Annotated in this window: 58 protein-coding genes and 2 pseudogenes (1 of these 60 cut by a window edge); 38 read left to right on the top strand and 22 right to left on the bottom strand. The window is 59.0% G+C overall.

What is annotated here, in order from left to right:
• The first annotated feature begins 22 nt into the window (after positions 1-22).
• The 5 genes from AC0IXS_RS17110 to AC0IXS_RS17090 all read left to right on the top strand — a co-directional run bounded on the left by AC0IXS_RS17110 (position 23) and on the right by AC0IXS_RS17090 (position 3,930).
• On the top strand, positions 23-595 hold the full coding sequence (locus AC0IXS_RS17110; protein WP_004884372.1) for a YqgE/AlgH family protein: 573 nt from the start codon (positions 23-25) through the stop codon (positions 593-595).
• Positions 595-1,035, top strand: a complete 441-nt coding sequence (gene ruvX, locus AC0IXS_RS17105) for a Holliday junction resolvase RuvX (protein ID WP_004884373.1) — start codon at positions 595-597, stop codon at positions 1,033-1,035. The genes AC0IXS_RS17110 and ruvX overlap by 1 nt, the downstream gene beginning before the upstream one ends.
• Positions 1,036-1,132: 97 nt before the next feature.
• Positions 1,133-1,645 carry a bifunctional pyr operon transcriptional regulator/uracil phosphoribosyltransferase PyrR gene (gene pyrR / locus AC0IXS_RS17100; protein ID WP_025993543.1) on the top strand — a complete coding sequence of 171 codons (513 nt, stop codon included), beginning with the start codon at positions 1,133-1,135 and terminating at the stop codon, positions 1,643-1,645.
• Between the two features lie 12 nt (positions 1,646-1,657).
• Positions 1,658-2,662 carry an aspartate carbamoyltransferase catalytic subunit gene (locus tag AC0IXS_RS17095; RefSeq protein WP_004884375.1) on the top strand — a complete coding sequence of 335 codons (1,005 nt, stop codon included), beginning with the start codon at positions 1,658-1,660 and terminating at the stop codon, positions 2,660-2,662.
• A complete protein-coding gene (locus tag AC0IXS_RS17090; RefSeq protein WP_137202518.1) occupies positions 2,659-3,930 on the top strand; it encodes a dihydroorotase in 1,272 nt (423 codons plus the stop codon). Before AC0IXS_RS17095 ends, AC0IXS_RS17090 begins: the two co-directional genes overlap by 4 nt.
• A gap of 321 nt (positions 3,931-4,251) precedes the next feature.
• Here AC0IXS_RS17090 and AC0IXS_RS17085 read toward each other — a convergent pair whose 3' ends face one another.
• Positions 4,252-4,656, bottom strand: coding sequence for an NINE protein (locus AC0IXS_RS17085; protein WP_025995495.1), 405 nt, complete (start codon positions 4,654-4,656; stop codon positions 4,252-4,254).
• Between the two features lie 250 nt (positions 4,657-4,906).
• Here AC0IXS_RS17085 and AC0IXS_RS17080 point away from each other — a divergent pair, with 250 nt between their 5' ends.
• On the top strand, positions 4,907-5,590 hold the full coding sequence (locus tag AC0IXS_RS17080) for a C40 family peptidase (RefSeq protein WP_050575657.1): 684 nt from the start codon (positions 4,907-4,909) through the stop codon (positions 5,588-5,590).
• A 54-nt stretch (positions 5,591-5,644) separates the two neighbouring features.
• Here the strand turns inward: AC0IXS_RS17080 and AC0IXS_RS17075 are convergent, their stop codons facing one another.
• The gene (locus tag AC0IXS_RS17075) at positions 5,645-6,679 is read right to left on the bottom strand and encodes a type IV pilus twitching motility protein PilT (protein ID WP_004884379.1); all 1,035 of its coding nucleotides are present in this window, start codon (positions 6,677-6,679) and stop codon (positions 5,645-5,647) included.
• 55 nt (positions 6,680-6,734) lie between these two features.
• Here AC0IXS_RS17075 and AC0IXS_RS17070 point away from each other — a divergent pair, with 55 nt between their 5' ends.
• The 9 genes from AC0IXS_RS17070 (at position 6,735) to AC0IXS_RS17030 (ending at position 13,470) form a co-directional block, all read left to right on the top strand.
• On the top strand, positions 6,735-7,421 hold the full coding sequence (locus tag AC0IXS_RS17070) for a YggS family pyridoxal phosphate-dependent enzyme (protein WP_025995497.1): 687 nt from the start codon (positions 6,735-6,737) through the stop codon (positions 7,419-7,421).
• A gap of 22 nt (positions 7,422-7,443) precedes the next feature.
• Positions 7,444-8,262, top strand: coding sequence for a pyrroline-5-carboxylate reductase (gene proC, locus AC0IXS_RS17065; RefSeq protein WP_471825240.1), 819 nt, complete (start codon positions 7,444-7,446; stop codon positions 8,260-8,262).
• Between the two features lie 26 nt (positions 8,263-8,288).
• On the top strand, positions 8,289-8,879 hold the full coding sequence (locus AC0IXS_RS17060) for a YggT family protein (protein WP_471825238.1): 591 nt from the start codon (positions 8,289-8,291) through the stop codon (positions 8,877-8,879).
• Between the two features lie 229 nt (positions 8,880-9,108).
• Positions 9,109-10,248, top strand: a complete 1,140-nt coding sequence (gene metX, locus AC0IXS_RS17055) for a homoserine O-succinyltransferase MetX (protein ID WP_057409910.1) — start codon at positions 9,109-9,111, stop codon at positions 10,246-10,248.
• A 7-nt stretch (positions 10,249-10,255) separates the two neighbouring features.
• Entirely contained in the window at positions 10,256-10,876 is a 621-nt protein-coding gene (gene metW, locus AC0IXS_RS17050; RefSeq protein WP_004884384.1) for a methionine biosynthesis protein MetW, read from the top strand.
• A 22-nt stretch (positions 10,877-10,898) separates the two neighbouring features.
• Positions 10,899-11,333, top strand: a complete 435-nt coding sequence (locus tag AC0IXS_RS17045) for a DUF4426 domain-containing protein (RefSeq protein WP_122411290.1) — start codon at positions 10,899-10,901, stop codon at positions 11,331-11,333.
• On the top strand, positions 11,330-11,926 hold the full coding sequence (rdgB, locus tag AC0IXS_RS17040; RefSeq protein ID WP_032664029.1) for an RdgB/HAM1 family non-canonical purine NTP pyrophosphatase: 597 nt from the start codon (positions 11,330-11,332) through the stop codon (positions 11,924-11,926). The genes AC0IXS_RS17045 and rdgB overlap by 4 nt, the downstream gene beginning before the upstream one ends.
• Complete coding sequence (gene hemW / locus AC0IXS_RS17035; RefSeq protein ID WP_471825235.1) at positions 11,923-13,137, top strand: radical SAM family heme chaperone HemW; 1,215 nt, start codon at positions 11,923-11,925, stop codon at positions 13,135-13,137. Before rdgB ends, hemW begins: the two co-directional genes overlap by 4 nt.
• A gap of 9 nt (positions 13,138-13,146) precedes the next feature.
• On the top strand, positions 13,147-13,470 hold the full coding sequence (locus AC0IXS_RS17030; protein ID WP_004884392.1) for a DUF3392 domain-containing protein: 324 nt from the start codon (positions 13,147-13,149) through the stop codon (positions 13,468-13,470).
• 435 nt (positions 13,471-13,905) lie between these two features.
• On the opposite strand, the gene trmB is transcribed toward AC0IXS_RS17030, so the two are convergent.
• From trmB to AC0IXS_RS17010, 4 genes are all read right to left on the bottom strand, one after another.
• Positions 13,906-14,553, bottom strand: a complete 648-nt coding sequence (gene trmB / locus AC0IXS_RS17025; RefSeq protein WP_213014107.1) for a tRNA (guanosine(46)-N7)-methyltransferase TrmB — start codon at positions 14,551-14,553, stop codon at positions 13,906-13,908.
• 98 nt (positions 14,554-14,651) lie between these two features.
• Positions 14,652-15,446 carry a thiazole synthase gene (locus AC0IXS_RS17020; RefSeq protein WP_449121660.1) on the bottom strand — a complete coding sequence of 265 codons (795 nt, stop codon included), beginning with the start codon at positions 15,444-15,446 and terminating at the stop codon, positions 14,652-14,654.
• 55 nt (positions 15,447-15,501) lie between these two features.
• The gene (gene thiS, locus AC0IXS_RS17015; protein ID WP_024686366.1) at positions 15,502-15,702 is read right to left on the bottom strand and encodes a sulfur carrier protein ThiS; all 201 of its coding nucleotides are present in this window, start codon (positions 15,700-15,702) and stop codon (positions 15,502-15,504) included.
• Positions 15,703-15,812: 110 nt separating this feature from the next.
• Positions 15,813-16,193, bottom strand: coding sequence for a DUF423 domain-containing protein (locus AC0IXS_RS17010; RefSeq protein WP_471825232.1), 381 nt, complete (start codon positions 16,191-16,193; stop codon positions 15,813-15,815).
• An 80-nt stretch (positions 16,194-16,273) separates the two neighbouring features.
• On the opposite strand from AC0IXS_RS17010, the gene mtgA reads away from it, so the two are divergent.
• Together mtgA and AC0IXS_RS17000 are read left to right on the top strand one after the other, a co-directional pair.
• Positions 16,274-16,984: a monofunctional biosynthetic peptidoglycan transglycosylase gene (gene mtgA / locus AC0IXS_RS17005; RefSeq protein WP_122554603.1), complete on the top strand. Its 711-nt coding sequence runs from the start codon at positions 16,274-16,276 to the stop codon at positions 16,982-16,984.
• Between the two features lie 114 nt (positions 16,985-17,098).
• Positions 17,099-18,007 carry a GTP-binding protein gene (locus AC0IXS_RS17000; RefSeq protein WP_122668650.1) on the top strand — a complete coding sequence of 303 codons (909 nt, stop codon included), beginning with the start codon at positions 17,099-17,101 and terminating at the stop codon, positions 18,005-18,007.
• A 78-nt stretch (positions 18,008-18,085) separates the two neighbouring features.
• On the opposite strand, the pseudogene AC0IXS_RS16995 reads toward AC0IXS_RS17000, so the two are convergent.
• A pseudogene (locus tag AC0IXS_RS16995) lies at positions 18,086-18,190 on the bottom strand (sigma factor-like helix-turn-helix DNA-binding protein); the annotation flags it as partial.
• A gap of 191 nt (positions 18,191-18,381) precedes the next feature.
• Here AC0IXS_RS16995 and AC0IXS_RS16990 point away from each other — a divergent pair.
• Entirely contained in the window at positions 18,382-18,621 is a 240-nt protein-coding gene (locus AC0IXS_RS16990; protein WP_057409903.1) for a DUF7683 domain-containing protein, read from the top strand.
• Positions 18,622-18,817: 196 nt separating this feature from the next.
• Positions 18,818-19,057 carry a DUF7683 domain-containing protein gene (locus AC0IXS_RS16985; protein ID WP_471825229.1) on the top strand — a complete coding sequence of 80 codons (240 nt, stop codon included), beginning with the start codon at positions 18,818-18,820 and terminating at the stop codon, positions 19,055-19,057.
• Between the two features lie 47 nt (positions 19,058-19,104).
• Here the strand turns inward: AC0IXS_RS16985 and rpoH are convergent, their stop codons facing one another.
• The 4 genes from rpoH to ftsY form a co-directional block, all read right to left on the bottom strand.
• The gene (gene rpoH / locus AC0IXS_RS16980) at positions 19,105-19,959 is read right to left on the bottom strand and encodes an RNA polymerase sigma factor RpoH (protein ID WP_004884403.1); all 855 of its coding nucleotides are present in this window, start codon (positions 19,957-19,959) and stop codon (positions 19,105-19,107) included.
• Positions 19,960-20,073: 114 nt separating this feature from the next.
• Positions 20,074-21,108: a permease-like cell division protein FtsX gene (gene ftsX, locus AC0IXS_RS16975; protein ID WP_057409901.1), complete on the bottom strand. Its 1,035-nt coding sequence runs from the start codon at positions 21,106-21,108 to the stop codon at positions 20,074-20,076.
• On the bottom strand, positions 21,105-21,776 hold the full coding sequence (gene ftsE / locus AC0IXS_RS16970) for a cell division ATP-binding protein FtsE (protein ID WP_004884405.1): 672 nt from the start codon (positions 21,774-21,776) through the stop codon (positions 21,105-21,107). The genes ftsX and ftsE overlap by 4 nt, the downstream gene beginning before the upstream one ends.
• Positions 21,773-23,299, bottom strand: coding sequence for a signal recognition particle-docking protein FtsY (ftsY, locus tag AC0IXS_RS16965; RefSeq protein ID WP_122668651.1), 1,527 nt, complete (start codon positions 23,297-23,299; stop codon positions 21,773-21,775). The genes ftsE and ftsY overlap by 4 nt, the downstream gene beginning before the upstream one ends.
• A 303-nt stretch (positions 23,300-23,602) precedes the next feature.
• Here ftsY and AC0IXS_RS16960 point away from each other — a divergent pair.
• From AC0IXS_RS16960 to AC0IXS_RS16925, 8 genes and pseudogenes are all read left to right on the top strand, one after another.
• Positions 23,603-24,883, top strand: a pseudogene (locus AC0IXS_RS16960) (M16 family metallopeptidase); the annotation flags it as partial.
• Positions 24,880-26,319 carry a M16 family metallopeptidase gene (locus AC0IXS_RS16955; protein WP_057409898.1) on the top strand — a complete coding sequence of 480 codons (1,440 nt, stop codon included), beginning with the start codon at positions 24,880-24,882 and terminating at the stop codon, positions 26,317-26,319. The pseudogene AC0IXS_RS16960 and the gene AC0IXS_RS16955, both read left to right, overlap by 4 nt.
• Before the next feature lie 394 nt (positions 26,320-26,713).
• On the top strand, positions 26,714-28,066 hold the full coding sequence (locus tag AC0IXS_RS16950; protein ID WP_004884410.1) for a M16 family metallopeptidase: 1,353 nt from the start codon (positions 26,714-26,716) through the stop codon (positions 28,064-28,066).
• Complete coding sequence (locus tag AC0IXS_RS16945; protein ID WP_471825225.1) at positions 28,063-29,526, top strand: M16 family metallopeptidase; 1,464 nt, start codon at positions 28,063-28,065, stop codon at positions 29,524-29,526. Before AC0IXS_RS16950 ends, AC0IXS_RS16945 begins: the two co-directional genes overlap by 4 nt.
• Positions 29,526-30,110, top strand: coding sequence for a 16S rRNA (guanine(966)-N(2))-methyltransferase RsmD (gene rsmD, locus AC0IXS_RS16940; RefSeq protein WP_057409738.1), 585 nt, complete (start codon positions 29,526-29,528; stop codon positions 30,108-30,110). The genes AC0IXS_RS16945 and rsmD overlap by 1 nt, the downstream gene beginning before the upstream one ends.
• 313 nt (positions 30,111-30,423) lie before the next feature.
• Entirely contained in the window at positions 30,424-30,702 is a 279-nt protein-coding gene (locus AC0IXS_RS16935) for a type II toxin-antitoxin system RelE/ParE family toxin (protein WP_057409737.1), read from the top strand.
• 12 nt (positions 30,703-30,714) lie between these two features.
• On the top strand, positions 30,715-31,002 hold the full coding sequence (locus AC0IXS_RS16930; protein ID WP_004884417.1) for a HigA family addiction module antitoxin: 288 nt from the start codon (positions 30,715-30,717) through the stop codon (positions 31,000-31,002).
• A 125-nt stretch (positions 31,003-31,127) separates the two neighbouring features.
• The gene (locus tag AC0IXS_RS16925; protein ID WP_122668654.1) at positions 31,128-32,174 is read left to right on the top strand and encodes a hydrolase; all 1,047 of its coding nucleotides are present in this window, start codon (positions 31,128-31,130) and stop codon (positions 32,172-32,174) included.
• 10 nt (positions 32,175-32,184) lie between these two features.
• On the opposite strand, the gene AC0IXS_RS16920 is transcribed toward AC0IXS_RS16925, so the two are convergent.
• Positions 32,185-33,042, bottom strand: coding sequence for a sulfurtransferase (locus AC0IXS_RS16920; protein ID WP_057409736.1), 858 nt, complete (start codon positions 33,040-33,042; stop codon positions 32,185-32,187).
• Between the two features lie 50 nt (positions 33,043-33,092).
• On the bottom strand, positions 33,093-33,755 hold the full coding sequence (locus AC0IXS_RS16915) for a TetR/AcrR family transcriptional regulator (RefSeq protein WP_004884420.1): 663 nt from the start codon (positions 33,753-33,755) through the stop codon (positions 33,093-33,095).
• Between the two features lie 165 nt (positions 33,756-33,920).
• Between AC0IXS_RS16915 and AC0IXS_RS16910 the strand changes: the two genes are divergently transcribed.
• The 3 genes from AC0IXS_RS16910 (at position 33,921) to AC0IXS_RS16900 (ending at position 36,343) form a co-directional block, all read left to right on the top strand.
• On the top strand, positions 33,921-35,348 hold the full coding sequence (locus AC0IXS_RS16910) for a coniferyl aldehyde dehydrogenase (protein ID WP_471825222.1): 1,428 nt from the start codon (positions 33,921-33,923) through the stop codon (positions 35,346-35,348).
• A 159-nt stretch (positions 35,349-35,507) separates the two neighbouring features.
• Positions 35,508-35,987 (top strand): pantetheine-phosphate adenylyltransferase, encoded by a 480-nt coding sequence (gene coaD, locus AC0IXS_RS16905; protein ID WP_004884422.1) that lies wholly within the window; start codon positions 35,508-35,510, stop codon positions 35,985-35,987.
• Between the two features lie 101 nt (positions 35,988-36,088).
• The gene (locus AC0IXS_RS16900; RefSeq protein WP_004884423.1) at positions 36,089-36,343 is read left to right on the top strand and encodes a YfhL family 4Fe-4S dicluster ferredoxin; all 255 of its coding nucleotides are present in this window, start codon (positions 36,089-36,091) and stop codon (positions 36,341-36,343) included.
• Between the two features lie 7 nt (positions 36,344-36,350).
• Here the strand turns inward: AC0IXS_RS16900 and AC0IXS_RS16895 are convergent, their stop codons facing one another.
• The 3 genes from AC0IXS_RS16895 to AC0IXS_RS16885 all read right to left on the bottom strand — a co-directional run bounded on the left by AC0IXS_RS16895 (position 36,351) and on the right by AC0IXS_RS16885 (position 38,459).
• Complete coding sequence (locus AC0IXS_RS16895; RefSeq protein ID WP_057409734.1) at positions 36,351-36,689, bottom strand: hypothetical protein; 339 nt, start codon at positions 36,687-36,689, stop codon at positions 36,351-36,353.
• Positions 36,690-36,788: 99 nt separating this feature from the next.
• Positions 36,789-37,601, bottom strand: a complete 813-nt coding sequence (gene mutM / locus AC0IXS_RS16890; RefSeq protein ID WP_004884425.1) for a bifunctional DNA-formamidopyrimidine glycosylase/DNA-(apurinic or apyrimidinic site) lyase — start codon at positions 37,599-37,601, stop codon at positions 36,789-36,791.
• Positions 37,602-37,646: 45 nt separating this feature from the next.
• Positions 37,647-38,459 carry an HDOD domain-containing protein gene (locus AC0IXS_RS16885; RefSeq protein ID WP_161987318.1) on the bottom strand — a complete coding sequence of 271 codons (813 nt, stop codon included), beginning with the start codon at positions 38,457-38,459 and terminating at the stop codon, positions 37,647-37,649.
• Positions 38,460-38,695: 236 nt separating this feature from the next.
• Here AC0IXS_RS16885 and AC0IXS_RS16880 point away from each other — a divergent pair, with 236 nt between their 5' ends.
• The 3 genes from AC0IXS_RS16880 to AC0IXS_RS16870 all read left to right on the top strand — a co-directional run bounded on the left by AC0IXS_RS16880 (position 38,696) and on the right by AC0IXS_RS16870 (position 41,271).
• Positions 38,696-39,235, top strand: coding sequence for a type 1 glutamine amidotransferase domain-containing protein (locus AC0IXS_RS16880; RefSeq protein ID WP_043305755.1), 540 nt, complete (start codon positions 38,696-38,698; stop codon positions 39,233-39,235).
• Positions 39,236-39,316: 81 nt separating this feature from the next.
• Positions 39,317-40,513: a class I SAM-dependent rRNA methyltransferase gene (locus tag AC0IXS_RS16875; RefSeq protein WP_004884429.1), complete on the top strand. Its 1,197-nt coding sequence runs from the start codon at positions 39,317-39,319 to the stop codon at positions 40,511-40,513.
• Positions 40,514-40,755: 242 nt separating this feature from the next.
• A complete protein-coding gene (locus tag AC0IXS_RS16870) occupies positions 40,756-41,271 on the top strand; it encodes a dermonecrotic toxin domain-containing protein (RefSeq protein WP_043305753.1) in 516 nt (171 codons plus the stop codon).
• A gap of 228 nt (positions 41,272-41,499) precedes the next feature.
• On the opposite strand, the gene AC0IXS_RS16865 is transcribed toward AC0IXS_RS16870, so the two are convergent.
• Positions 41,500-41,958 (bottom strand): REP-associated tyrosine transposase, encoded by a 459-nt coding sequence (locus AC0IXS_RS16865; protein WP_471825217.1) that lies wholly within the window; start codon positions 41,956-41,958, stop codon positions 41,500-41,502.
• A gap of 277 nt (positions 41,959-42,235) precedes the next feature.
• On the opposite strand from AC0IXS_RS16865, the gene ilvD reads away from it, so the two are divergent.
• Positions 42,236-44,083, top strand: a complete 1,848-nt coding sequence (gene ilvD / locus AC0IXS_RS16860) for a dihydroxy-acid dehydratase (RefSeq protein ID WP_057409731.1) — start codon at positions 42,236-42,238, stop codon at positions 44,081-44,083.
• A gap of 402 nt (positions 44,084-44,485) precedes the next feature.
• Here the strand turns inward: ilvD and AC0IXS_RS16855 are convergent, their stop codons facing one another.
• The gene (locus AC0IXS_RS16855) at positions 44,486-45,544 is read right to left on the bottom strand and encodes an HAD family hydrolase (protein WP_471825215.1); all 1,059 of its coding nucleotides are present in this window, start codon (positions 45,542-45,544) and stop codon (positions 44,486-44,488) included.
• Positions 45,545-45,725: 181 nt separating this feature from the next.
• Positions 45,726-46,238 (bottom strand): dihydrofolate reductase, encoded by a 513-nt coding sequence (locus AC0IXS_RS16850; protein ID WP_057409712.1) that lies wholly within the window; start codon positions 46,236-46,238, stop codon positions 45,726-45,728.
• A gap of 109 nt (positions 46,239-46,347) precedes the next feature.
• Here AC0IXS_RS16850 and AC0IXS_RS16845 point away from each other — a divergent pair, with 109 nt between their 5' ends.
• From AC0IXS_RS16845 to AC0IXS_RS16835, 3 genes are all read left to right on the top strand, one after another.
• On the top strand, positions 46,348-47,727 hold the full coding sequence (locus AC0IXS_RS16845; protein WP_057409713.1) for a DUF2868 domain-containing protein: 1,380 nt from the start codon (positions 46,348-46,350) through the stop codon (positions 47,725-47,727).
• On the top strand, positions 47,720-49,108 hold the full coding sequence (locus tag AC0IXS_RS16840; protein WP_471825212.1) for a DUF3482 domain-containing protein: 1,389 nt from the start codon (positions 47,720-47,722) through the stop codon (positions 49,106-49,108). Before AC0IXS_RS16845 ends, AC0IXS_RS16840 begins: the two co-directional genes overlap by 8 nt.
• Positions 49,109-49,352: 244 nt before the next feature.
• Positions 49,353-50,168, top strand: coding sequence for a zeta toxin family protein (locus AC0IXS_RS16835; protein WP_191957263.1), 816 nt, complete (start codon positions 49,353-49,355; stop codon positions 50,166-50,168).
• 140 nt (positions 50,169-50,308) lie between these two features.
• Here the strand turns inward: AC0IXS_RS16835 and AC0IXS_RS16830 are convergent, their stop codons facing one another.
• The 3 genes from AC0IXS_RS16830 to rpmE form a co-directional block, all read right to left on the bottom strand.
• A complete protein-coding gene (locus AC0IXS_RS16830) occupies positions 50,309-51,577 on the bottom strand; it encodes a malic enzyme-like NAD(P)-binding protein (protein ID WP_004888224.1) in 1,269 nt (422 codons plus the stop codon).
• Between the two features lie 183 nt (positions 51,578-51,760).
• Complete coding sequence (locus AC0IXS_RS16825; RefSeq protein ID WP_191957209.1) at positions 51,761-52,555, bottom strand: thermonuclease family protein; 795 nt, start codon at positions 52,553-52,555, stop codon at positions 51,761-51,763.
• Between the two features lie 13 nt (positions 52,556-52,568).
• Complete coding sequence (gene rpmE, locus AC0IXS_RS16820; RefSeq protein WP_004888228.1) at positions 52,569-52,790, bottom strand: 50S ribosomal protein L31; 222 nt, start codon at positions 52,788-52,790, stop codon at positions 52,569-52,571.
• A gap of 165 nt (positions 52,791-52,955) precedes the next feature.
• Here rpmE and AC0IXS_RS16815 point away from each other — a divergent pair, with 165 nt between their 5' ends.
• Positions 52,956-54,904, top strand: partial view of a primosomal protein N' gene (locus tag AC0IXS_RS16815; RefSeq protein WP_057409716.1) — the 5' portion only. Its footprint extends 271 nt past the window's final position; the window shows 1,949 of its 2,220 coding nt (coding positions 1-1,949); the start codon lies at positions 52,956-52,958; its stop codon lies beyond the right edge, outside the window.

Raw genomic sequence — 54,904 nt, 5'->3', positions numbered from 1 at the left:
GCTCAGCGCCACACTAGGGCTCATGAAAAAAGTCTCTCCGAGTTACCTCAAGCATCAGTTCTTGATCGCCATGCCGCACATGCACGACGAGAACTTCTCGCAGACCTTGACTTACGTTGTCGAGCACAACGCCAATGGCGCAATGGGACTGGTGATCAACCGCCCGCAAAGCCTGACCCTGGCCGATGTGCTCGAACAATTGCGACCGGAGCTGCCTGCACCGGTGCGCTGCCAGCAGATCCCCATTCATTCCGGCGGCCCGGTGCAGACCGATCGCGGCTTCGTGCTGCATCCCAGTGGCCAGGTGTTTCAGGCAACGGTCGATCTGCCGGGTGGCATCTCGCTGTCCACGTCCCAGGATGTGCTGTTCTCGATTGCCGACGGCTATGGCCCTGATCAAAATGTGATCACACTCGGCTACGCCGGGTGGGACGCGGGTCAGCTCGACGCCGAAATGGCCGCCAACGCCTGGCTGACCTGCTCGTTTGACCCGGGCATCCTGTTCGATGTGGACAGCGATCAGCGCCTCAACGCCGCTGCCGCACGACTGGGCGTCAATCTCAATCTTCTTTCGACCCAAGCGGGACACGCCTGATGGCTGCATTGCGCCTGCTGCTGGGGTTTGATTTCGGCACCAAACAGATCGGCGTTGCGGTCGGCCAGGCCATTACCGGTCAGGCCCGTGAGCTGTGTACCTTGAAGGCGCAGAACGGCATCCCGGACTGGGACAAGGTTCAGGCGCTGATCAAGGAATGGCAACCCGACGCCATCGTGGTAGGCCTGCCGCTCAATATGGACGGTACACGCAGTAACATGAGCGACCTGGCCGAAAAGTTTTCACGCAAGCTCAATGGCCGTTTCGGCGTGGCGGTGTATACCCACGACGAACGCCTGACCACTTTCGAAGCCAAGGGCGAACGCATGGCCCGAGGCGGCCAGAAAGGCAGCTACCGCGACAACCCGGTTGACGCCATTGCCGCCGCCCTGCTGCTGCAAGGCTGGCTCGACGAGCACCCCGAACTGTTGAATGCGTGACTTTTTGCGTCCGCACCGCTTCGAGATACCCGGATTCCACGTTTACGCCTGAGCCGCGCCGCCTGGACGGACGCTGCCCGAGCCCCAAGGAGCAACCATGAGCCTGCCCAATCCCGCCGAACTGATTCGTCAGATGGCCACTGACCTGAACGCTCACCTGAGCAAGCGCGGCATCAGCGACCCTCGTTTCATCGGTATTCGCACCGGCGGCGTATGGGTTGCTCAGGCGCTGCTCAAGGCACTCGACAACACGGCCCCGCTCGGCACGCTGGACGTTTCCTTCTACCGTGATGACTTCAGCCAGAACGGCCTGCATCCGCAAGTACGCCCGTCGGAGCTGCCGTTCGAAATCGAAGGGCAGCATCTGGTGCTTATCGACGACGTGCTGATGAGCGGCCGCACCATTCGCGCGGCCCTCAATGAGTTGTTCGACTATGGCCGCCCGGCCAGTGTCACGCTGGTCTGCCTGCTGGACCTGGAAGCCGGTGAACTGCCCATCCGCCCTAACGTGGTAGGCGCGACGCTGTCTCTGGCACCGCAGGAGCGCATCAAGCTGTCCGGCCCCGAGCCTCTGGCACTCGAACTTCAAGACCTCTCTACCGCCCTCTAAGAGTCCATTGCGATGACGCCTCTCGACGCCAAGCGCCCGCTGCAGTTGAACCATCAGGGTCAGCTGCGCCATTTTCTGTCTCTGGACGGCTTGCCTCGCGAGCTGCTCACCGAAATCCTCGACACCGCCGACTCGTTTCTCGAAGTCGGTGCCCGGGCGGTGAAGAAAGTCCCGCTGTTACGTGGCAAGACGGTGTGCAACGTGTTCTTCGAGAACTCGACCCGTACGCGGACCACTTTCGAACTGGCGGCCCAGCGCCTGTCGGCCGATGTGATCACGCTGAACGTCTCGACCTCGTCCACCAGCAAGGGCGAAACGCTGTTCGACACCCTGCGCAACCTTGAGGCCATGGCCGCCGACATGTTTGTCGTGCGCCACGCCGACTCGGGTGCAGCGCACTTCATTGCCGAGCACGTCTGCCCGGACGTGGCGATCATCAACGGCGGCGACGGCCGTCACGCTCACCCGACCCAAGGCATGCTCGACATGCTGACGATTCGTCGTCACAAGGGTGGTTTCGAGAACCTGTCGGTGGCCATCGTCGGCGACATCCTGCACTCGCGTGTGGCGCGCTCCAACATGCTGGCGCTCAAGGCGCTGGGCTGCCCGGACATCCGCGTGATCGGACCGAAAACCCTGCTGCCGGTCGGCATCGAACAGTATGGCGTGAAGGTCTACACCGACCTGAACGAAGGTTTGAAAGACGTGGACGTGGTCATCATGCTGCGTCTGCAGCGTGAGCGCATGACCGGCGGCCTGCTGCCCAGCGAAGGCGAGTTCTACCGCCTGTTCGGCCTGACCACCGCGCGTCTGGCCGTAGCGAAACCGGATGCCATCGTCATGCATCCCGGTCCGATCAATCGCGGCGTGGAAATCGAGTCGGCAGTGGCCGACGGGGCTCATTCGGTGATTCTCAATCAAGTGACTTACGGCATCGCGGTGCGCATGGCGGTGCTGTCCATGGCCATGAGCGGACAAACCGCACAACGACAGTTCGAGCAGGAGAACGCCCTGTGAAGCTCAGTATTCTAGGCGCTCGCGTCATCGACCCGGTCAGCGGTATGGATCAAGTCACCGACCTGCACATTGAAGCGTGCAAGCTTCTGGCAATCGGCGCCGCACCAGCCGGCTTCGAAGCGAGCCAGACCATCGACGCCACCGGCCTTGTCGCCGCGCCCGGTCTGGTCGATCTCAACGTATCCCTGCGTGAGCCGGGTTACAGCCGTAAAGGCAGCATCGCCAGCGAAACCCGTGCGGCGACGGCTGGCGGCGTGACCAGCCTGTGCTGCCCGCCGCGCACCAAACCGGTACTGGATACGTCAGCAGTTGCCGAGCTGATCCTGGACCGCGCTCGTGAAGCCGGTTTCAGCAAGGTCTTTCCGATTGGAGCGCTGAGCAAGGGCCTGGAAGGCGAGCAGCTGGCCGAACTGATCGCCCTGCGCGATGCGGGCTGCGTTGCGTTCGGCAACGGGCTGAGCAGCTTCAACAACACGCGCACGCTGTGCCGGGCGCTGGAATACGCGGCCACGTTTGACCTGACCGTGATTTTCAATTCGCAGGATCGTGATCTGGCCGAAGGCGGTCTGGCTCACGAAGGTCCGACGGCCAGCTTTTTGGGACTGGCCGGCATTCCGGAAACGGCCGAAACCGTCGCCCTGGCGCGAGACCTGCTGCTGGTCGAGCAGAGTGGCGTGCGTGCGCACTTCAGCCAGTTGACCAGCGCTCGGGGCGCGGCCCTGATTGCACAGGCGCAGGCGCGCGGACTGCCCGTAACGGCGGATGTGGCGCTGTATCAGCTGATCCTGACGGATGAGGCGTTGATCGACTTCTCCAGCCTGTACCACGTCCAGCCACCCCTGCGCACCCGTGCCGACCGTGACGGCCTGCGCGAAGCGGTGAGGTCTGGGGTGATCCAGGCCATCTCCAGTCATCATCAGCCCCATGAGCGAGACGCCAAACTCGCGCCATTCGGTGCAACCGAGCCAGGCATCAGCAGCGTCGAGTTGCTGCTGCCACTGGCCATGACCCTGGTCGAAGACGGCCTGCTGGACCTGCCAACCCTGATCGCCCGCCTGAGCAGCGGCCCGGCAGCGGCGCTGCGTCTGCCCGCTGGCAAGCTGAGCGCAGGTGCGCCAGCAGACATCGTCCTGTTCGATCCAGCGGCTTCAACCCTGGCGGGCGAAACCTGGCTGTCCAAAGGCGAAAACTGCCCCTTCATTGGCCACTGCCTGCCGGGGTCGGTGCGTTACACCTTGGTGGATGGGCGGATCAGTTATAACCGTTGAACTACCTGCTGATCGTAACCACGCTCCGCGTCCGGCAGTAAGGTGTGACGTAGAGCGTCACAAATGGCACAGACTGAGGATTTAATGAGCCGAGCGCATGACGTGGATAACGCTTGAGCTTGGGCGCGCATCTGCGCCACATTCAAGAGCGGATGCGGAGCGTCCTGAGCGGCATTCCCACGCGGAGCGTAGGAACGATCAGCGTGATCTCAAGCACGCCGACTGATCGTTCCCACGCTCCAGCGTGGTAACGCCTCTCAGGACGCTCCGCGTCCGGCGGTGATGTGACGCAGAGCGTCACGGGCTGCATGCCACCAGACATCAACCGCGTCGTGCATTCTCCACTGAGACCTGATTATTCAGTGTCCAGAAGTCATACAGGATGCCGATCAGGAACAGTCCGCCTGTGAACAGGTAGATAACCCCGGTGATCCACTTGCCCATGTACATGCGATGCACACCGAAGAGGCCGAGGAAGGTCAGCAGGATCCAGGCCAGGCTGTAGTCGGTCGAGCCCGACGTGAAGCGCATATCCGCTTCGCGATCCATCGACGGAATCAGAAACAGGTCGATCAGCCAGCCGATGCCAAGCAGCCCGAACGTGAAGAACCAGATAGTCCCGGTCACAGGCTTGCCGTAGTAGAAACGGTGCGCGCCGAGGAACCCGAAAATCCACAACAGATAACCCATGACCTTGCTGTGCGTATCGGAGCGATAGCCGTTCATTTGTATCCTCTCTGAGCCAATAGAAAAAAATAAATAACATTTTTGTGACTTCACTGTCGTCTTCCGACGTATGGCATCCGACCACCTTTTACACCGTCAAACCCTTGTCGCCAAAGGAATTACGGAGAAAACAGAAAGAGTCTTTCGCGCATTTTGCAATGATGCCACTGTGACTCGCTCGACAAATGGGGTCAGAATTTTCGAAAAAGCTGTTATAAAGTTGCGCGCTGACCACTATGAGCCTTGCCGAATGCGTCCTTTTTTCAAGACATGGCTAACCATTTGCCTGTTTATGCCACTGGCCGCCCACGCCACCAATCGTGAGCAACAGCTTCCTGCGAGCTTCTCGGGTTACACCGCCAAAAGTCGCCTTACCCCCGTGATCGCAACGCAAAATACGCCTCAGGAAGCCACCGTCATTCCACATGCAACGCGAACCACCCGCGCCGTTCAGACGCCGGTTTCGCGAAAGAATTCCTCCAAGGCTGCCCACGTTCAGGCTCTGAACGCGGGTAACGCAAAACAGGGCAACGCCGTTGTGAAACGTGCGCTGCAGACTGTCGGTACGCCTTATCGTTGGGGCGGTACAACGCCGGGCAAAGGTCTGGATTGCAGTGGGCTGGTGAAGTACGCCTACAGCGACGTTCGTGAAGTCGACTTGCCACGTACATCCAATGCCATGGCCCAAGGTCACGGGCAGACAGTGGATCGCAAGGATTTGAAACCGGGTGACCTGCTGTTCTTCAACATCAAGAGCCGCAACGTGAACCATGTGGCGATCTATCTGGGCGACAACAAGTTCGTTCATGCGCCGCGTCGTGGCAAGGCTGTCACTGTAGACACGCTGAACAAGCCGTACTGGAACAGTCACTACAAGATCGCCAAGCGCGTATTGCCCAAGCAGACCACGCAAATGCGGGTTGTGCAGCGCTGATCCCCTCCAAGGCCTGCCTCTGCGCAGGCCTGTTTCATCTCCCCTTTCCATTCCCTAGAAGTTGTCAGGCACCTTGGCCCGCTCGCGTGCGCTCTCACGAGTGATCAGGCCTTTCTTGACCAGATCGGCCAGGCACATGTCCAGCGTCTGCATCCCCATCGAGCCTCCGGTCTGAATGGCGGAATACATCTGAGCCACCTTGTCTTCGCGAATCAGGTTACGGATCGCGGGCGTGCCCATCATGATTTCATGAGCCGCGATTCGGCCGCCGCCGACCTTCTTGAGCAGTGACTGCGACACCACCGCGTGCAGCGACTCGGACAGCATCGAGCGGATCATCGATTTTTCCTGAGCCGGAAACACGTCCACCACCCGGTCGATGGTCTTGGCCGCTGATGTCGTGTGCAGCGTGCCGAACACAAGGTGGCCGGTCTCGGCCGCCGTCAGCGCCAGACGAATCGTTTCAAGGTCGCGCAGTTCACCCACCAGAATCACGTCCGGGTCTTCACGCAGCGCCGAGCGCAGGGCTTCGGAGAAGCCGAGCGTGTCCCGATGCACTTCGCGCTGGTTGACCAGGCACTTCTTGGATTCGTGAACGAATTCGATAGGGTCTTCGATAGTCAGGATGTGGTGATGTTTGTTGCAGTTGAGGTAGTCGATCATCGCCGCCAGCGTGGTCGATTTACCCGACCCGGTGGGACCTGTGACCAGAATCAGGCCGCGAGGCACGTCTGTAATCTTGCGAAACACACTGCCCATGCCCAGATCTTCCATGCTCAGGATCCGGGAGGGAATGGTCCGAAACACGGCGCCAGCGCCACGATTCTGGTTGAACGCGTTGACACGGAACCGCGCGACACCCGGCACTTCGAACGAGAAGTCGGTTTCCAGAGACTCCTCGAAGACCTGACGCTGCTTGTCGTTCATGATGTCGTAGATCAGCGCCTTGACTTCTTTTGCATCGAGCGGAGGCAGATTGATCCGCCGCACATCGCCGTCGACACGGATCATCGGCGGCAGGCCTGCAGAGAGGTGCAAGTCCGACGCGCCCTGTTTGGCACTGAAGGCCAGCAGCTCGGTAATATCCATACAGCTCCTCAATCACATAGAATGCCGCAGACTTTAGCTCTGCTGGCGCAAATCAATGTCCACGATAGCAGCGAACATTTCAACGCTCGAACAGCGAATTCGTACAGCGTCTCTCGCAGCGCAGCGAGATCCGGCCTCGGTCGGCCTGCTGGCGGTGAGTAAAACCAAGCCCTCCAGCGCATTGCGCGAAGCATACGCTGCCGGATTGCGTGACTTTGGCGAAAATTATTTGCAGGAAGCCCTCGGTAAACAGGCTGAATTGGCCGACCTGCCCTTGTGCTGGCACTTCATTGGCCCCATTCAATCGAACAAGACGCGCGCAATCGCCGAAAACTTCGCCTGGGTACATTCCGTGGATCGCCTGAAAATTGCTCAACGCCTTTCCGAGCAGCGCCCTGAAGGCCTGGAGCCGCTCAACATCTGTATTCAGGTGAATGTCAGTGGCGAGGCCAGCAAATCAGGCTGCACGCCAGAGGATCTGCCAGCACTGGCCGCGGCCATCAGCGCCCTGCCGCGCCTGAAGCTGCGTGGCTTGATGGCGATTCCCGAGCCCACCGAAGATCAGGCCGAGCAGGCCGCTGCCTTTGCGGCTGTACGAACGCTGCAGGATCAACTGGACCTGCCGCTCGACACCCTTTCCATGGGCATGAGCCACGACCTGGAAGCCGCCATCGCTCAAGGCGCAACCTGGGTACGGATCGGCACCGCCCTCTTTGGCGCCCGCGATTACGGCCAGCCATAACCTCCACACAAGGACCCCACTCATGAGCAAGACCCGTATCGCCTTCATCGGCGCCGGAAACATGGCCTCCAGCCTGATCGGCGGACTGCGTGCCCAAGGTGTGGAAGCGAGCCTGATCTGTGCCAGCGCGCCGGGTGCCGAAACCCGCGAGCGCATTTCGAACGAGCACGGCATCAAGGTCTTCGCCGACAACGCCGAAGCAGTCAAGGGTGCGGACGTTGTGGTACTCGCGGTCAAGCCACAGTTGATGAAAGCCGTGTGCGAAGCCCTCAAGCCCAGTCTGGAAGCGCATCAGTTGATTGTTTCGGTGGCTGCCGGCATCACCTGCGCCAGCCTGACCAAATGGCTGGGCGAACAGCCGGTGGTCCGCTGCATGCCCAATACGCCTTCGCTATTGCGTCAGGGTGCCAGCGGCCTGTATGCCACAGCGAATGTCACCGCCACACAGCGCGAACAGGCCGAACAAATGCTGTCCGCCGTCGGGATCGCGGTCTGGGTCGAGCAGGAAAAACACATGGACGCCGTCACTGCGGTGTCCGGCAGCGGCCCTGCGTACTTTTTTCTAATGATGGAAGCAATGACCGCCGCAGGTGTGAAACTGGGCCTGCCGGAAGACATCGCCAAAAAGCTCACTCTGCAAACCGCACTCGGCTCGGCGCTGATCGCGACGGGCAGCGATGTGGATGCAGGCGAATTGCGTCGTCGTGTCGCCTCACCGGGCGGCACCACAGAAGCCGCGATCAAGGCATTTCAGGCAGGCGGTTTCGAAGCGTTGGTGCAGACCGCGCTAACCGCCGCCGACCACCGCGCAGCCGAACTGGCTGAGCAACTGGGCAAATAATTTCAGGTCTTTTTCGGAGCAGATTGATGATCGGATTGAACACCGCTGCAATTTATGTCCTGCAAACCCTCGGCAGTCTGTATTTGATGCTCATCCTGTTGCGCTTCGTGCTGCAACTGGTGCGAGCGAACTTCTACAACCCGCTGAGCCAGTTCATCGTCAAGGCCACTCAGCCGCTGCTCAAGCCGCTGCGACGCATCATTCCGAGCATTTTCGGACTGGACATGTCGTCGCTGGTGCTGGCGATCATCGTGCAGATGATTCTGATGGCCCTTACCCTGCTGCTGATGTTCGGCACCACGGGCGACCCGCTGCATCTGCTGCTGTGGTCGATCATCAGCGTGACTGCGCTGTTCCTGAAGATCTTCTTCTTCGCCCTGATCGCCAGCGTAATCCTGTCCTGGGTCGCGCCGGGCAGCAACAATCCTGGTGCGGAACTGGTCAATCAGATCTGCGAACCGGCGCTGGCACCCTTCCGCAGAATCGTGCCGAACCTGGGCGGTCTCGATATCTCGCCGATCCTCGCGTTTCTAGTGCTCAAGCTGCTGGACATGCTGGTCATCAACAACCTGGCGGCCATGAGCCACATGCCAGAAGTGCTGCGCCTGTTGATGTAATCCCTTGATGATGATCTGGCGTCGTTCCCACGCTCCTGCGTGGTAACGACGCCCGGGACGCTCCGCGTCCGCTCTTGAATGTGACGCGGAGCGTCACGGGCTGCATGCCCACGCGGAGCGACGGCCACGATCAGTGTTGAGGCAGTCCGTACCGCGCCTGATATTCCCTTATTGCCGCTGCACCCCACGGTCTTTAGACTTACGCCTCATTCAAGCGAGAGCAGGGTCGATGCCCACGGTCTTTCCCCACGATTCTGTCGGTCTGGTCACGCCGCAACTGGCCCATTTCAGCGAGCCTCTGGCGCTGGCGTGCGGCCGTTCGCTGCCGGCCTACGACCTGATTTACGAAACCTACGGTCAACTCAATGCCACGGCCAGCAATGCCGTGCTGATCTGTCACGCGCTGTCCGGGCACCATCATGCGGCGGGCTTCCACAGCGTCGATGATCGCAAGCCCGGCTGGTGGGACAGTTGCATCGGTCCCGGCAAGCCTATCGATACCAACAAATTCTTTGTCGTCAGCCTGAACAATCTGGGCGGCTGCAACGGTTCGACCGGCCCTAGCAGCATCGATCCGGAAACCGGCAAGCCTTTCGGCGCCAACTTCCCGGTCGTCACCGTGGAAGACTGGGTCAACAGCCAGGCCCGCTTGGCCGACGTTCTGGGGATCGGCCAGTGGGCTGCGGTCATCGGCGGCAGCCTGGGAGGCATGCAAGCATTGCAATGGACCATCAGCTACCCCGACCGCGTGCGTCACTGCCTGGCCATCGCTTCAGCTCCCAAGCTGTCGGCACAGAACATCGCCTTCAACGAAGTGGCGCGTCAGGCCATCCTCACGGATCCCGAATTCCACGGTGGCTCGTTTCAGGAGCGTGGCGTGATCCCCAAACGCGGCCTGATGCTGGCGCGCATGGTTGGCCACATCACCTATCTGTCCGATGACTCGATGGGCGAGAAATTTGGCCGCGGCCTGAAGAGCGAGAAGCTCAATTACGATTTCCACAGTGTCGAGTTTCAGGTCGAGAGCTACCTGCGTTATCAGGGTGAAGAGTTCTCCGGGCGTTTCGACGCCAATACCTACCTGTTGATGACCAAGGCGCTGGATTACTTCGACCCGGCCGCCAACTTCAACGACGACCTGGCCAAGACCTTCGCCAATGCGACAGCCAGGTTCTGCGTGATGTCCTTCACCACCGACTGGCGCTTCTCGCCAGCCCGCTCCCGCGAACTGGTGGATGCGTTGATGGCGGCCCGCAAGGACGTCTGCTACCTGGAAATCGATGCGCCTCAGGGGCACGACGCCTTCCTGATCCCCATCCCGCGCTATCTGCAGGCTTTCAGTAATTACATGAATCGAATTTCGCTGTGAGGATGTCATGAGAGCCGATCTGGAAATCATCCAGGAATGGATCCCTGCTGGCAGCCGTGTGCTGGACCTGGGTTGCGGTGACGGCGAGCTGCTGACCTGGCTGCGTGACCACAAGCAGGTCACCGGCTACGGCCTGGAAAACGACGCTGACAACATCGCCCAGTGCGTCGCCAAGGGCATCAACGTCATCGAGCAGGACCTGGACAAAGGGCTGGGCAACTTCGCCAGCAACAGCTTCGACATCGTGGTGATGACTCAGGCACTGCAAGCCGTGCATTACCCGGACCGGATCCTCGACGAAATGCTGCGGGTCGGGCGTCAGTGCATTATCACGTTCCCGAACTTCGGTCACTGGCGCTGCCGCTGGTATCTGGCGAGTAAGGGCCGCATGCCGGTGTCCGAGTTTCTGCCGTACACCTGGTACAACACGCCGAACATCCACTTCTGCACCTTCGGCGACTTCGAAGAACTGTGCCGCGAGCGCGATGCACAGGTACTCGACCGACTGGCTGTCGATCAGCAGCACCGCCATGGGTGGGCCAGCAAGCTATGGCCTAATCTGTTGGGTGAAATCGGCATCTACCGGGTCACCAGTCCTGGGCTGACGGACCACCGGATCGCCGTGTAACGCTGCTTTTCGAGGAAACGACATGCGCCGCCTGATGCTGTCTTTGCTGATCGCCAGTCTGAGCCTGCCCGCAATGGCAGCCGACGCCATCAAGGGCAATCGTCAGGAGCAGTTTGGCGACATCACGGTTTACTACAACACCTTCAATTCGACGGTGCTGCAACCGGACATCGCCAGGAATGCGGAGCTGATCCGCAGCAAGGAACAGGGCGTCATCAACATCTCTGTGGTCCGTAATGGAAAGCCGCAGATGGCGCAAGTCAGCGGTACGATCAGGGATCTGGCCAATGACTCGCTGCCGCTGGGTTTCAAGCCGGTCACCGAATACGGCGCGGTCAGCTATGTGGCGCAGTACCCTGTGCCGCAGCAGGAAGTCCGAATTTTCGACATTACCGTCCAGACAGGCGGCAATACTCACCGTTTCAGTTTTAACCAGGAACTCTTTCCGGGCCAATGATGAACCTTACCCAACTCGTACTGGCCAGCCACAACGCTGGCAAGCTCAAAGAACTCCAGGCCATGCTCGGCGACAGCGTCACCCTGCGCTCGGTAGGCGAATTCAGCCAGATCGAGCCGGAAGAGACCGGCCTGTCGTTCGTCGAGAACGCGATCCTCAAGGCCCGCAACGCATCGCGCCTGTCGGGCCTGCCTGCCCTGGCGGACGACTCGGGGCTGGCGGTGGACTTTCTGGGCGGCGCGCCGGGGATCTATTCGGCACGCTACGCCGACGGCAAGGGCGACGCGGCCAACAACGCCAAGCTGCTGGACGCACTGAAAGACGTGCCGGACGAGCAACGCGGTGCGCAGTTCGTGTGCGTACTGGCGCTGGTACGTCACGCCGATGACCCACTGCCGATTCTGTGTGAAGGTCTATGGCACGGCCGCATTCTGCATGCAGCCAGCGGCGAACACGGCTTTGGCTACGACCCGCTGTTCTGGGTGCCCGAGCGCGACTGCTCCAGCGCAGAGCTCGGGCCTGTCGAGAAAAACCAGCTCAGCCATCGCGCCCGCGCCATGGTCCTGCTGCGTCAGCGCCTGGGTCTGCAATGATCCACGATCCGCCTGCGCAGCCGCTGTTTCTGGGCGAGACCGGTTTCTCGTCCGAAAGCCCTCGCCCTGTGCTGCCGCACCTGCCGCCGTTGTCGCTGTACATCCACATTCCGTGGTGCGTGCGCAAATGCCCGTATTGCGACTTCAACTCCCACACGGCGAGCCCGGTGCTGCCGGAACAGGAGTACGTCGACGCACTGCTGGCCGATCTGGATCAGGACCTGCCACACGTCTATGGTCGCGAGCTGCAATCGATCTTCTTCGGTGGCGGCACGCCCAGCCTGTTCAATGCCGAGGCGCTGGGCCTTCTGTTGAAAGGCGTGGAACAACGTATTCGATTCGCCAGCGATATCGAAATCACCCTTGAAGCCAACCCCGGTACGTTCGAGCAGGCCAAGTTCAGCGCCTATCGCGCATTGGGCATCAACCGGCTGTCCATCGGCATCCAGAGCTTTCAGGAATCCAAGCTCAAGGCGCTGGGCCGAATCCACAATGGTGACGAAGCGATCCGCGCAGCGGACATGGCGCGTCAGGCCGGTTTCGACAATTTCAACCTGGACCTTATGCATGGCCTGCCGGATCAATCGCAGGACGAAGCGCTGGATGACCTGAGACAAGCCATCGCGCTGAAACCGACGCATCTGTCCTGGTATCAGCTGACGCTGGAGCCCAATACGGTGTTCTGGAACCAGCCGCCGGTGCTGCCGGAAGACGACATCCTTTGGGACATTCAGGAAACCGGCCAGCAACTGTTGGCGGACCATGGCTACGCGCAGTACGAAGTGTCGGCCTATGCACAACCCGGCAAACCGGCTCGGCATAACCTGAATTACTGGGCGTTCGGCGATTTCATCGGGATCGGCGCGGGCGCTCATGGCAAGCTGAGTCATCTGGACGGGCGTATTTTCCGTACCTGGAAGACCCGTCTGCCCAAGGACTACCTGAACCCGGACAAACCTTTTCAGGCGGGCATGAAACTGTTGCCGCTGGATGAATTACCGTTCGAATTCCTGATGAACGCCTTGCGACTCACAAAGGGCGTGGACGCTGCATTATTTCGGGAAAGAACGGGTCTAAGCGTCGACTCACTGGCCAGCGCTCGTAAACAGGCGGAGCAACGCGGTCTGTTGCAGACCGATCCGACACGTCTGGCAGCGACGCCGCAAGGCCAGCTTTTCCTCAATGACTTGTTGCAATACTTTCTGATCTAAGGACCCTGCATGGATCTCGTACTCGATCTGCTCGCCACCGTGTCACGCTGGAGTCGCAGCAACCTTTCAGAAATCGCCCTGGCGCTGGTGGGCTGCCTGCTGGTGCTGTTCGGCTCGGATGTCAAAGGCTGGCTGGAACAGCGCGTGGGTAGCATGGCAGGCGCCTTGCGCATCCCGATCATGGCCCTGCTGTGCACCGTCGGCAGCGGCCTGGCCCTGATCTACGCCACCCCCTGGGTCGTGCGCGGCCTGAGCCAGTTCAACAACTACAGCCTGGCGCCGGTGCTGTTGGTGGTGCTGGTGCTGATCGGAGTGGTTGCGGACAGGAAGTGATTTGATCATTCCAGCGCTCCGCGTTCGCTTGAAGATGTGACGCAGAGCGTCCCGGGCTGCATGCCCACGCGGAGCACTCATCGTTATACACAAGTCCGCTTGGAGGAATGCAACGTTGATCGTTCCTACGCTCTGCGTGGGAATGCCTCCCAAGACGCTCCGCGTCCGCTCTCGAATGTGGCGCAGATGCTAGTCCAAGCTCCAGCGTTATCCGCGTCATGCGCTCGGCTCACTGAATCCGCAGTCTGTGCCATTTGTGACGCGAAGCGTCACTGGATGCATGCCCACGCGGAGCGATGGGCACGATCAGTGTTGAGGCAGCCTTGTGTATAACGATGAGCGCGGAGCATGGGCACGATCGTCAACTTCACGCTGATCGTTCCCACGCTCCAGCGTGGTAACGCCTCTCAGGACGCTCCGCGTCCGCTTCGACGGTCAGTCAACCTTCTCGAACTTCAAATCCCAGACACCATGACCAAGACGTTCACCACGGCGTTCGAACTTGGTGATCGGGCGTTCAGCCGGGCGCGGCACGTACTGATTGTCTTCGGCCTGATTGCGGAAACCCGGCGCGACGCTCATCACTTCCAGCATGTACTCGGCGTAAGGACCCCAGTCGGTCGCCATGTGGAACACGCCACCGGTCTTCAGCTTGCTACGCACCAGCGCGGCAAACTCAGGCTGTACGATGCGGCGCTTGTGGTGACGGCTCTTGTGCCACGGATCCGGGAAGAACAGCATCAGGCGATCCAGGCTATTGTCCGCAATACAGCGATTCAGCACTTCGATGGCGTCGCAGTCATAAACCCGCACGTTGGTCAGGCCCTGAGTCAGCACTCCATTGAGCAACGCACCAACACCGGGGTAATGCACTTCAACGCCGATGAAGTCCTGCTCGGGCGCAGCCGCGGCCATTTCCAGCAGCGAGTGCCCCATGCCGAAGCCGATTTCCAGCGTGCGCGGCGCAGAGCGGCCGAACACCTGATCAAAATCGACCGGCGCATCCGTCAAGGACAGGCCGAACTTCGGACGCCCCTGATCCAGACCGCGCTGCTGGCCTTCGGTCATGCGGCCAGCACGCATCACGAAACTCTTGATGCGGCGGTGTTGGCGCTCTTCGCCCTCTTCGGTAGCAGGCGACTCTGGGTGCGGAACGTGCGAATCAGTCATCAAACGGGCTCTTACTTGATCAGGCCATCCAGCGGCGAAGATGCGCTGGCATAGAGTTTTCGTGGCATGCGTCCGGCGAGGTACGCCAGACGACCGGCAATTACAGCGTGCTTCATGGCGTCGGCCATCATGATCGGCTGCTGGGCGTGGGCGATGGCGGAGTTCATCAACACGGCCTCGCAACCCAGCTCCATTGCGATGGTGGCATCGGAAGCGGTACCGACACCGGCATCGACCAGCACCGGCACTTTGGTTTCTTCCAGGATGATCTGCAGGTTGTACGGGTTGCAGATCCCCAGACCACTGCCGATCAGGCCGGCCAGCGGCATGATGGCGATGCAGCCGATTTCGGCCAGTTGGCGAGCGATGATCGGATCATCACTGGTGTAAACCATCACGTCGAAACCGTCCTTGACCAGCACTTCGGCGGCCTTGAGGGTCTCGATCACGTTAGGGAACAGGGTCTTCTGGTCGGCCAGCACTTCCAGCTTGACCAGATTGCGGCCGTCCAGCAGTTCGCGGGACAGACGGCAGGTGCGCACCGCTTCGACGGCATCGAAGCAGCCAGCGGTGTTCGGCAGAATGGTGTAACGATCCGGGGGCAGCACATCCAGCAGGTTCGGCTCGCCCGGGTTCTGACCCAGGTTGGTCCGGCGCACGGCAACGGTGACGATCTCGGCACCCGAGGCTTCGATGGCCAGACGGGTCTGCTCCATGTCCACGTATTTGCCAGTACCTACCAGCAGGCGCGACTCAAAGATCCGACCGGCCAGAACGAAGGGCTTGTCGCTGCGAACATTGCTCATCGGAAATCCTCTTCAACTTGCAGATTAGGGGGGCGTCGCCGTCCAGCGCTGCGAACTAGCCGCCGCCGATGGCGTGGACCACTTCGACCTGATCCCCTTCGGACAGGGCGGTGGTTTCGTGCTGGCTGCGCGGCACGATATCCAGATTCAATTCCACTGCGACGCGGCGTCCGGCAAGTTCCAGACGGGTCAGCAGCGCCGCGACGGTTGCGCCGTCGGGCAATTCAAAGGACTCACCGTTCAACTGAATGTGCATGCGAGAGCAGCCATCATTTTAGGGGGCCAGCATTCTAGCCCGATCGGCCGGTATGACCAAATCAAAGCCACGCCATTCGTCTCAAGCGACCTAGGTAATCTGCGCCACGATCAGGGTGCAGAACCCAGACGCCACGCCGCTAGCCCCAGGGTCGCCCAGCCAAACAGGAACGCCAGACCGCCGAAGGGGGTGATGATGCCAAGCTTGCTGACGCCGCTCAGCGTCAGCGCATAAAGGCTGCCGGAAAACAGCAGAATGCCGATGGCAAAGGAAATGCCGGCCCAGGTGACCAGCCGACCCGGAAGCTGTGCCGCCAGTACGGCCACGCCCAGCAGCGCCAGCGCATGGACCAGTTGGTACAGGACGCCCGTCTGAAAGATGGTCAGGTATTCGGCGGTCAGACGCCCTTTCAGGCCATGAGCAGCAAAGGCACCAAGCGCCACGCCCGTAAAACCGAAGAAGGCTGCCAGCATTAAAAAGCTACGAAGCATCAGGAACTCCAGTGAAAAATCGTCCGAAGGCGCACGGTCTGTATAATGGCCCGCTCAACGGGTTCGGCCAAGCCATCTCTATGCTGCAGTCTCTCTTTCGTCGCCTCATCAAAGCCCTGCTGTGGTTCGCTGCCGGCAGTGTCATTCTGGTTATCATCTTCCGCTGGATACCGCCGCCCGGCACGGCGTTGATGGTGGAGCGCAAGGTGGAATCCTGGTTTGACGGTCAGCCTATCGACCTGCAACGCGACTGGCAGCCGTGGGACAAGATTTCCGACAACCTGAAAATCGCCGTTATTGCAGGCGAAGACCAGAAGTTTGCCGAGCACTGGGGTTTCGACGTCGACGCGATCCAGGCCGCGATTCTGCACAACGAACGTGGCGGCTCGATCCGCGGTGCCAGCACCTTGAGCCAGCAAGTCTCGAAAAACCTGTTTCTATGGTCAGGCCGCAGTTACCTGCGCAAAGGCCTCGAAGCCTGGTTCACGATGCTCATTGAGGTGTTGTGGTCCAAGGAGCGCATCCTTGAGGTCTACCTCAACAGCGTCGAATGGGACGAAGGCGTGTTCGGCGCACAAGCGGCCGCGCAGCACCATTTCCGCGTCAACGCGAGCGCCCTGACGGTTCAGCAGGCCAGCTACCTCGCCGCCGTCCTGCCCAACCCCAGAGAATGGAGCGCCAGCCACCCCAGCAGCTACGTCTCCCGCCGCGCCGGCTGGATCCGTCAGCAGATGCGGCAATTGGGTGGGGATGATTATCTGGCGAATTTGAATAGCAGCCGTCGGTGGTGATGGCGTTCGCAATGGTCCGGATGGCAGCCTCCCCTGATAATACTGATAGTAGACCCTGAAATGATCCCGCCTTAGCCTCTGCTCATGGATATCCACTGAGAGGAGTTCGCGATTATGTCAGGTGCCACAAAACGTACGCTTAATGTCTGCACGCTTGGCGATAAAGGCGATGGAAAAACCACGCTGACTGCTGCACTGTCACGCGTTTGCTCAGCGGATTTCGGCTCTGCCAAAGTCGAATTCAATACTGTCAACAATGCGCCGGATGAGAAATGCGGTGGAGTGACGTTCAAAGCAGCTCGCGTGAAATATGATTCGAAGCAATGTCACATCACCCATATTGACTGCCCGCGTTCAAGTGACTACGTAAAAGGCTTCATCTCCGGCGGGATAAAGGTCGATGCCGCTATTCTTGTATACTCGGCCATAGGCGGTATGCAAGCTCAAACTAAGGACCACATCCTGCTGTGCGGTCAGATGGGTGTACCGTACATTATCGTCTTCCTGAACAAGGCTGAAATGATTGGCGAAGCCGACGATCAGGAGCTCTATGAGCTGGAAATCCGCGAAAAACTCAGCGCAGCAGGCTTCCCCGGCGATGACGTCTTGATTATCAAGGGTTCCGCTTTTATGGCTTTGGAAGGCAAAGACGACAATCAAATGGGAACCACTGCCGTCAAGAAATTGCTTGAAGCCTTGGACAGCTATACACCGACAGTCGCTGCTGCTGACATCCCCCCCCAGCCGCACACACAGTTCGAAGCCATAATTTATTTATTGAGCAAGGAAGAAGGCGGCGTTGTCACAGCAATCCAAAATTATTGCAGACCTAAATTCAACTTTCTTACGAGCGAAGTGACCGGCGTATTGCAGTTGCCTGCCGAGAAGACAATGGCGGGCGACGACACAGTCGTTGATGTCACATTAAGTCAAGCCATCGCAATGGAAAAAGGTCAGCACTTCACTATTACAGAAAGCGGTCTCGCGATAGGGAGAGGCATCGTACTCAACATCATCAAATGACCGTAGCCATCATAATGTGCCAGGACCGCAAACAAAAACGCCCCAATCAAATCGGGGCGTTTTGCGTCACCGACTTCGTTACGCCGCTATCGACGTCTTGAGCTTGTTCATCGCACTCTTCTCAAGCTGACGAATGCGCTCGGCGGAGACGTTGTACTTCTGCGCCAGGTCGTGAAGTGCCGAACATTAAAGAATGAAATCACCCCATCACTACGCATGATTATTTACTTACTCTCGTAGTATCCATCTCGTTTTATCCCGACACCTTGTTTGGACATTCAGAATAACTTTATATCTTGCCAGCCTTATCGAAAGCTGGAAATTACTTCTGAGACAAAAGATTTGAATGCGGACCCTAGACAGAGCATCGAACCGTGAAATACCTACTTGAAGCATTCGACAAAAAAACCGAGATACTAGCCTTTGAGAAAGAAATCCCTGCAGGCCACGATGAACAACTCAAGCTCATCATGGGCTGGACATCCGAGCAGTTAGGCCATGAAGGCTACAATCTGGACGCCGCTCAGCTGGAAGCCATCGTCAGGATAATAGGTGATGAAAGCCATGACCCGAACTACGACTACCAACTGACATGCAATGCTGATGGCTACTAACCAAAACGTACTGTCCAACGTTGGGACTTTGTGATGCGGCAGCGCATCATGCCGCTATCGATATACTGAGCGTGCTCATCGCACTCTTCCAATGTTGATGAATACGCTCAGCGAAGACGTTATACATCTACGCCAGATCATACTGAAAACAGAAGCACAGACCAAAGAGGTCTACTGCTGAAACGAGCATCGAACCATGAAATACCTACTCGAAGCATTCGACAGAAAAACAGAATTTCTCGCTTTTGCAAAAGAAATCCCGGCTGGCAATGACGAACGGCTCAAAAACATCATGGGCTGGACATCCGAGCAGTGGGGCGATGAAGGCTACAACCTGGACGCTTCTCAGTTGGAAGCAATCGTCAGGCTCATCGGAGATGAACCCCATGATCCGAACTACTTCTACCAGCTGACGTGCAACGCTGACGACCTTTAAACAAAAACGCCCCGATCAGATCGGGGCGTTTTGCGTTACCGGCTACGTTACGCCGCTATCGACGTCTTGAGCTTGTTCATCGCGCTCTTTTCTAGCTGACGAATGCGCTCGGCGGAGACGTTGTACTTCTGCGCCAGGTCGTGCAGCGTGGCTTTTTCTTCTGCCAGCCAGCGCTGGTAGAGGATGTCGCGACTGCGTTCGTCCAGCACGTCCAGCGCCTGATGCAGATTGGCGGTGGAGTTGTCGGTCCAGTCGGAATCTTCCAACTGACGCGCCGGGTCGTAGCGATGGTCTTCCAGGTAGTTGGCTGGCGACTGGAATGCACTGTCGTCGTCAGCTTCGGCTGCCGGGTCGAAGGCCATGTCGTGGCCGGTCAGGCGGCTTTCCATCTCGCGCACTTCACGTGGCTCGACGCCCAGGCTTTCAGCGACGCGATGCACTTCGTCGTTGTTCAGCCAGGCCAGACGCTTCTTCTGGCTGCGCAGGTTGAAGAACAGCTTGCGCTGCGCCTTGGTCGTGGCGACTTTCACGATGCGCCAGTTGCGCAGGATAAACTCGTGGATTTCCGCCTTGATCCAGTGCACGGCGAACGACACCAGACGTACACCCATTTCAGGGTTGAAACGCTTCACGGCCTTCATCAGACCGACGTTACCTTCCTGGATCAGGTCAGCCTGAGCCAGACCGTAACCGGAATAGCTGCGTGCGATGTGCACGACAAAACGCAGGTGGGCGAGAACCATCTGCCGAGCCGCCCCCAGATCCTGCTCATAGTAGAGACTCTCAGCCAGTTCACGCTCCTGCTCGGGCGTCAGCAGCGGAATGCTGTTGACCGTATGCACGTAGGCCTCAAGGTTCGCACCCGGGACTAAGGCATAAGCAGGTTGCAAAGAATTGGTCATACGAAAAAACCTCCAGCGCACATAAATGTGCAGTTCAGCACTGCCAGATTGACTTGGAACCGCGAGACAAGTTCCTTGATTTTCAGAAGCCAATCTGGTGAAACAATTTTAGCTCTACCGTGGCGCCAGTTCACGCAAGTGACGGGCGACCGCAATCCAAGCACCGATATACCCTAACAACACCGCTCCAAGCAAGAGCGAAAAACCGTCACCCATCGGCACACCCGTGAGCGCAAAGTCACTTCCGTAAAGCCCCGCCAATCCGGTCACAGCACCGTTCAGCCAGTTAAGGCCATACGCCAGTACGCCCCAGGACAGGATGCCTGCCCCGAAACCGTACAGCGCGCCCATATAGAGGAAGGGTCTGCGCACATAGCTGTCCGTCCCGCCCACCAGCTTGATCACTTCGATCTCGGTGCGACGGTTCTCGATGTGCAGACGTATTGTGTTACCAATTACCAACAGCAAAGCCGAGACCAGCAGAACCGTCAAGCCGAACACAAACCGGTCACCCAGCTTGAGGATGGCTGCCAAGCGCTCGACCCAGACCAGATCGAGCTGGGCCTGCTGCACCTTGGGCAGTTCGGCAAGGCGGGTGCGCAAGGCTTCCAGCGCGGGCTTGTCGACTTCGTCAGGCGTCACCAGCACGACACCAGGCAACGGGTTTTCCGGCAATTCCTTGAGCGCTTCACCCAGCCCTGACTGTTGTTGAAACTCGGCCAACGCCTGTTCGCTGCTGATGTACTCGGCATCCGCCACGCCGGGCATCGCCTTGATCTCATCGCGCATGCGAGTGCCATCGGTTGTGCTGGCGTCCAGATTCAGGTAGATCGAGATCTGTGCTGCTCGCTGCCAGGAACCGCCCAGACGCTCGACGTTACTCAACAGCAACGACAAGCCCATGGGCAGACTCAGGGCAATGGCCATGACCAGACAGGTGAAAAAGCTGCCAATGGGCTGCTTGCCCAGACGACGCAGGCTGTCGACCATGCTTGAGCGGTGGCTTTCAAGCCAGGCTGAAAGCAGCGTGCTGAAGTCCGGCCCGTCATCGTCGTGATCGTGACGCTGTTTTTTCTGTTTTCCTGGTGCAGGATCAGCCGCCTTTGGCGCGACACGCTCTGCAACCTTTGGACTGCGTGTGGCACTCATACCCCGGCCTCCCCGTCACCGATCAGACGACCGCGTTGCAGGGTGAGCATGCGATGACGCATGCGGGCGATAAGTGCCAGATCGTGACTGGCGATGAGCACACTGGTGCCCAGTCGGTTGATGTCTTCGAACACACCCATGATTTCCGCTGCCAATCGTGGATCAAGGTTACCGGTCGGCTCATCCGCCAGCAGCAAGGCCGGACGGTGCACGATAGCGCGCGCGATACCGACGCGCTGCTGCTGGCCGGTGGAAAGATCACCGGGGTACAGGTCGGCCTTGTCGGACAGCGCCACGCGATCCAGCGCCGAATCGACGCGCTTGGCGATTTCAGGCTTGGACAGCCCGAGTATCTGCAAGGGCAGTGCGATGTTGTTGAACACCGTGCGATCAAACAGCAACTGGTGATTCTGAAACACCACACCGATCTGCCGACGCAGGAACGGGATCTGCGCATTGCTGATCTGGCCGAGGTCCTGGCCAGCCAGCATCAGTTTGCCGGTTGTCGGGCGCTCCATGGCCAGCAACAGGCGCAGCAGCGTGCTCTTGCCCGCACCGGAATGCCCGGTGACAAACAGAAACTCGCCGCGACGTACTCGAAAGCTCAGTTCGTGCAATCCGACATGTCCATTCGGATAGCGCTTACCGACCTGCTCGAAACGAATCATGGACGCTCCCGCTCCGCAAACAGAGCCTGAACAAAGGGTTCGGCTTCGAAGGTGCGCAGGTCATCAATACCCTCGCCGACGCCGATGTAACGAATAGGCAGACCGAACTGCTTGGCCAGCGCAAAGATCACGCCGCCCTTGGCGGTGCCATCCAGCTTGGTCAGCGCAAGGCCGGTCAGCGTGACAGTCTGGTTGAACTGCTTGGCTTGGTTGATTGCGTTCTGACCGGTGCCCGCGTCAAGCACCAGCAACACTTCGTGCGGCGCATCTGCGTCGAGCTTGCCGATTACGCGGCGCACCTTTTTCAGCTCTTCCATCAGATTGTCTTTGGTGTGCAAACGACCGGCGGTGTCGGCGATCAACACGTCGATGCCCCGCGCCTTGGCGGCCTGTACGGCGTCGAAGATGACCGAAGCGGAGTCAGCGCCCGTATGCTGGGCGATGACCGGAATCCTGTTGCGCTCGCCCCAGACCTGCAGCTGTTCAACGGCAGCGGCACGGAACGTATCACCTGCGGCCAGCATGACTTTCTTGCCTTCCAGCTGCAGCTTCTTGGCCAGCTTGCCGATGGTGGTGGTCTTGCCTGCGCCGTTGACGCCTACAACCAGGATCACGAACGGCTTGTGCTCGGCCTTGATGACCAGAGGCTGCTCGACCGGCTTGAGCATCGCGGCCAGTTCGCCTTGCAGCGAGGTGTAGAGCGCCTGAGCATCGGTCAGCTGTTTGCGGGCGACCTTCTGCGTCAGGCTCTGGATGATGACCGATGTCGCTTCGACGCCGACATCAGCCGTCAGCAGACGGGTTTCAATCTCTTCGAGCAGGTCATCATCGATGGCTTTCTTGCCCAGAAACAGGCTGGCCATGCCCTCGCCGATGCTGGCGCTGGTTTTCGACAGGCCTTGCTTGAGGCGGGCGAAGAAGCCGACCTTGCTGGCTTCAGGCTCTTGAACAGGCGCAGGGACAGGCGCGAGTTCCTGAACAGGCTCGACGGCCTGCGGAACCGGCTGCGCAACTGGCACCGAGACCACGGGGTCAATCATCGGCTCTGCGACAGGCGCAGGATCGACAAGTACCGGCTCAGGAACGCTGACCGGCACGATATCGGCGACAGGCGCGGCCTCAGGCCGAGGCTCTGGAGCAGGTACCGCTGCATATTGAGGTGCCGACGATACGTGATGCTGTTCAGGAATCGTTGGCGTGACGTGGGGCTCAAGCTCATCGATCAGCGCCACCGACTCTTCGGCTACCGGCAACGTCAACCAGGGCTGCGGCGAAGGCTCACCCGGTTCCACATGCGATTGCGGCCTGACAGCAGGCTCAGGCTCGGCAGCTTGGGGAGCGGATTGAGGGGCAATGAACGGCTCAGTCCGAGGCGTCGTTTCAACGACGGGCTCAGGCTGTGCAGCGGTTGACTCCTGCGGCGCGGGCTCGGCTTCCTGTGGCTTTTTACGCAGCCATCCGAACAGGCCTTTCTTCTCTCCAGCGGCAGCTGGGGTCTTCTTGTCGTCGTTAGAACCAAACATGGAGGACGGCTATCTCAAGGTTGCGGGACGCCAGAGCGCGATCCGGAAAATTCTGACAGTAAAAACAGACTGCATTTAGGACCGCGTGTTCACTTCGCAGCCCCTTGTTGGGATATGGTTCAGCTTCGTTTCAAGCAGGTTTCACTCGCATTTAACAGGTGAAGGCTGTTTCTCACGAAACACACCATTATCCTAACATCCTCGCGCCTGCCGACGCTAAGTTCAGGCAGGGCGTACAACACAGGTTCATATTCACGGATGAATATTTCAACCCGCAGCACTTTACCGGCGGCGCCCTCGATCGGCGATCCGCAACCCACTCACGAATTCACCCTCGACAACGGCCTCAAGGTCATTGTCCGCGAAGACCACCGCGCGCCCGTTGTCATTTCCCAGATCTGGTACAAAGTGGGTTCCAGCTACGAAATGCCGGGGCAGACCGGTCTGTCCCACGCCCTTGAGCACATGATGTTCAAAGGCAGCAGCAAAACCGGGCCAGGCGAGTCTTCGCTGATCCTGCGCAGCCTCGGTGCCGAACAGAACGCGTTTACCAGTGCCGACTACACCGTCTACTACCAGGAGCTGGCTTGTGATCGCCTGAGCGTAGCGCTGGAGCTGGAAGCAGATCGCATGGCAACCCTCACGTTGCCAGCCGACGAGTTCAGCCTCGAAATCGAAGTCATCAAGGAAGAACGGCGCCGGAACACCGATGACGTTCCGAAGGCCAGGGCCCTGGAGCGTTTCAACGCTCTCGCCTTTCCCACCAGCGGCTATCACAACCCGACCATTGGCTGGAGGGCTGACCTTGAGCGCATGAAGGTCGAGGAACTGCGTCACTGGTATGAAACCTGGTACGCGCCTAACAACGCCACGCTGGTGGTGGTAGGTGACGTTCAGCCGGACGAAGTCAAGTCACTGGCAGAACGTTTTTTCGGCCCCATTCCTCGCCGCGAGGTGCAGCCGTCGAAAAGACCGCTGGAACTTGCAGAACCGGGCGAGCGCAAGATCACCCTGCTTCTCGACACCCCGCTGCCCAGGCTGTTTTATGGCTTCAATGTGCCTGGCCTCGTCACAGCTGAAGATCAGCGCTCGGCCTGCGCCCTGCGCATGATTGCAGCATTGCTGAGCGGTGGTAACGGCACACGTCTTCCAGTACAACTTTTACGTGGAGAAGAACTGGTGTCCGCAGCCTCTTCAAGCTACGACGCGTTTACTCGGGGCGACAGTCTGTTCACGATCAGCGCCATCCCCAACATCCAGAAGAAGAAAACCCTGTCTGATGTCGAGGCAGGCATCTGGCGCCTATTGGATGATCTGAAGACCACGCCACCATCCACTGATGAGCTTGAACGTGTCCTGGCACAGGTTATTGCAAACCTGGTTTACGAGCGTGACTTGATAAGCAGCCAGGCCACCACACTCGGCAAACTTGAAACGATCGGTCTGCCCTTGAAATTGATGGACGACGAGCTGGAATCCCTCCGGAACGTGACGCCGCAGGACATCCAGAATGCCGCCAACACCTACTTTATCCGCGAGCGCCTCAGCATCGCGCATGTGCTGCCTGAGGAGAAAGCCCAATGATCAAGCACAACGCTCCACAACAGACGCTGCCCGGCCTGATTCCTGCCGGAACCTTCATCTCTCCACCCGCCATGGACGGCGATGCAACCAGACAGCCTCTGGGTAGCAAACTAGAGACACTCAAGGAACTCGATCGCAATAAGTCAGCTCGTCGCGCGTTGAATATCCAGAGCTGGAACACCGCAGAAGGTGTCAAAGTACTGTTCGTGAAGGCCAACGAACTGCCGATGTTCGACCTGATTCTGACCTTCGCAGCAGGCAGTGGCCAGGATGACGAGACACCGGGCATTGCCGCAATGACCAATTACATGCTCAAAGAAGGCGTCGACGGCAAGGACTCCAGCGAAATCGCCCGGATCTTTGAGGGTCTTGGAGCCAAGTTTCAGTTTGACGCTGGGCCCTATCATGACAAAGCCACGGTTTGTCTGCGCAGCCTGAGTGCGGCGGAAAAGCTTGAACCGGCCTTGAAACTCTTCAACGAAATCATCGGCAAACCTGGCTTCCCTAGCGATTCGTTGACGCGCCTGAAGAGCCAGATGCTCACACGTATCAAGAATGAGAAGCTGGAGCACCGTTCCATTGCCTGGGATGAGCTTTACAAGAACATTTACGGTGATCACCCCTACGCCCATCGAACCGACGGTACTGAAAAAAGCATCACTGCAATAACTGCAGAGCAATTAAAGGCATTTCATGCCAAGGCCTATGCCGCTGGCAATGCGGTGATCGCCATGATGGGGGATGCCTCCAGAGAAGAAGCCGAGGTTATCGCGGCCCAGGTTTCAGCCTCGCTGCCAAAGGGTCCCGCACTGACGAAGGCTGGCGATCCTGTCAAATCCAAGGCAGGTTCGACGCATTTCGAATTTTCTTCCAGCCAGACGCAGATTTTGCTGGGCCAGTCGGGCATAGCGCGTAACCACACTGACTATGCCGCGCTGATGGCGGCCAATTCGATACTGGGCGGCAACGGTTTCGGCAGCCGCCTGATGACAGAAGTACGTGAAAAGCGCGGCCTGACCTACGGCGTCTGGTCCAGTTTCCTTACCAAGAGAGCCCCTGGCATTTTCATGATCGAGTTGCAGACCCGCGCCGAGATGAGTGAAAACACCTTGAAGCTGGTTCAGGAGATTGTGCGCGACTTCCTGGCCAATGGACCGACCCAGAAAGAACTGGATGACGTCAAACTCGGAATCACCGGCAGCTTCCCACTGCAGGTAGCTGGCAACGGTGCGATCGTTGCCAGACTGGCCGACATTGCTTTCTACGACCTTCCTCTTTCACACTTCGATGGCTACATGACAGCCATCCGGGAGTTGACGGTCGAGCAGGTAAGGACGGCCATGAGCAGGCACCTGAGTGCTGACAACATGATTGTGGTTACGGTAGGCCCGACTGTGCCGCAGGAAGAGCTGCCTGTACCGACACAGAACGGCTGACGTCTCAAACAGTCAGCGTCAAAGCGCACTGACAGCTATAGAGATATGAGGCTGTCTAACTGGTCTTACCCTTTCCATCAGGTTGCTGACCTGAACCAGCAATCTGATGGAAACTGGCGCTGGGCTTTCTCCACCCCAGCCTCATTCAGAATCAGATTGCCGCACGCCAACAGAGCGACCCTGAAAGATTCTGACATGCAAAAAAAGCTACATTCCGGGCTGCCTGCTCACGGGGCAGCCCCTTCTACGGCTATCTTTCAGCTTCGCTTCAAACACGCTTCACTCGCATTTGGCCTGTGAAGGCTGTTTCTCATGCGAACGGACCAGTATCCTAATACCCCCGCGCCTGCCGACGCCAAGTTCACGCAGGCCGTCCTACAGGTTCAAACCACGAATGAATGTTCTAGCCCGCCGTGCTGCAGGCCTGCTGTTCAGCACAATCTGTTTGCCGCTGACAGCATTGGCCGCCGATCCGCAACCGACTCATGAATTCACCCTCGACAATGGCCTCAAGGTCATTGTCCGCGAAGACCACCGTGCGCCTGTGGTGGTATCCCAGATATGGTACAAGGTCGGCTCAAGCTACGAGACGCCTGGCCAGACCGGTCTGTCCCATGCCCTGGAACACATGATGTTCAAAGGCAGCAGCAAGACCGGACCGGGCGAGTCTTCGCTGATCCTGCGCGATCTGGGCGCAGAAGAGAACGCGTTCACCAGCAATGATTACACCGCCTATTATCAGGTCCTGGCCAGTGATCGCCTGGCCGTCGCGCTGGAACTTGAAGCCGACCGCATGGCGACCCTTAAGCTGCCGCCCGACGAGTTCAGCCGCGAGATCGAAGTCATCAAGGAAGAGCGCCGCATGCGCACTGATGACAAGCCGCTGGGCAAGGCACTGGAACGCTTCAACGCGCTGGCCTACCCGGCCAGCGGCTATCACACACCGACCATCGGCTGGATGGCAGACCTTGAGCGCATGAAGGTCGAGGAATTGCGTCACTGGTACGAAGCCTGGTACGCACCGAACAACGCCACACTGGTGGTGGTCGGCGACGTCAAGCCGGATGAGGTCAAGGCCCTGGCTGAACGCTTCTTCGGCCCCGTCCCGCGTCGTGACGTGCCGCCGTCCAAAAAACCGCTTGAACTGGCCGAGCCCGGTGAGCGCAAGATTACCCTGCATGTCAAAACCCAACTGCCGAGCCTGCTTTACGGCTTCAACGTGCCCAGCGTGGCCACGGCGGAAGATCAACGCTCGGTCAATGCACTGCGCCTGATCGCAGCACTGCTCGACGGCGGTTACAGCGCGCGCATTCCATCGCGCCTGGAGCGCGGCGAAGAAGTGGTGTCAGCGGCATCATCGCGCTATGACGCCTTTGCCCGTGGGGACAGCCTGTTCATGATCAGCGCCACCCCCAACGCCCAGAAGAAGAAAACCCTGGCCGATGCTGAAGCCGGTATCTGGCGCCTGCTGGACGACCTGAAAACCAAGGCACCTTCCGCTGAAGAGCTGGAACGTGTCCGGGCGCAGGTCATTGCAGGCGTGGTCTACGAGCGCGATTCGATCACCAGTCAGGCGACCATGATTGGCGAATTGGAAACCGTCGGCCTGTCCTGGAAACTGATGGACGGAGAACTGGAAGCCCTGCAGAGCGTGACGCCCCAGGACATCCAGAAAGCTGCCAACACCTATTTCACTCGCGAGCGCCTCAGCATCGCGCACGTTCTGCCTGAGGAGAAAGCCAAATGATCAAGCGCAACGCTCCACGTCATGCGCTGCTTGGCCTGATCCTGGCCAGTACCTTCATCGTCCAGCCTGTCATGGCGGATGAAACTGCCGCACAGCCACTGGGCAGCAACCTGCAAACGCTCAAGGAACTGGATGGCAAGGCGCCCGCTCGCCGCGCGCTGAACATCCAGACCTGGAACACTGCCGAAGGCGCCAAAGTGCTGTTCGTCGAATCCCGCGAACTGCCGATGATCGACATGCGCCTGATCTTCGCCGCAGGCAGCAGCCAGGATGAGAAGACTCCCGGCATCGCCCTGCTGACCAACGCCATGCTCAACGAAGGCGTCAAAGGCAAGGACGTCAGCGCTATCGCCCAAGGCTTCGAAGGCTTGGGCGCCGAGTTCCAAAACGGTTCCTATCGCGACATGGCCGTCACCTCGCTGCGCAGCCTGAGCGCACCCGACAAGCGTGAGCCTGCCTTGAAGCTGTTCAGTGAAGTCGTCGGCAAGCCAACCTTTCCAGCCGACTCGCTGGCCCGCATCAAGAACCAGTTGAGCGCCAGTTTCGAGTACCAGAAGCAGAACCCCGGCACTATCGGCAGCAAGGCGCTGTTCGAGAAGCTGTACGGCGACCATCCCTACGCGCACCCGAGCGATGGCGACGCCAAAAGCATCAACGCCATCACCCTGGCTCAGCTCAAGGCGTTCCATGCAAAAGGCTATGCGGCTGGCAATGCGGTAATCGCGCTGGTAGGTGATCTTTCGAAGGAAGAAGCCCAGGCCGTTGCTGCAGAAGTTTCGGCGGCGCTGCCAAAAGGCCCGGCACTGGCGAAAGTTGCCGACCCGGTCGAACCCAAGGCGGGTGTCACGCACATCGAATTTCCCTCCAACCAGACGCTGCTGATGCTGGCCCAGCTGGGCATCACGCGTACCGACCCGGACTATGCCGCACTGACCGTCGGCAACTCGGTCCTTGGCGGCGGCGGTTTTGGCAGTCGCCTGATGACCGAAGTGCGCGAAAAGCGCGGTCTGACCTATGGCGTTTCGTCCGGCTTCAGTGCCATGCAGGCTCAAGGGCCGTTCATGATCAACCTGCAGACCCGCGCCGAGATGAATGAAAACACCTTGAAGCTGGTACAGAGCATCGTGAAGGACTTCCTCGCCAACGGTCCGACCCAGAAAGAACTCGACGACGTGAAGCGCGAACTGACCGGCAGCTTCCCGCTGACCGCCGCCAGCAACTCCGCCATTGTTGCTCAACTGGGCGCCATCGGCTTCTATGATCTGCCGCTGACCTACCTCGAGGACTACATGACCGCCGCCCAAGGCGTGACCGTCGAGCAGGTCAAGGCCGCCATGAGCAAGCACCTGGATGTCGACAAGATGGTAATCGTGACCGTCGGCCCGACCGTGGCGCAGAAAGAACTGCCTGCGCCGACCGATAAAACCACTCGTCAACCTGCCGGGGTTCCAGAGCACTGATGGCCAATCCACGTCCGAAGGGCCATAACGGCCTGGGTCAGCTTCGTATCATCGGCGGCGAATGGGGCAGTCGCAAACTGACCTTCCCCGACGCCCCCGGCCTGCGCCCGACACCTGATCGCGTGCGCGAAACCCTTTTCAACTGGCTGGCGCCTTATATCGCGGGAGCCAGGGTGCTGGATGTATTTACCGGCAGTGGCGCGTTGTATTTCGAAGCGCTGTCCCGCGGTGCAAGCATGGGCCTGGCGCTGGACAGCAACGCCACGGCCATCGCCAGCCTGCGCCAGAACCTGACCGCACTGAACTGCACCACCGGCCAGGTTTCCCAGACCGATGCACTGCGCCACCTGGAAACCGCCGAGGCATCGCCGTTCGATGTGGTGTTCCTCGACCCGCCCTTCCACCAGGGCCTGCTGGCCTCGGCCTGCAACCTGCTGGAAACCCGCGGCTGGCTGGCGGATCACGCCTGGATCTACACCGAAAGCGAAACGCCGCCCTCGACCACCGGCCTGCCGGGCTCCTGGCGGCTGCATCGCGAGAAAAAGGCCGGTCAGGTGCACTACGCGCTTTGGCAACGGGGATAAGGATTTTAGATCTCGTTGCCTCTCTTGGGAAAGTCCACTTCGAGGACTGCGTTCTCGCAACCGGAGTGGACAGAGCAACACACTGCTTTGCATGGAAAGGCTGAGTATGTCTTGTGAAGCGGATCTAAGCGCCACTTACACAAATCAGGGAATCACCCTACACCGGATTCGTTGATCCGCCATCGCATTTTATAGTCATATCCCCCTCCACCATTACAGGTTTGAACGATAAGCGAGGGCTGGATATGGATGTAACAAGCAGATCATTCGCACGCCAATTGCGGAGCGTGATGTATCGCATCACAATGGCGCATTGATCATCAGCTGGAACCATAAAGGACTAAAAACCTTTTTTGAAACCGGCTCTACGAGTGGAATCCGCGCAGATCATTCCAGGCGTATTGCTCACGTTTTGACACTGTTGAACCACGCGTCAACGCCGGACAACGTCAATATTCCTGGCTGGCGCCTTCATCCACTCAAAGGCGACCTGTCCGGATTCTGGTCAATCACCATCAATGCCAATTGGCGAGTGATTTTTCGTTTCGCAGGAACAGATGTCGAATTGGTCGACTATCTGGATTACCACTGAAAGGAGGTCCATATGGAAATGTTCAACCCCCCCCATCCGGGCGAAATTCTGCTCGAAGAGGTGATACCGGGTCTGGAAACCACTATCACAGAATTTGCGAGCCATCTCGGGTTCGCCAGAGAAACTCTATCGAGGATTCTGCATGGGCATGCGCCCGTAAGTCCGGATCTGGCTGTGAGGCTTGAGCGGGCCGGTATCAGTAGCGCGCGCCTCTGGCTGGGCATCCAGGCAGACTACGATTTATGGCAAGCCGAGCATCGAGAGCAGCCGCCTATACAGCCATACGCCAGAATCAGTTGAACGCCACCGGCTATCAGATGATTGCGTGACGTTCAATTCCCATTATCGAACCACTCGACCAACCCCCTCTTACATCCCGTGCCACTTAGTGGCAACGTACAACCTGTCAGCCACTGAATTCATCGATGAGCAAGACCGTGCCTAACAGCCCCACCTCTCGTTTTCATGTCAATCCATTCGTACCGGCATCCGGCCTGGGCAATCCGCATCTGCAGACCCTGTGGGGGCCGTTGTGGCGCAAGCGGACGTTGCTGGCGCGTACGCGTGAGCGGATGTGGCTGAAGGACGGGGACTTTCTCGACATGGACTGGCACGGGCCGCATCAGGTCGATGCACCACTGGTGCTGGTGCTGCATGGCCTGACTGGCTCGTCGAACTCGCCGTATGTGGCGGGACTGCAAAAGGCGCTGGCGACGCAAGGCTGGGCGAGTGTGGCATTGAACTGGCGCGGCTGCTCGGGCGAGCCGAACCTGCTGTCGCGCAGCTACCACTCGGGGGCCAGCGAAGACCTGGCGGAAGTGATTGCGCACCTGCGGTCGTTGCGCCCTCTCGCGCCACTGTACGCGGTGGGCTATTCACTGGGCGGCAATGTGCTGCTCAAGTATCTGGGCGAGTCGGGTGCGAACAGCGAGTTGCTGGGTGCTGTGGCCGTCTCCGTGCCGTTCCGGCTGGACGAGTGCGCCAATCGCATCGGGCAGGGATTTTCACGGGTCTACCAGCGGCATTTCATGCGCGAGATGCTGGCTTACATTCGTGACAAGCAGACCCGCTTCCAGAGCGAAGGGCTCAGTGAGGGCCTTGCCGAGCTGGCGGCACTGGGTTCACTGGAAAACATGCGTACCTTCTGGGATTTTGATGGTCGGGTAACGGCGCCACTGCACGGCTTTACCGATGCCCAGGACTATTACCGCAAGGCCTCGAGCCGCTATTACCTGGGGCAGATTCAGACGCCGACGCTGATCATTCAGTCAGCAGACGACCCCTTCGTGTTCCCGCACAGCCTGCCTGACCCTGAAGAACTTTCATCCTGCACAGAGTTCGAGCTGCAGGCGAAGGGAGGACATGTGGGATTCGTCGATGGCTCGCTGCGCACCCCCGGTTATTACCTTGAGCGGCGGATTCCGCTATGGCTGGGCATCGCCCACGAACGCGACAACCCCTACACGAACTGAAGGAGCAGGCTCAGCCTGCTCCAGTGGCCACTTCGCGCTCGGGATCAACGATCCACTCACTCCACGATCCTGCATACAGCGTTCCCAGTGGATAACCCGCCAGACACAAGGCGAACAGATTGTGGCAGGCCGTGACGCCAGATCCGCAATAAGACACCAGACTTTCCACAGGTCGACCTTGCAGTTTGTCGGCGAACCGCTGTTTGAGCTGCTCGGGCGGCAGAAAACGTCCGTCAGGCCCAAGGTTCTCGTTGAACGCCACACACTGCGCACCGGGGATATGCCCGGCGACCGGATCGATCGGTTCGACTTCGCCCCGAAAGCGGGCTTCGGCACGGGCGTCGATCAGCGTCATTTCCGGACGACCGAGACGCCCCTGCAGACGACTGGCACTGAGCACCAGCGACATGTCCGGCTCGCCAGTGAAATCTCCTGGCTCGCCGCCCGGCGCATCCAGACTCAGCGGCAGCCCTGCCGCATGCCAGGCCTTGAGGCCACCGTCGAGCAGGTACACGCCCTCGCACTTGCCCAGCCATGCCAACAGCCACCATGCGCGAGCGGCGTACATGCCGGGGCCGTCGTCGTAGAGCACGATATCGCTGTCATTGCTGATGCCCCATGCCCGGAGACGCTCCACCAGCGTGTCGGAGTCTGGCAGCGGGTGGCGGCCAGTCCTGCCCTTGACGACCGGACTGCTGAGGTCACGGTTCAAGTCTGCAAAACGGGCGCCTTCGATATGGCCCTGTGCATAACTTCGCTGCCCGTAATCCGAGTCTTCCAGAGCGAACCTGCAATCGAGAATCACCAGCCCTGGCCTTTGCTGACGTGCCGCCAGCTGTTCAGGACCAATCAGTTGCGCGATGGACATGACAAACTCCTGTGACAGAAAACCGGATAATCAGGCACCTCACTTCGCACTCATACCAGCACCTTGTGCAACGGCGCGTGAAACGCCTGACACAACGCATCGAATGCCTCACGAGCCTGCGGTGCGATGAAGCCTGACTCCAGCATAAGCACTTGATAGACACCGCGTCGAATGGCGTCTTCGTTCAAATGTTCGGAATTTTCCCGCGCCGTACACAGAAAGCGCACCCATGACGTCAGCACAATCCAGGTATTGAGGCTGGTCCATTCAATCTGCGACTCATCCATCTGCAGAATGCCTGCGTCGATGAAACCTCGATAGATAGCCATCGCCTGAACCAGGCAGCGCTGGGAAAACGATCGATAGCGCGCCGCCAGCTCGGGATCGGCACCCAACAGATGCTCCAGATCACGGTGCAGAAAACGGTAGCGCCACATGCCATCGAGTATCGCCAGAAAATAATCGCGCTTGTCCTCGATGCTTGGCAGGCGATCCTGGGTGGGCATCAGGAAGCTTTTTACCAACGCCTCGTACTGACCGAACAGCTCGGCGATGATCGCCTGCTTGTTGGGGAAGTGGTAATAGAGGTTGCCCGGCGAAATCTCCATGTGGGCCGCAATGTGATTGGTCGTCACATTGCGCTCGCCTTGCTGATTGAACAGCTCGAGGCTGACCTGAACGATACGCTCACGGGTTTTAGTGCGTGGTGCCATGCTTGCCTGAACCGCTCGAGTACTGATGAGATGTTGCCGATAGTAGCGCAAGCGCATCATCGGCGAATATCACGCGCTCTGATTGCCAGCTATCGTTCATGCAAATGTTGACTTTATAGAGTAATGACTCTAGAAATTCCCGTTAATTACTCACCGGAAGCGACCATGCTGGCGGAAAACACTCTTCATCAGGATGAGCAGGCGCTCCAGTCAATGCATGCAGCCTTTGCGGCGCAGCAGCGCGCCTTTTCGGCCAACCCGATGCCGCCTCCGGGGCAGCGTCTGCAATGGCTCAAACACCTGGAAAAGATGATCAGCATCCATAAGCAGGAGCTGATCGAGGCCATCGATCAGGATTTCGGCCATCGCAGCGCCGATGAAACGCTGCTGGCCGAGTTGCTGCCGAGCCTGCTGGGGATCCGCGATGCACGCAGGCACCTGAAACGCTGGATGAAATCCTCGCCACGCCACGTGGGCCTGGCGTTCCAGCCAGCCTCTGCCAAGGTCGTCTACCAACCGCTGGGCGTGATCGGTGTCATCGTGCCGTGGAATTACCCGCTGTTTCTGGCCATAGGCCCGCTGATCGGCGCGTTGGCGGCAGGCAACCGGGTGATGCTGAAACTGAGCGAGTCGGCACCTACCACCGGCGCACTGCTCAAGCGTCTGTTCGCCCTGACATTTCCCGAAGACCTGATCACCATCGTGCAGGGCGAAGCCGAGGTCGGCATGGCGTTTTCGCGCCTGCCATTCAACCATCTGCTGTTTACCGGCGCGACCAGCGTCGGCAGGCACGTGATGCGGGCAGCGGCCGAAAACCTGACACCGGTCACATTGGAACTGGGCGGCAAGTCGCCCGCTATCGTGTCCCATGACGTCCCCCTTGAAGACGCCGCCGAGCGTATCGCTTTTGGCAAGACACTTAATGCAGGCCAGACCTGCATCGCGCCCGATTACGTGCTGGTGCCAGAGGAGCGTCTGGCCGGGTTCGTCGACACCTACCGGCAGGCGGTCAAACGCTTTTATCCGACGCTGATCGATAACCCGGATTACACATCGATCATCAATCAGCGCCAATTCGACCGGCTGACCCGCTATCAGGAAGATGCCGTCAGTAAAGGCGCAACCCTTATCCCACTTTATGACCAAGGCCAGGGTCGGCGAATGCCGTTCAGCGTGCTGTTGAACGTCAGTGACGAGATGCTGGTCATGCAGGACGAGATTTTCGGCCCCCTGCTGCCTGTTGTGCCATACAGAAACATCGAAGATGCCTACGCCTACATCAATCAACGCCCTCGCCCGCTGGCGCTTTACTACTTCGGCTACAACAAGGCAGAACAGCAGCAGGTGCTGGAGCGAACCCATTCCGGAGGCGTGTCGCTCAATGACACCTTGATGCACGCGGCTCAGGACGATTTGCCGTTCGGCGGTGTCGGGTCTTCAGGCATGGGCCATTACCATGGTCATGAAGGCTTCATGACGTTCAGCCAGGCCAAGGGCGTGTTCGTCAAACAGCGCATCAACGCGGCGCGACTGATTTATCCGCCATACGGACGTGCGATTCAACGCTGGGTTTATAAACTCTTTTTGCGCTGATCAAAAAAAGCACTGCAAGCCTGTAAACAGGGCTTTTTGAGCCGAAAATGGCCGATAATCGGCGCAATACGACCTTTGATGCCCGCTGCGCGGCTTGGCCCATCGGAAAGGCTGCGATACCATCCGAGTCCCACAACGGACTCCGACCAGGACGACGCGATGAACCGAGTGTTGTACCCAGGCACCTTCGACCCTATTACCAAGGGCCATGGAGATCTGGTCGAGCGAGCCTCGCGCCTGTTCGATCAAGTGGTCATTGCCGTTGCCGCCAGCCCGAAGAAAAACCCGTTGTTTCCTCTGGAACAACGCGTTGAGCTGGCCCGCGAGGTCACCAAACACTTGCCGAATGTGGAAGTCGTAGGCTTTTCGACGCTGCTCGCGCACTTTGCCAAGGAACAGAACGCCAACGTTTTTCTGCGCGGCCTGCGCGCTGTGTCGGATTTCGAATATGAGTTCCAACTGGCAAACATGAACCGCCAGCTGGCACCGGACGTCGAGAGTCTGTTTCTCACGCCATCGGAGCGCTACTCGTTCATTTCCTCGACGTTGGTGCGTGAAATCGCGGCGTTGGGCGGCGATATCACCAAATTTGTGCATCCTGCAGTCGCCGAAGCACTGACTCAGCGGTTCAAGCGATAACACATCGCAGGAACGTGCAGGTGCAACCTGAGGACTAATGCGGCACAATTCGCGGCATTGGTTTTCATGTGCCCCGGCGTCGGCCGCGGCAGGAGCATTTCATGTCCCTTATCATCACCGACGATTGCATCAACTGCGACGTCTGCGAACCCGAGTGCCCGAACGAGGCGATTTCACAAGGCGAGGAGATCTACGTAATCAATCCGAACCTGTGCACCGAATGCGTGGGCCACTACGACGAACCCCAATGTCAGCAGGTCTGTCCTGTGGACTGCATCCCTCTGGATGAAAATCACGTCGAGAGCAAGGAACAGCTGATGGACAAGTATCGGATCATTACCAGCAAAGTGGTTTGATCAACGTTTACTGCTGCTTGCCATAACCATCGCCCGTACACCCCAGACAACGCACGAAAGCCGACTTGCCAGGGTCGACTACCAGTGCCTTGGCGGTCGCCTTGAAGTTTCCGCCTGCGGCCGCAAACGGCGCTGCTATCACGAACAGACCTGTTCCGATCACGGTGGCAGCAATCAACAGCGGTCGCGCGATGAGCAGATCGCCCACCATGGCGAACACGGGCGGGTTCTGGATGGTGTAGACCGGGTTTCCGCTGCCTTCGGCGACTTCCGCTGCAACGGCGGGCAAAGCCTGCAGGCCGAAGAACAGCGCCAGCATGGCAGCAAGAATACGAAACGGGCTCATAGCGTGGTCCTTCAGGCGTGGCGTAAGGGTCTGCCCATCACTATAAACAGCGATGGGGGTTAAGCAAGTGGCCCTGATGTTTCAGACCTTGTTCTGCTGTCAGCGCTGACACTTCGGGCAGTACACACTCGCGCGCTGACCCAGTTTGATTTCACGCAATGTGGTGCCGCATACCTTGCACGGCTGGTCGCCGCGCCCGTACACAAACAATTCCTGCTGGAAGTAACCCGGCTTGCCATCGCCACCGATGAAGTCGCGCAGCGTGGTGCCTCCCCTCTCGATTGCATAGGCCAGAATGCGCTTGATCTCAATCGCGAGCTTCAGGTAACGCGCCCGGGAAATACTCTTCGCCTCGCGGCGCGGGTCGATCCCGGCAGCAAACAGCGCTTCGGTCGCATAGATATTGCCTACGCCGACAACCACCGCGTTATCCATGATGAAGGGCTTCACCGCAATCGACTTGCCTCGGGAGCGCTCATAGAGACGCTCGCCATCGAACAGGTCGGTAAGCGGCTCCGGCCCCAGACGAATCAACAGCTCGTGCGCATGCGGATCGAGACTCCAGAGCATCGCACCGAAGCGTCGAGGGTCTGTGTAACGCAAGGCCAGGCCCGACTCCAGTTCAATGTCCACGTGTTCATGCTTGAGCGCGGGCAGCCCGGCCTCGACCAGACGCAGGTTGCCCGACATGCCCAGATGGCTGATCAGGGTCCCGACCTCCGCCTGGATCAACAGGTACTTGGCGCGGCGATTGACCTGAACGATGCGCTGCCCGGAAAGGCGGATATCGAGGTCTTCGGGGATCGGCCAGCGCAGACGGCTGTCGCGCACGATCACGCGGCTGACGCGCTGCCCTTCGAGATGGGGCGCGATGCCGCGTCGGGTGGTTTCGACTTCTGGTAATTCAGGCATGGATAACTCGGTCGTGCGGAAAGGAAAAACGGGCGATGAGCAGTATCAGTGCGCGCCCAGCTCGCGGATGCTTTCCCTCAGGTATTCAAAGTCGTATCCGGAAAGGCCGACGTAGTCCAGCACCAGTGCACCGATGCTTTCCCATTCGTGATCCTCATCCTGATTGCCGAGCACGCGATAGGACTGGCAGATGTGTTCGGCCATCTTCAAAGGGGCCAGCAGGTTCTTGAGTGCCGCATTACGGCTGGAGTCGTCCTGGAAGATCGTCAGGGCGTTGTGATGATTGGCAATGGCTTCGGTGACATGATCCGGCAGTCGCCATGACTTGGCCGTGTAATAACCGACCACCGAATGGTTGGTGTCGAACGCCGTGTTTTCGGTATCCACCACACGGCTTTCAGGCCCGGCATTGGCATAGGCGCTTTCAAGCACAGTCATGTAGTCAGGGAAACGCTTGATCATCAGCGGAATGCCACAGTCATGAAACAGACCCAAGGCGTAGGATTCATCCACAGCCTGCGAGCCGATCCGCTTGGCCAACGTCAGACTGGTCATCGCCACGTCCTGAGCGGTGTCCCAGAAACGGTTGAGGGTCACGATGGTTTCATCGCTCATCTCACCCTTGATCGACTGGGCATTGATCAGGTTGATGACGGTGCGACTGCCCAGCAGATTTACCGCCTTCTGGATCGAGGCGATCTTGTTGGACAGGCCGTAATGAGGCGAGTTGACGATTTTCAGCAGCGCCCCGGACAGGCCCGGATCCTGAGCGATCAGCCGCGCAATCACGCCCAGATCAGGGTCTGGCATGTACTGTTCCATCTGCAGATCCACCATGATCTGCGGCTGCGGGGGCACACTGATGCCCTGCAACGCTTGCTGGATCTGCTCGGAAGTTAGCTCTGGAGGCATAGGTCTTTACTCGAAGGCATAACGGGATTCTGCCCGCTCATCAGGCAACGGTCCATCACCTTCGTTGCTGATTTTCCCGGAACTTTGGCTTACAGACAGCTTCGGACTCTGTGTAACCGACGCAGGCTTGGCCTCACAAAGGCCAGCAATGCGCCATCCCTAGGCACGAGACTGGAGGACCCATGTCAAACGCACTGAATGGTAAACGCATCGCAATTCTTGTAACGGATGGTTTCGAGCAGGTAGAACTGACCGGCCCAAAGGAAGCTCTTGAGCAAGCGGGTGCCACCGTAGAAATCCTTTCCAGCCAGGACGGCAACGTCAAAGGCTGGAATCACGACAAACCGGCTGACGACTTTCAGGTGGACGGCACCTTCAAGGCTGCCAACGCGAGCAATTACGATGGCATCGTTCTGCCGGGCGGCGTGCAGAATTCCGACACCATCCGTCTGGACAGCGACGCTCAGCAGATCGTCAAGGATGCCAGCGCATCCGGCAAACCGCTGGCGGTTATCTGCCATGGCGGCTGGTTGCTGATCTCTGCAGGCCTGGTCAAAGGCAAGACCATGACCAGCTTCAAGACATTGAAAGACGATCTGGTGAATGCTGGCGCCAACTGGGTTGACCAGGAAGTGGTCACCGACGGCAAGCTGATCAGCAGCCGCCAGCCCGATGACATACCGGCATTCAATAGCAAGCTGATTGAAGCGCTGTCGGCATAAACGGCGGTGTTAATTCTCGTCATCCCGGCGCGCAACCGGGATGACGCGCTATAATCCCGCTCTTTTTTCCGGAGCGACGTCATGTCCCTGCCTAGCTTGCGCCTCAAAGCCAACGCCGACCGTCGCCTGCGCGCCGGTCATCTGTGGGTCTACAGCAATGAAATCGATGTAGCCGCCACCCCTCTTCACGGGTTTGCGGCTGGCGATCAAGCCATTCTTGAAGCCGCCGGCGGCAAGCCGCTGGGCATCGTCGCCATGAGCCCCAACAACCTGATCTGCGCCCGCCTGCTGTCGCGCGACGTCAAGTTGCCGCTGGACAAGTCACTGCTGGTTCACCGCCTGAACGTGGCGCTGTCGCTGCGTGATCGCCTGTTCGACAAACCTTTCTATCGTCTGGTCTACGGCGACTCGGACCTGCTGCCGGGTCTGGTGGTGGATCGTTTCGGTGACATCCTCGTCGTGCAAATGGCCTCGGCCACCATGGAACACCATAAGGACGACGTGATTGCTGCATTGGTCCAGGTGCTCAAGCCAAGCGGCATCCTGTTCAAGAACGACTCGGCCGCCCGCGATGCCGAAGGCCTGAATCGCTATGTCGAGACCGTGTTCGGTCTGGTTCCGGAGTGGGTCGCGCTGGAAGAAAACGGCGTGCAATTCGAAGCGCCGGTCATGGCCGGCCAGAAGACCGGCTGGTTCTATGATCACCGCATGAACCGTGCGCGCCTGGCACCTTACGTCAAAGGCAAGCGCGTGCTGGACCTTTACAGCTACATCGGCGGCTGGGGGATTCAGGCTGCTGCCTTCGGTGCCAGCGACGTCACCTGCGTCGATGCGTCCTCCTTTGCCCTCGACGGCGTGGAGCGCAATGCCGCCCTGAACGGTTTTGCCGAGAAGCTGACCTGCATCGAAGGTGATGTATTCGAGGCGCTTAAAGAGTTGAAGGCAAGCGAAGAGCGTTTCGACGTGATCGTGGCCGACCCGCCTGCGTTCATCAAGCGCAAGAAGGACATGAAAAATGGCGAAGGTGCCTACCGTCGCCTGAACGAGCAAGCCATGCGCCTGCTCACCAAGGACGGCATTCTGGTCAGCGCCTCGTGCTCGATGCACCTGCCGGAGGACGACCTGCAAAACATCCTGCTGACCAGCGCCCGCCATCTGGACCGCAATATTCAGCTGCTGGAACGTGGTGGCCAGGGCCCGGATCATCCGGTGCACCCTGCAATTGCAGAAACACGTTATATCAAGAGCATCACCTGCCGACTGTTGCCCAACAGTTGATCGACTGACCGGGTCGGCTCTACTCCGACCCGGTGCACGATGTCAGCTCAAGCCTGTCTTGAGCTGATCGCCCGCCATTGAAAAAACATCTCGATACACCCCTCCTCAGATGCGATAAACATGTATCGCACGTCGTCTTTGCGCACTGATAAATTGTCACCGTCCTGTAAGCAAACACCAACAAGATGCGAATCAGGACAACACTCAAAATGGACTTTGTTTAATTTAAATGGATTTAAATCATGACTGACTCTAAATACGTTGACTACATCCGCGACGACTTGAACAGGATGTCTGCTGACCAGCTGTCCAAAGGCCTGCTTTCTCCGGAAGGCGCAGACCTTATCCAGCGAGTCATCAATGCTCCAGTCGCCTCCGATGAAGACGGCATCACCATCGGTCGTTTCGTTATGCCGCTTCACGGCGGTGCCACTCTGATCCGCCTGTTTGTGATCCGCGGCCCGGAAGGCCAGCACATTCTTTATGTGCCTGAGCAGCCTGCCGCTCCAACCGATCGCATTTTCCATGAGAACCATGACTGGACTCGCACCGGTTATGTACTGGGTGAATTCCTGGGCAAACCGGGTGGTCTGGAATACATGCTGGACCTGGTGCCTGAAGATCAACGTGGTCAGGTAGCGGATTATTTCGAAGAAATCACTCGTCTGCCTTCCGCTTGGAACAAAAGCGCACTGGCCCTGCAAACAGTTGATGGCGAAACCTACCTGCATCAGATTCAGGCGATTGTGAATCGTTGATTGCCTGTTATCGACCTTGATGTAACAGCCGCTGACAGGGTTCTGTCAGCGGCTTCTTATTGAAATTGAAAATTAAGATCTTCTATACGCATCTGCTTTGTAGGAGCGCGCTTGCCCGCGATGAACGATGACGCAATATGGCTGAAAGACCGCGTGCCCCGATCGCGGGCAAGCGCGCTCCTACGGAACAATGTTTGCTGTGCGACAACGCTGTGCCAAAAAACAACCTCAAAGCCAGACAGCGTCCCAGAAAGGGTAATCGCCCACGTTGGTTACAAGGCCCGTCCTCAACGGATTCGCAACTATGTACCTTGCGGCCTTCAACACATCTTCTTCCCGCCTGATTGCCCTGTCGTGATATCCCTTTTGCCAAACCTTCAAAGGTCCGCCGCCAGCAGATACGATTGCCCTTGAGCTACCTCCCTTTACACGCCGCATCAGCATACCCAGACTGCCCGACTTCAATGAGACCAGCCAATGGAAATGGTCAGGCATCACAATCCACGCGAGCGTAACGACATAACCGTCATATTGTGCTTTTTGAAACTCTGCGACCATCAGGCGGCCATAATGCCAATTGTCAAACAAAGGACGACGACTATGAGTAACAGAGGTCAGAAGATAGATCTGACCAGACTCTGAAAAGCGCCCTTTACGTAAATCTGACCCTTGATTAGGTATCAGCATCCCGACCTTCCCTTTTCTGAGATCGTTAGCTTAGTAAAGCCAAGGCTTCAGCCTCCCGATTACCTGTTCCGAATATGTCCGCCAGCGCCCCCAGCGGTGTAGAATCGCTCCTATTCATCGCCAGTCATCCCCCGGCGGGTTTATGAGCTCAGGCCGAGTACACGGTGATCCCGTGGTTTTCGGTTTCTTCGCTGCATCCGGTCACTGCCGCCTGCGAGCGACGTCAATAGAAGCTCACTCCCTTCCTGATCAGCCTTATTTTTGCCGGAGTGCTCCAATGCCTGATTACCGCTCGAAAACGTCCACCCACGGCCGCAACATGGCCGGCGCTCGTGCCCTCTGGCGCGCCACGGGCATGAAGGACGAAGATTTCAAGAAACCGATCATCGCCATCGCCAACTCCTTCACCCAGTTCGTACCGGGCCACGTGCACCTGAAAGACATGGGTCAACTGGTAGCCCGCGAAGTCGAACGCGCCGGTGGCGTGGCCAAGGAATTCAACACCATTGCGGTGGATGACGGCATCGCCATGGGCCATGACGGCATGCTGTATTCGCTGCCGAGCCGCGAAATCATTGCCGATTCCGTGGAATACATGGTCAACGCCCACTGCGCGGACGCCATCGTTTGTATCTCCAACTGCGACAAGATCACCCCTGGCATGCTGATGGCGTCGTTGCGCCTCAACATTCCGGTGATTTTCGTGTCCGGCGGACCGATGGAAGCGGGCAAGACCAAACTGGCCAGCCATGGTCTGGATCTGGTCGATGCCATGGTCATTGCCGCCGACTCGAGTGCCAGCGACGAAAAAGTCGCCGAATACGAGCGCAGCGCATGCCCGACATGCGGTTCGTGCTCGGGCATGTTCACCGCCAACTCGATGAACTGCCTGACCGAAGCACTGGGTCTGGCGTTGCCGGGCAACGGTTCCGCGCTCGCCACTCACAGTGACCGTGAGCAACTGTTCCTGCAGGCGGGCCGCACCATTGTCGACTTGTGCAGACAGTACTACACCCAAAACGATGACTCGGTGCTGCCGCGCAACATCGCCAACTTCAAGGCGTTCGAGAATGCCATGACGCTGGACATCGCCATGGGCGGCTCGACCAACACCATCCTGCACTTGCTGGCCGCCGCTCAGGAAGCCGAGATCGACTTCGACCTGCGCCATATCGACCGCCTGTCGCGCAAGGTGCCGCAGCTCTGCAAGGTCGCGCCGAACATCCAGAAGTACCACATGGAAGACGTGCACCGTGCTGGCGGGATTTTCAGCATCCTCGGCGAACTGGCGCGCGGCGGTCTGTTGCACACAGACCTGCCGACCGTGCACAGCAAGACCCTGGCCGAGGGCATCGCGAAGTGGGACATCACCCAGACTGACGACGAAGCGGTTCACACCTTCTTCAAGGCAGGCCCGGCAGGCATCCCCACGCAAACCGCGTTCAGCCAGTCGACCCGCTGGGAGAGCCTGGATGACGACCGTGAAAACGGCTGCATCCGTAGCGTTGAGCACGCTTACTCGCAGGAAGGCGGCCTGGCCGTGCTGTACGGCAACATTGCACTGGATGGCTGCGTAGTGAAAACCGCAGGTGTCGATGAGTCGATCCACGTGTTCGAAGGCAATGCCAAGATTTTCGAAAGCCAGGACAGCGCTGTGCGCGGCATCCTCGCTGACGAAGTGAAGGCTGGCGATATCGTGATCATCCGCTACGAAGGCCCGAAAGGCGGTCCGGGCATGCAGGAAATGCTCTACCCGACGTCGTACCTGAAATCCAAAGGCCTGGGCAAGGATTGTGCGCTGCTTACCGACGGTCGCTTCTCGGGCGGCACTTCGGGTCTGTCCATCGGCCACGCATCGCCTGAAGCCGCTGCTGGTGGCGCAATCGGTCTGGTGCGCGATGGCGACAAGGTACTGATCGACATTCCGAATCGCTCGATCAACCTGTTGATCGACGACGCGGAAATGGCCGAGCGCCGTGCAGAGCAGGACAAGAAAGGCTGGAAGCCGGTCGAATCGCGCCCTCGCAAAGTAACCACCGCCCTCAAGGCCTACGCCCTGTTGGCAACCAGTGCAGACAAGGGCGCTGTGCGTGACAAGGCGTTGCTGGACAAGCTGGTGCCTTAAGCAGCATCGGTAATGCAAAAAGCCCGGCAGAGATGCCGGGCTTTTTGTTGGGCCAGTGGAACGCGTGTGCCCTTAAAAGCGGACGCGGAGCGTCCTGGGAGGCATTCCCACGCGGAGCGTAGGAACGATCAGCGTGATCTCAAGCACGCCGATCATGCCCATGCTTGTGCTCCGAGTTATACCCGAGTCTTGCTGCGACCACGGACTGTGGGAGGCGGCTTGCCGGCGATGCTTTTTCTGAAGCGACCTGTCAGTGACTGAACTGGCGCCATCGCCGGCAAGCCGCCTCCCACGGGGTATGCATTCAGTCAGTCACTTTCGTTTAGGCCCCCGTTTTGCGCGTCTTGCGGACTTGTGTATAACGCTGAGCGCAGAGCGTGGGGACGATCATCATCGTATTCCTCACTGAATCTCGTCCGGCTTGACGATCACCCAGTTCTTGTCGGCAGTTACCGGCAGCCCTTCCTTGGCCTGGGCTTTGGCGTTCTTCTTCATCATGCCGTTCAACTGCGTCATGTATTTGTCCTTGCGGTTGATCCACAAATGCACGCCGCCTTTGCTGACGTCGACGCTGTGGAACAGCATGTAGCCGTCGCTCGTCGGGGTATCACCGCCCACCAGCACCGGTTTTTTCCATTCATCGATGTAGGTCAGGATGGCCGCCTGTTTGCCAGCCATCCAGGTCGCAGGTGTCCACAGGTAAGGTGTCAGCTCCAGGCCCATGTTGCTTTTCGCATCATATTTGCCAGCCGTGATCTGTTTGCGCGCCGTGGTCAAGTCACCGGTTTTCCTGTCCTTGAGCAGCAGCGACACGCCGATCACGTTCTCTGGCTTGACGTTGTAGCCGTACTTGGGATCGGAGGCGACCATACGCACCAGCTCTTCGGAGGCTGCGGTCATCACATAGACGTCGATACCGTTTTCCATCAGCTTCTTGTACAGCTCGGTCTGCCCGGTGAACACGCGGGGCGGTTCGACATTCAGCTGTTTGACGGTATCGCCGTCGTAGTAGGTCGCAGGGATCGGCTTGTCGAGTGCCATCAGCTCATCCACATAGCCTTTGAGTTCCTTCAGGGTGAAACCGGAAAACACTTGGGCGACCCATGGATAGCAGACCATGTCGTCGACCTCGCAGAGGCGGTAGTAGTAACTGAACAGGCTTTCCTTGTGCTCGGCGGTGTCTTTGAACGGCATCAGTTTCAGGGAAGGATCAAGCTTCTCCCGGGTGATCAGGCCTTTATTTTCCATGTACGGCAACAGCGACTCTTCGAGGTCGAAGCGGTAGCTGGTGTTGTCCATGTCAAAGACTGCGTAGTTACCCTTGTTGGCGTTGGCGGCGATCATCGCATCGAGTGCTTTCGCGGCGGGCTCGGGCCAATGCTTCAATTCGGTGGCGGCAAAAGCCTGGCTGGCCAGCCCGACACAAAGTGCAGCAAACAGCATTTTTGGCGCGAGTTTCATGAGCGAAGTCCCCTTCTCAAAAATTCGAAGGGTCAGACCGTAACAAAATATTATGAACGCGAAAGTGCGCGAACGACCTTTGAGGCGTCAGAAGACGTCATTTACCCCATTGATCACGACAGCAAACCCAAAAACGACAGTTTTGTGACATTTTGTTTGCTGTCGCATCATCGCTGATGGTTCAGTCCCGTTCCCACACTTCGAAGTTGTAGCCGGGCTTGTCTTCGACAGCAGGGTTTTCAGTGTTGGAAACCAGCTTCCACTGCGTCTGATCGAACTCGGGAAACCAGGCATCGCCTTCCGGACTCAACGCCACACGCGTCAGATACAAACGATCCGCCTGAGCCAGACCCTGGGCGTACAATTGCGCACCGCCTATCAGCATGACTTCATCGACGCCCTGCTCGTGCGCCCACTGCTGGGCACGCGCCACAGCGGCGTCCAGCGAAGCAAAAACCTCGGCACCCTCAAGCTGAAGGTCTGTCTGGCGGCTGACCACCAGATTCAGGCGCCCCGGCAGTGGACGGCCCAGCGAGTCCCAGGTCTTGCGGCCCATGATGATCGGCTTGCCGAGGGTCGTCGCCTTGAAGTATTTGAAGTCCCCCGGCAAATGCCAGGGCATGGAATTGTCGACACCGATCACTCGGTTTTCACCAAGGGCGGCAATCAGGCTGAGGGGGAGATGAGTATTCATCGAGCGAGGATATCAGAGCACACGCAGCAAGCCACTGAACTGTTACACGTCGTGCTCAGTCCCATGACAGCGGTTATGCTCACCGCTGAATTCCTTGAAGAGACGCCGTGTGACTGCGCTGACACCCCTCGATACCCTCTGGCTGACCGAAGCTGTGCGCCTGCGTGAAAAACAAGCGGGGACGCTCGACGATCAGGAGGCCAACCGCCGCGCACGCGCTGGCGAAGGCGACCTCACGACCCGCATCACTCAGCGAGCCTTGTGGCTGGCGGAGCGCGACGGCATGGTTGCCGCGCTGCATCACTGGAAACAGGGCGCGCGACTGGCCCTGATGGCGCTGGCCGTGATGGCGGTCATGAGTGGCGCCGGCCTGGCCTTCGCTGCCATGGGCGACGGCCAGACGCCGGTCAATGTGTTCTGGGCGCTGGGCAGCCTGCTCGGTTTGAATCTGATTCTGCTGATCAGTTGGGCGCTGGGTCTGGTTTTTGCCGGGCGCAACAACAGTGGACTTGGCCGACTCTGGTTATGGCTGAGTGAAAAACTCGCCCGCGACGCTCAGGCCGCGCAACTGGCACCGGCGCTGATTCTGCTGCTGCAACGCAAACGCCTGAATCGTTGGGTATTGGGACTGGTGGTCAACAGCCTGTGGCTGATCGCACTGTTCAGTGCACTGGTGGTGCTGTTGATGCTGATGTCGACCCGGCGCTACGGCTTTGTCTGGGAAACCACCATTCTGAGCAGCGACACGTTCGTCAGCCTGACCCAGACGCTGAGTACGATCCCGGCCTGGCTGGGCTTCAGCGTGCCGGACGAATCCATGATCCGTGCCAGTGGCAATGGTGCATTGAGCATCGAAAACGCTCGCCAGGCCTGGGCGGCGTGGCTGGTTGGCGTGCTGCTGGTCTATGGCATCCTGCCGCGCCTGATGCTGGCCGCGCTTTGCCTGTGGCGCTGGAAAAACGGCCGCGCTGGCCTGCAACTCGATCTGGAACAGCCCGATTACCTTGAACTGCGCGAACGGCTGATGCCAAGCAGCGAGCGCCTGGGCGTCAACGATGCCGAGCCCGCAATGTTGCATCAGGTTCAGCGCGACGCAGGGATTGCTCAAAGCGACGGCGCCCTGCTGGTGGCCATCGAGCTGGACGACCAACAGGTCTGGCCGCCCCATTTGCCCGCTGGCGTTGCCAACGCAGGCGTTCTGGACAGCCGCGAGTCGCGCCACAAACTGCTGGAACAACTGACTCAATACCCGCCCGCACGCCTGCTGGTTGCCTGTGACCCGCGTCGCTCGCCGGATCGCGGCAGCCTTGCGCTGATCGCAGAACTGGCGCGCTGCGCTGGAGCAACCAGAGTCTGGCTGCTGCCTGCGCCCGCCGGACAAACCCTGGACCCCGAGCGGCTGGATGACTGGCATGTCGCGCTGGATCAACTGCAATTGCCCTGGGCAGACCATCTGCCCATGAGCTGGCTGGAGACAGGTCATGAGTGATGCGCACAAGTCCGGCCCCATCAAGCTTGCCGTGGTCGGCCACACCAATGTGGGCAAGACCTCCTTGCTGCGCACCCTGACGGGCGATGTGACGTTCGGCGAAGTGTCCCATCGCCCTAGCACCACACGGCATGTCGAAGGTGCTCGTCTCTCGGTGGACGGCCAGGCCACGGTCGAGTTGTACGACACGCCTGGCCTGGAAGATGCCATCGCCCTGCTCGACTATCTGGAGCGTTTGGACCGCCCCGGTGAACGGCTGGACGGCCCGGCAAGGCTCGCGCGCTTTCTGGAAGGCAGCGAAGCTCGCCAACGCTTCGAGCAGGAAGCCAAAGTGCTGCGACAGTTGCTCGATTCGAATGCGGGTCTGTATGTCATCGATGCCCGCGAACCGGTGCTGTCCAAATACCGCGACGAACTGGCCGTGCTCGCCAGTTGCGGGAAACCCTTGCTGCCAGTGCTCAATTTCGTCAGCGCGCAGCAACACCGCGAGCCTGAGTGGCGCGAAGCCCTCTCACGTCTCGGTCTGCATGCGCTGGTGCGTTTCGACAGCGTCGCCCCTCCTGAGGACGGCGGGCGGCGGCTATATGAAAGTCTGGCGCTCATGCTGGAAAGCGCACGTCCGCAGCTGGAGCGTCTGATCGAGGATCAGGAGAAACAGCGTCAGGCCAAACGCCACAGCGCAGCGCGTCTGATCGCGCAAATGCTGATCGACTGCGCAGCCTGTCGGCGCAGCGTGGAAACCACGCCTGATCAGGAGAAACAGGCCATCGAAGCATTACGTCAGGCGGTCCGTCAGCGTGAACAGCAGTGCGTCGAAGCGATGCTCAAACTGCATGCGTTTCGCAAGGATGACGTAACCGCCAGCGAGCTGCCGTTGATGGACGGTCGCTGGGGTGATGACCTGTTCAACCCTGAAACCCTCAAGCTGATGGGCGTACGCGTCGGCGGCGGCGTGGCAGCAGGCGCCGCGGCCGGAGCAGGCGTGGACCTGATGGTCGGCGGCGTCACACTGGGCGCGGCTGCGCTGGTGGGTGCCATTGCTGGCGGTGCCCTGCTGACCGCCCGCAGCTACGGCGGACGTCTGCTGGGCAAACTCAAGGGACACCGGGAACTGACCGTCGACGACGCCGTACTGCGCCTGCTCGCACTGCGACAACGTCATCTGCTGCTTGCACTGGGCGTCAGAGGCCACGCGGCAATCAACAGCATCGAACTGACCACACCGCAAGACAAGACCTGGCGTAAGGGCAAGCTGCCCGAACCTTTGTCACGATCCCGAGCCCACCCGCAATGGTCATCACTGAACCCGCGTGCGCGGCTGAATCAGGCTGAACGGCAGGAAGCGATCGATGGGTTGGCCGAGGTGATTTTGCAGGGGTGAGCCGTCAAACATGCCCGTTCGTCACGATTCGCAATGCAGAGTATCCAAAAGCATTCCGAGTCCTGGCGTGTGCATCCAAACAATCGACGAATGGGTCGCGACCACGTTATTGGCGGCTGTACAGATATCTTTTGAAGTATTTTGGCCAGACTTGCGTGCTCCAGATTCAATTTCGACCGCTACTCTTCATCGTGTCGCTAACCGCTTCCTACTCGGTACCGAGAGGGCAGGCTGGAAAAATGGAGTGTTGGTGGAATTCACGGATGATGAGAAGAGACTCTGGAACGAAGCGATCAAGTTCGCGAGGCAAAACAAGAAGGCTATAGGGAGAAAGCTGACCTCACTGGATCTTTACCCGGCAGAGGACGAGCCTGTATCGGTTTTCATGTCCGGATCCCCTGGAGCAGGTAAGACAGAAGCGTCGATTGCTCTTTTGAATCTCTTTACAAGCTCGTCTATTTTACGAATAGACCCAGACGAGCTACGCGCTGAATTTGATCTCTACACCGGGGGTAACGCGTACCTGTTCCAAGGTGGCATCTCAATTCTGATTTCCAAGATTATTGATCTGGCACTATCGCAGCAGCAGTCTTTTCTGCTGGATGGGACGCTTGCAAAAATCGACATTGCACGGAGCAATGTCGAAAGATCCTTGGAGAAAGGACGCTACGTTCAAGTGCTGTATGTCTATCAAAACCCGTTGCTTGCCTGGGAGTTCGTCAAGGCTCGAGAGCAGGCAGAGGGCAGGCGTATCCTCGCTGACCATTTCGTCGAGCAATATTTCTCTGCACGTGACGTCGTGAACACGCTTAAGCTAGAGTATGGAAAACATGTGCATGTCGATCTTCTTCTAAAGCACATAGATAACTCAGCCCGCCTTTACAAGGCGGGCGTGGACAGGATTGACTACCATATCCCCGAGCGCTATACCCGCGATGAGCTGGCAGCTGCGCTGGAAAACGTCTCACCTCAGGAGCCAGTCAATGAAGCTTCCAAATCCGCACGCCGAGAAGGCCAAGAATTCTTTCGCGGAATTCATTCGCAACGCGAAGTCCGATGAAAAAAAGCGTATTTACAGTGCTGTTCTGACTGAGGCGACCAAGCGCCAGAACGAGATCATCGCGCAGGTTAAAAACGCCTGACAGCGACCGCTCAATAAAAAACCCGCATCTCTGCGGGTTTTTTTATTGCTTCAAGGAATCAGCCCTTGAACACGTCGTCCACGCTGGTCAGCGGGTAATGCTTCGGATATGGCAGAGTGGCCACGCCGCTTTCGATGGCGGCCTTGGCGACTGCTTCGGCGATACGCCCAAGCAGGCGGGTGTCCATTGGTTTCGGGATGATGTACTCACGACCGAATTCCAGCTTGATGCCGCCATAGGCGTCGCACACTTCCTGAGGAACCGGCAGTTTGGCCAGTTCGCGCAGGGCGTTGGCTGCGGCGATCTTCATTTCTTCGTTGATGCGCTTGGCGCGAACGTCCAGAGCACCACGGAAGATGAACGGGAAGCCCAGTACGTTGTTGACCTGGTTCGGGTAGTCCGAACGGCCGGTCGCCATGATCACGTCGCTGCGAGTGGCGTGAGCCAGTTCCGGGGAGATTTCCGGATCAGGGTTCGAGCAGGCGAACACGATTGGATCCTTGGCCATCAGCTTGAGGTTTTCAGCGCTCAGCAGGTTAGGACCGGACAGACCCACGAACACGTCAGCACCTTCCAGTGCATCGGTCAGCGTGCGCTTCTCGGTGGCGTGAGCGAACACAGCCTTGTACTGGTTCAGGTCAGTGCGGCCAGAGTGGATCACGCCGGTGCGGTCGATCATGAAGATGTTTTCGATCTTCGCGCCCATGCTCACCAGCAGCTTCATGCAGGAGATGGCGGCAGCGCCAGCGCCCAGGCAGACGATCTTCGCGGTCTCGAGGGATTTGCCGACGATTTCCAGTGCGTTGATCATGCCGGCTGCGGTCACGATAGCGGTGCCGTGCTGGTCATCGTGGAATACCGGGATGTCGCACTGTTCGATCAGCGCTTTCTCGATTTCAAAGCACTCAGGTGCCTTGATGTCTTCCAGGTTGATGCCGCCGAAAGTGATCGAGATGCGCTTGACGGTGTCGATGAAGGCCTGCGGGCTTTCGGAATCGACTTCGATATCGAAAACGTCGATACCGGCGAAACGCTTGAACAGAACCCCTTTGCCTTCCATAACCGGCTTGGAGGCCAGTGGGCCCAGATCACCGAGGCCGAGGATTGCGGTGCCATCGGAGATAACTGCTACCAGGTTGCCTTTGCCGGTGTACTTGTAAGCCAGCTCGGGGTCACGGGCAATTTCACGCACGGGTTCAGCAACGCCAGGGCTGTAGGCCAGAGCCAGGTCACGAGCGGTTGCGGTCGGCTTGGTGAGTTCTACGCTCAGCTTCCCTGGACGGGGATTGGCATGGTAATCGAGCGCGGCAGTTTTCAAATCTGACATGTATTGGATTCCGCTTTTTTTACTGTGGGACAGACGGACCGCCGAGGATACGCAAGATGCATAGTCCTAACAAGACTGACCAGTCACTGCTGTCAAGGGGCGAGAAGTTAGACTTTCCGCTAAGGCACTGGAAACACAAAAAGCCGAACCGCTCGTCGAAAGGCCCGGGATTGCAGACGATGCCTAGGGGTTGAGCATGGCCGGGTGGGTCAGCGGCATCAACCAGCGAGCCTGTCCTGACTGTAGACCACCGCGCCGGGAACGGTCCACCACCCAGCCCCGCGCCTCGATCTGTTGACCCTTGAGCCTTTCAAGCTTCGCCACATCGAAGGCAGACAGCAGGTCAGGGGCAACGCGTAACACCAATGAACCGTCGAGTTCGATCCAGACGCCGCCGCGATTGCGCTGAACGCTCTTCACGCGACCGGTCACGACGGCAAAGCCGCCTTTTTTGATCCGGTTGGCAGATTGCACCGGAGAGTTGCGCCACAGCCCCAGTCTGGCCTGACGCGCCTGACGCTCGGCGCTCTGCTGGCAATCGACCAGCGCCGTATTGGGTGCAAAGGCGACCAGATAGCCGAGCCCTTCGCTGAGCAGCTGCGCTTCCAGGTTGGTGCCGTTGCGGCTGTAGACGTTGGCCAGCGTACGACCGTAGCGATCCTTGGCCTGCTGACCGATCTGCAGGCGGACCTGACCGCCGCTGTCTTTGACCAGCGCTTGCAGACGTCGCTTGCCCGCTTCGGCAAACGGCTCGGCGGATTGACCACGCTTGCCGGTCTCGGGGGTATTGAGACCAATCATTCGCACGCTGCGGCCATCGCTCAGGCGCAGGGTGTCGCCATCCACCACCCGCTGCACCTTCGCAACCGGCAAACCATTCGGTGCGGGGCAGAACGCCTGCGCGTCGGCCAGCCAAATCGCGGACATAAAAAAGACGCCCACAAGGGGCGTCTTTTCAAGCAGTCTGGAAATGCCCATGAGGCAGCCAGTCTTACTTCGCTTTGGTTGCGCCGAACGCACCGAAACGGGATTTGAACTTGTCGACACGGCCGCCAATGTCAAGCGTCTTCTGCTTGCCAGTGTAGAACGGGTGGCACTCGTTGCACACGTCGAGGCTCAAAGGGCCGGCGAGAGTGGAACGGGTCTTGATGACATTGCCGCAGCTGCAGGTTGCGTCAATGGCTTCGTAAACTGGATGGATATCAGCTTTCATCGGTACTTCCTCAGTCTAGCGTGCCGCCACCCAACACTATTGTTGAATACCGCACGGAAATAGGCCGTGGATAGTATCAGACAATCAAAACGACGCAAGCGAACCTTTGCACCGGTCGTCTGCTAAGATCGCCCATCGCCCACGACCGACACAGGGAAACACCGCGTGCCCGACGCCATCCTGCGCCTTGCCCTGCCCTCGCCGCTTCGCCGCCTGTTCGATTACCGCGCCCCCGCTGGCGTGTCGCGCAGCGCCCTGCAGCCCGGCATGCGGTTGCGAGTGCCATTTGGTCGACGGGAAATGATCGGCATTCTGGTCGAGGTCGTGGATCACAGCGAAGTACCCGCTGACAAATTGAAACCGGCCATTGCCTTGCTGGACAGCCAGGCGCCACTGCCTCCTGCGCTGTTCAAGCTGTGCCTGTGGACGTCCCAGTATTATCAGCACAGCCTGGGCGACACCCTGAGCTGGGCGTTGCCGGTGTTGCTGCGTCAGGGCGAACTGGCCGAAACCCGCCAGGAACGCTTCTGGCACGTATCACCCGGCGCCAGCGTCGACGACTCGCGCATCGCCCGCGCGCCCAAGCAGCGCGAAGCCCTGACCACCCTCGCCCAGCATCCCCATGGCGTAGCGCATCAACTGCTCAGCAAGCTGATGCTTAATAAAGACAGCCTCAACCTGTTGCTGGCCAAGGAACTGGTGTACGTCGAGGTGCGCAGCCACGCGCCCATTGCGCGACATGAACACTGGCTGGCCCAGCCGGAATTGCCGCTCAACACCGAACAGCGCGCCGCCTATGAAGCCATTCGCGCCGGGTTCGACAGCTTCCATGCGTTTCTGCTGGCGGGCGTGACGGGCAGCGGCAAGACCGAAGTCTATCTGCAGTTGATCCGCGAGACGCTGGAAGCCGGCAAGCAGGCGCTGGTACTGATTCCGGAAATCAACCTGGGGCCGCAGACCCTGGCGCGCTTCGAACAGCGCTTCAATGCACGTATTGCGCTGGTGCATTCGGCGGTCAACGACCGCGAGCGACTGGACGCCTGGCTGGCGGCGCGCGACGGCGAAGCCGACATTATTATCGGCACCCGTTCGGCGCTGTTCACGCCCATGAAGAACCCGGGCCTGATCATCATCGACGAAGAGCACGACGGTTCCTATAAACAGCAGGAAGGTCTGCGCTATCACGCACGCGATCTGGCGCTGGTGCGTGCCCGTCAGGAAAACATCCCGATTGTGCTCGGCTCGGCGACGCCATCGCTGGAAAGCCTGCACAACGCCTACACCGGTCGTTACGGCCTGCTGCGCCTGAATCAACGCGCCGGTGGCGCACAACAACCGCGTTTTCTGCGCCTGGACGTAAAGAGTCGTCCACTGGACAGCGGTATCTCCGGGCCGATGCAACAGGCCATCGGCCAGACGCTCGCGGCAGGCCAGCAAGTGCTGGTGTTCCTCAACCGCCGTGGTTTTGCACCGACCTTGCTGTGCCACGACTGTGGCTGGATGTCCGGCTGTCAGCGCTGCGATGCGCGCATGACCGTGCACCAGCGATCTGGCGAACTGCGCTGTCACCACTGCGGATACGTTGAACGGGTGCCGCGTCAGTGTCCGTCCTGCGGCAAGGTGGATCTGCGACCGGTCGGCGCGGGCACCGAGCGCGCTGAAGAACGATTGGCGATTCTGTTTCCGGATTACCCGGTGCTGCGCGTTGATCGCGACAGCACCTCGCGCAAGGATGCGATGAACCAGTTGTTCGCGACCATCCAGCGCGGCCAGCCGTGCATTCTGGTGGGTACCCAGATGCTCGCCAAAGGTCACCACTTCCCCCGCGTTACGCTGGTGTCCATTCTGGACGCTGACGGTGGGCTGTTCTCCGGCGACTTCCGGGCCAGCGAGCGCATGGCACAACTGATCGTGCAGGTCGCCGGGCGCGCAGGCCGGGCCGAAGAGCCGGGCAAGGTAATCATCCAGACGCACCTGGCCGACCATCCGCTGTTGATCCAGCTCACCGAACAGGGCTATTTCGCGTTCGCCGAGCAGGCCCTGAGCGAACGCCGCTCCGCCGGACTGCCGCCGTTCTCGCACCTGGCATTGCTGCGCGCCGAAGCGCACAAGCC

This window comes from Pseudomonas sp. AC016, assembly GCF_979253365.1.
Note: the sequence above shows the minus strand (reverse complement) of the source record. Positions and strands in the feature narration are given on the sequence as shown.

What these genes read in the sequence shown, in the direction of transcription:
- AC0IXS_RS17110 (WP_004884372.1), top strand. Translation starts at nt 23, where the DNA reads ATGAAAAAAGTCTCTCCGAGTTACCTCAAGCATCAGTTCTTGATCGCC.
- ruvX (WP_004884373.1), top strand. Translation starts at nt 595, where the DNA reads ATGGCTGCATTGCGCCTGCTGCTGGGGTTTGATTTCGGCACCAAACAG.
- pyrR (WP_025993543.1), top strand. Translation starts at nt 1,133, where the DNA reads ATGAGCCTGCCCAATCCCGCCGAACTGATTCGTCAGATGGCCACTGAC.
- AC0IXS_RS17095 (WP_004884375.1), top strand. Translation starts at nt 1,658, where the DNA reads ATGACGCCTCTCGACGCCAAGCGCCCGCTGCAGTTGAACCATCAGGGT.
- AC0IXS_RS17085 (WP_025995495.1), bottom strand. Translation starts at nt 4,656, where the DNA reads ATGAACGGCTATCGCTCCGATACGCACAGCAAGGTCATGGGTTATCTG.
- AC0IXS_RS17080 (WP_050575657.1), top strand. Translation starts at nt 4,907, where the DNA reads ATGCGTCCTTTTTTCAAGACATGGCTAACCATTTGCCTGTTTATGCCA.
- AC0IXS_RS17075 (WP_004884379.1), bottom strand. Translation starts at nt 6,679, where the DNA reads ATGGATATTACCGAGCTGCTGGCCTTCAGTGCCAAACAGGGCGCGTCG.
- AC0IXS_RS17070 (WP_025995497.1), top strand. Translation starts at nt 6,735, where the DNA reads ATGTCCACGATAGCAGCGAACATTTCAACGCTCGAACAGCGAATTCGT.
- proC (WP_471825240.1), top strand. Translation starts at nt 7,444, where the DNA reads ATGAGCAAGACCCGTATCGCCTTCATCGGCGCCGGAAACATGGCCTCC.
- AC0IXS_RS17060 (WP_471825238.1), top strand. Translation starts at nt 8,289, where the DNA reads ATGATCGGATTGAACACCGCTGCAATTTATGTCCTGCAAACCCTCGGC.
- metX (WP_057409910.1), top strand. Translation starts at nt 9,109, where the DNA reads ATGCCCACGGTCTTTCCCCACGATTCTGTCGGTCTGGTCACGCCGCAA.
- metW (WP_004884384.1), top strand. Translation starts at nt 10,256, where the DNA reads ATGAGAGCCGATCTGGAAATCATCCAGGAATGGATCCCTGCTGGCAGC.
- AC0IXS_RS17045 (WP_122411290.1), top strand. Translation starts at nt 10,899, where the DNA reads ATGCGCCGCCTGATGCTGTCTTTGCTGATCGCCAGTCTGAGCCTGCCC.
- rdgB (WP_032664029.1), top strand. Translation starts at nt 11,330, where the DNA reads ATGATGAACCTTACCCAACTCGTACTGGCCAGCCACAACGCTGGCAAG.
- hemW (WP_471825235.1), top strand. Translation starts at nt 11,923, where the DNA reads ATGATCCACGATCCGCCTGCGCAGCCGCTGTTTCTGGGCGAGACCGGT.
- AC0IXS_RS17030 (WP_004884392.1), top strand. Translation starts at nt 13,147, where the DNA reads ATGGATCTCGTACTCGATCTGCTCGCCACCGTGTCACGCTGGAGTCGC.
- trmB (WP_213014107.1), bottom strand. Translation starts at nt 14,553, where the DNA reads ATGCGTGCTGGCCGCATGACCGAAGGCCAGCAGCGCGGTCTGGATCAG.
- AC0IXS_RS17020 (WP_449121660.1), bottom strand. Translation starts at nt 15,446, where the DNA reads ATGAGCAATGTTCGCAGCGACAAGCCCTTCGTTCTGGCCGGTCGGATC.
- thiS (WP_024686366.1), bottom strand. Translation starts at nt 15,702, where the DNA reads ATGCACATTCAGTTGAACGGTGAGTCCTTTGAATTGCCCGACGGCGCA.
- AC0IXS_RS17010 (WP_471825232.1), bottom strand. Translation starts at nt 16,193, where the DNA reads ATGCTTCGTAGCTTTTTAATGCTGGCAGCCTTCTTCGGTTTTACGGGC.
- mtgA (WP_122554603.1), top strand. Translation starts at nt 16,274, where the DNA reads ATGCTGCAGTCTCTCTTTCGTCGCCTCATCAAAGCCCTGCTGTGGTTC.
- AC0IXS_RS17000 (WP_122668650.1), top strand. Translation starts at nt 17,099, where the DNA reads ATGTCAGGTGCCACAAAACGTACGCTTAATGTCTGCACGCTTGGCGAT.
- AC0IXS_RS16985 (WP_471825229.1), top strand. Translation starts at nt 18,818, where the DNA reads ATGAAATACCTACTCGAAGCATTCGACAGAAAAACAGAATTTCTCGCT.
- rpoH (WP_004884403.1), bottom strand. Translation starts at nt 19,959, where the DNA reads ATGACCAATTCTTTGCAACCTGCTTATGCCTTAGTCCCGGGTGCGAAC.
- ftsX (WP_057409901.1), bottom strand. Translation starts at nt 21,108, where the DNA reads ATGAGTGCCACACGCAGTCCAAAGGTTGCAGAGCGTGTCGCGCCAAAG.
- ftsE (WP_004884405.1), bottom strand. Translation starts at nt 21,776, where the DNA reads ATGATTCGTTTCGAGCAGGTCGGTAAGCGCTATCCGAATGGACATGTC.
- ftsY (WP_122668651.1), bottom strand. Translation starts at nt 23,299, where the DNA reads ATGTTTGGTTCTAACGACGACAAGAAGACCCCAGCTGCCGCTGGAGAG.
- AC0IXS_RS16955 (WP_057409898.1), top strand. Translation starts at nt 24,880, where the DNA reads ATGATCAAGCACAACGCTCCACAACAGACGCTGCCCGGCCTGATTCCT.
- AC0IXS_RS16950 (WP_004884410.1), top strand. Translation starts at nt 26,714, where the DNA reads ATGAATGTTCTAGCCCGCCGTGCTGCAGGCCTGCTGTTCAGCACAATC.
- AC0IXS_RS16945 (WP_471825225.1), top strand. Translation starts at nt 28,063, where the DNA reads ATGATCAAGCGCAACGCTCCACGTCATGCGCTGCTTGGCCTGATCCTG.
- rsmD (WP_057409738.1), top strand. Translation starts at nt 29,526, where the DNA reads ATGGCCAATCCACGTCCGAAGGGCCATAACGGCCTGGGTCAGCTTCGT.
- AC0IXS_RS16930 (WP_004884417.1), top strand. Translation starts at nt 30,715, where the DNA reads ATGGAAATGTTCAACCCCCCCCATCCGGGCGAAATTCTGCTCGAAGAG.
- AC0IXS_RS16925 (WP_122668654.1), top strand. Translation starts at nt 31,128, where the DNA reads ATGAGCAAGACCGTGCCTAACAGCCCCACCTCTCGTTTTCATGTCAAT.
- AC0IXS_RS16920 (WP_057409736.1), bottom strand. Translation starts at nt 33,042, where the DNA reads ATGTCCATCGCGCAACTGATTGGTCCTGAACAGCTGGCGGCACGTCAG.
- AC0IXS_RS16915 (WP_004884420.1), bottom strand. Translation starts at nt 33,755, where the DNA reads ATGGCACCACGCACTAAAACCCGTGAGCGTATCGTTCAGGTCAGCCTC.
- AC0IXS_RS16910 (WP_471825222.1), top strand. Translation starts at nt 33,921, where the DNA reads ATGCTGGCGGAAAACACTCTTCATCAGGATGAGCAGGCGCTCCAGTCA.
- coaD (WP_004884422.1), top strand. Translation starts at nt 35,508, where the DNA reads ATGAACCGAGTGTTGTACCCAGGCACCTTCGACCCTATTACCAAGGGC.
- AC0IXS_RS16900 (WP_004884423.1), top strand. Translation starts at nt 36,089, where the DNA reads ATGTCCCTTATCATCACCGACGATTGCATCAACTGCGACGTCTGCGAA.
- AC0IXS_RS16895 (WP_057409734.1), bottom strand. Translation starts at nt 36,689, where the DNA reads ATGAGCCCGTTTCGTATTCTTGCTGCCATGCTGGCGCTGTTCTTCGGC.
- mutM (WP_004884425.1), bottom strand. Translation starts at nt 37,601, where the DNA reads ATGCCTGAATTACCAGAAGTCGAAACCACCCGACGCGGCATCGCGCCC.
- AC0IXS_RS16880 (WP_043305755.1), top strand. Translation starts at nt 38,696, where the DNA reads ATGTCAAACGCACTGAATGGTAAACGCATCGCAATTCTTGTAACGGAT.
- AC0IXS_RS16875 (WP_004884429.1), top strand. Translation starts at nt 39,317, where the DNA reads ATGTCCCTGCCTAGCTTGCGCCTCAAAGCCAACGCCGACCGTCGCCTG.
- AC0IXS_RS16870 (WP_043305753.1), top strand. Translation starts at nt 40,756, where the DNA reads ATGACTGACTCTAAATACGTTGACTACATCCGCGACGACTTGAACAGG.
- AC0IXS_RS16865 (WP_471825217.1), bottom strand. Translation starts at nt 41,958, where the DNA reads ATGCTGATACCTAATCAAGGGTCAGATTTACGTAAAGGGCGCTTTTCA.
- ilvD (WP_057409731.1), top strand. Translation starts at nt 42,236, where the DNA reads ATGCCTGATTACCGCTCGAAAACGTCCACCCACGGCCGCAACATGGCC.
- AC0IXS_RS16855 (WP_471825215.1), bottom strand. Translation starts at nt 45,544, where the DNA reads ATGAAACTCGCGCCAAAAATGCTGTTTGCTGCACTTTGTGTCGGGCTG.
- AC0IXS_RS16850 (WP_057409712.1), bottom strand. Translation starts at nt 46,238, where the DNA reads ATGAATACTCATCTCCCCCTCAGCCTGATTGCCGCCCTTGGTGAAAAC.
- AC0IXS_RS16840 (WP_471825212.1), top strand. Translation starts at nt 47,720, where the DNA reads ATGAGTGATGCGCACAAGTCCGGCCCCATCAAGCTTGCCGTGGTCGGC.
- AC0IXS_RS16830 (WP_004888224.1), bottom strand. Translation starts at nt 51,577, where the DNA reads ATGTCAGATTTGAAAACTGCCGCGCTCGATTACCATGCCAATCCCCGT.
- AC0IXS_RS16825 (WP_191957209.1), bottom strand. Translation starts at nt 52,555, where the DNA reads ATGGGCATTTCCAGACTGCTTGAAAAGACGCCCCTTGTGGGCGTCTTT.
- rpmE (WP_004888228.1), bottom strand. Translation starts at nt 52,790, where the DNA reads ATGAAAGCTGATATCCATCCAGTTTACGAAGCCATTGACGCAACCTGC.